Origin of the sequence: Sinorhizobium glycinis (assembly GCF_001651865.1) — a bacterium.
GTDB lineage: Bacteria > Pseudomonadota > Alphaproteobacteria > Rhizobiales > Rhizobiaceae > Sinorhizobium > Sinorhizobium glycinis.
Genome location: NZ_LPUX01000060.1, coordinates 288358 through 346028, shown reverse-complemented (window position 1 = coordinate 346028; position 57671 = coordinate 288358). Strand labels below are relative to the sequence as shown.

49 protein-coding genes, 1 tRNA gene and 1 pseudogene (1 of these 51 running past the window's edge) are annotated in these 57671 nt (G+C 60.6%); 31 read left to right on the top strand and 20 right to left on the bottom strand.

Going from position 1 to position 57671, the window contains the following annotated elements:
• The 4 genes in view from AU381_RS15045 to tsaD are tightly spaced (at most 17 nt apart) and all read right to left on the bottom strand, a layout consistent with a single transcriptional unit that may run on beyond the window.
• On the bottom strand, positions 1-31 hold the 5' portion of the coding sequence (locus tag AU381_RS15045; RefSeq protein WP_064242539.1) for an EVE domain-containing protein. It extends 401 nt beyond the left edge of the window; 31 of the gene's 432 nt are visible here — the first part of the coding sequence; the start codon lies at positions 29-31; its stop codon lies beyond the left edge, outside the window.
• A gap of 6 nt (positions 32-37) precedes the next feature.
• Entirely contained in the window at positions 38-331 is a 294-nt protein-coding gene (locus tag AU381_RS15040; RefSeq protein ID WP_064242538.1) for a YciI-like protein, read from the bottom strand.
• Between the two features lie 17 nt (positions 332-348).
• On the bottom strand, positions 349-1350 hold the full coding sequence (locus AU381_RS15035) for an NAD(P)H-dependent glycerol-3-phosphate dehydrogenase (RefSeq protein ID WP_064242537.1): 1002 nt from the start codon (positions 1348-1350) through the stop codon (positions 349-351).
• 10 nt (positions 1351-1360) lie between these two features.
• Positions 1361-2455 (bottom strand): tRNA (adenosine(37)-N6)-threonylcarbamoyltransferase complex transferase subunit TsaD, encoded by a 1095-nt coding sequence (gene tsaD / locus AU381_RS15030; RefSeq protein ID WP_064242536.1) that lies wholly within the window; start codon positions 2453-2455, stop codon positions 1361-1363.
• A 176-nt stretch (positions 2456-2631) separates the two neighbouring features.
• On the opposite strand from tsaD, the gene hemC reads away from it, so the two are divergent.
• From hemC to AU381_RS15000, 6 genes are all read left to right on the top strand, one after another.
• Entirely contained in the window at positions 2632-3561 is a 930-nt protein-coding gene (hemC, locus tag AU381_RS15025; RefSeq protein ID WP_064242535.1) for a hydroxymethylbilane synthase, read from the top strand.
• A gap of 3 nt (positions 3562-3564) precedes the next feature.
• Positions 3565-4275, top strand: a complete 711-nt coding sequence (locus AU381_RS15020) for a uroporphyrinogen-III synthase (protein WP_064242534.1) — start codon at positions 3565-3567, stop codon at positions 4273-4275.
• Positions 4276-4438: 163 nt separating this feature from the next.
• A complete protein-coding gene (locus AU381_RS15015) occupies positions 4439-5725 on the top strand; it encodes a COG4223 family protein (protein WP_064242533.1) in 1287 nt (428 codons plus the stop codon).
• Between the two features lie 14 nt (positions 5726-5739).
• Positions 5740-7359: a heme biosynthesis protein HemY gene (locus tag AU381_RS15010; protein ID WP_064242532.1), complete on the top strand. Its 1620-nt coding sequence runs from the start codon at positions 5740-5742 to the stop codon at positions 7357-7359.
• A 30-nt stretch (positions 7360-7389) separates the two neighbouring features.
• On the top strand, positions 7390-7875 hold the full coding sequence (locus AU381_RS15005; protein ID WP_064242531.1) for a tellurite resistance TerB family protein: 486 nt from the start codon (positions 7390-7392) through the stop codon (positions 7873-7875).
• Between the two features lie 2 nt (positions 7876-7877).
• On the top strand, positions 7878-8597 hold the full coding sequence (locus AU381_RS15000) for a glutamine amidotransferase (protein ID WP_064242530.1): 720 nt from the start codon (positions 7878-7880) through the stop codon (positions 8595-8597).
• Positions 8598-8761: 164 nt separating this feature from the next.
• Here AU381_RS15000 and AU381_RS14995 read toward each other — a convergent pair.
• Positions 8762-9053 (bottom strand): annotated as a pseudogene (locus AU381_RS14995) (MFS transporter); the annotation flags it as partial.
• 138 nt (positions 9054-9191) lie between these two features.
• Between AU381_RS14995 and AU381_RS14990 the strand changes: the two are divergent.
• Entirely contained in the window at positions 9192-9485 is a 294-nt protein-coding gene (locus AU381_RS14990; RefSeq protein ID WP_012709685.1) for a YggT family protein, read from the top strand.
• Between the two features lies 1 nt (position 9486).
• On the top strand, positions 9487-9804 hold the full coding sequence (locus tag AU381_RS14985) for a DUF167 domain-containing protein (RefSeq protein ID WP_064242528.1): 318 nt from the start codon (positions 9487-9489) through the stop codon (positions 9802-9804).
• Here AU381_RS14985 and ppa read toward each other — a convergent pair whose 3' ends face one another.
• The 5 genes from ppa to AU381_RS30310 all read right to left on the bottom strand — a co-directional run bounded on the left by ppa (position 9805) and on the right by AU381_RS30310 (position 15740).
• The gene (ppa, locus tag AU381_RS14980) at positions 9805-10338 is read right to left on the bottom strand and encodes an inorganic diphosphatase (RefSeq protein WP_037417814.1); all 534 of its coding nucleotides are present in this window, start codon (positions 10336-10338) and stop codon (positions 9805-9807) included.
• 204 nt (positions 10339-10542) lie between these two features.
• Positions 10543-11049 (bottom strand): GNAT family N-acetyltransferase, encoded by a 507-nt coding sequence (locus tag AU381_RS14975; RefSeq protein ID WP_064242527.1) that lies wholly within the window; start codon positions 11047-11049, stop codon positions 10543-10545.
• 407 nt (positions 11050-11456) lie between these two features.
• The gene (gene typA / locus AU381_RS14970; RefSeq protein ID WP_064242526.1) at positions 11457-13283 is read right to left on the bottom strand and encodes a translational GTPase TypA; all 1827 of its coding nucleotides are present in this window, start codon (positions 13281-13283) and stop codon (positions 11457-11459) included.
• Positions 13284-13502: 219 nt separating this feature from the next.
• Positions 13503-15062 (bottom strand): alkaline phosphatase D family protein, encoded by a 1560-nt coding sequence (locus tag AU381_RS14965; protein WP_064242525.1) that lies wholly within the window; start codon positions 15060-15062, stop codon positions 13503-13505.
• Between the two features lie 516 nt (positions 15063-15578).
• Positions 15579-15740, bottom strand: a complete 162-nt coding sequence (locus tag AU381_RS30310) for a hypothetical protein (protein ID WP_082910030.1) — start codon at positions 15738-15740, stop codon at positions 15579-15581.
• Positions 15741-15925: 185 nt separating this feature from the next.
• On the opposite strand from AU381_RS30310, the gene AU381_RS14960 reads away from it, so the two are divergent.
• Both AU381_RS14960 and AU381_RS14955 read left to right on the top strand, forming a co-directional pair.
• Entirely contained in the window at positions 15926-16432 is a 507-nt protein-coding gene (locus tag AU381_RS14960; protein WP_064242524.1) for a hypothetical protein, read from the top strand.
• 20 nt (positions 16433-16452) lie between these two features.
• The gene (locus tag AU381_RS14955) at positions 16453-17232 is read left to right on the top strand and encodes a DUF429 domain-containing protein (protein WP_064242523.1); all 780 of its coding nucleotides are present in this window, start codon (positions 16453-16455) and stop codon (positions 17230-17232) included.
• 176 nt (positions 17233-17408) lie between these two features.
• Here the strand turns inward: AU381_RS14955 and AU381_RS31235 are convergent, their stop codons facing one another.
• Both AU381_RS31235 and AU381_RS14950 read right to left on the bottom strand, forming a co-directional pair.
• Positions 17409-17696, bottom strand: coding sequence for an HNH endonuclease (locus AU381_RS31235; protein ID WP_425288623.1), 288 nt, complete (start codon positions 17694-17696; stop codon positions 17409-17411).
• Between the two features lie 319 nt (positions 17697-18015).
• On the bottom strand, positions 18016-18813 hold the full coding sequence (locus tag AU381_RS14950; protein WP_064242522.1) for a hypothetical protein: 798 nt from the start codon (positions 18811-18813) through the stop codon (positions 18016-18018).
• 212 nt (positions 18814-19025) lie between these two features.
• Between AU381_RS14950 and AU381_RS14945 the strand changes: the two genes are divergently transcribed.
• The 7 genes from AU381_RS14945 to AU381_RS14910 all read left to right on the top strand — a co-directional run bounded on the left by AU381_RS14945 (position 19026) and on the right by AU381_RS14910 (position 27088).
• Entirely contained in the window at positions 19026-19877 is an 852-nt protein-coding gene (locus AU381_RS14945; RefSeq protein WP_244520066.1) for a DUF429 domain-containing protein, read from the top strand.
• A 422-nt stretch (positions 19878-20299) separates the two neighbouring features.
• The gene (locus tag AU381_RS14940; RefSeq protein ID WP_064242521.1) at positions 20300-21388 is read left to right on the top strand and encodes a hypothetical protein; all 1089 of its coding nucleotides are present in this window, start codon (positions 20300-20302) and stop codon (positions 21386-21388) included.
• 532 nt (positions 21389-21920) lie between these two features.
• Positions 21921-22832: a hypothetical protein gene (locus AU381_RS14935; RefSeq protein ID WP_064242520.1), complete on the top strand. Its 912-nt coding sequence runs from the start codon at positions 21921-21923 to the stop codon at positions 22830-22832.
• An 82-nt stretch (positions 22833-22914) separates the two neighbouring features.
• The gene (locus tag AU381_RS14930) at positions 22915-23331 is read left to right on the top strand and encodes a hypothetical protein (protein ID WP_064242519.1); all 417 of its coding nucleotides are present in this window, start codon (positions 22915-22917) and stop codon (positions 23329-23331) included.
• Positions 23331-25199 (top strand): ATP-binding protein, encoded by a 1869-nt coding sequence (locus AU381_RS14925; RefSeq protein ID WP_064242518.1) that lies wholly within the window; start codon positions 23331-23333, stop codon positions 25197-25199. Before AU381_RS14930 ends, AU381_RS14925 begins: the two co-directional genes overlap by 1 nt.
• A 159-nt stretch (positions 25200-25358) precedes the next feature.
• Complete coding sequence (locus AU381_RS14915) at positions 25359-26108, top strand: ATP-dependent metallopeptidase FtsH/Yme1/Tma family protein (RefSeq protein WP_064242516.1); 750 nt, start codon at positions 25359-25361, stop codon at positions 26106-26108.
• Positions 26109-26857: 749 nt separating this feature from the next.
• Positions 26858-27088: a hypothetical protein gene (locus tag AU381_RS14910; RefSeq protein ID WP_082910026.1), complete on the top strand. Its 231-nt coding sequence runs from the start codon at positions 26858-26860 to the stop codon at positions 27086-27088.
• A gap of 497 nt (positions 27089-27585) precedes the next feature.
• Here the strand turns inward: AU381_RS14910 and AU381_RS14905 are convergent, their stop codons facing one another.
• The 5 genes from AU381_RS14905 to AU381_RS14885 form a co-directional block, all read right to left on the bottom strand.
• Positions 27586-28857, bottom strand: a complete 1272-nt coding sequence (locus AU381_RS14905; RefSeq protein ID WP_064242515.1) for a phospholipase D-like domain-containing protein — start codon at positions 28855-28857, stop codon at positions 27586-27588.
• 54 nt (positions 28858-28911) lie between these two features.
• On the bottom strand, positions 28912-31935 hold the full coding sequence (locus AU381_RS14900; RefSeq protein WP_064242514.1) for a type I restriction endonuclease subunit R: 3024 nt from the start codon (positions 31933-31935) through the stop codon (positions 28912-28914).
• Positions 31936-31944: 9 nt separating this feature from the next.
• Positions 31945-33222, bottom strand: coding sequence for a restriction endonuclease subunit S (locus tag AU381_RS29760; protein WP_156528609.1), 1278 nt, complete (start codon positions 33220-33222; stop codon positions 31945-31947).
• On the bottom strand, positions 33222-35612 hold the full coding sequence (locus AU381_RS14890) for a type I restriction-modification system subunit M (protein WP_064242512.1): 2391 nt from the start codon (positions 35610-35612) through the stop codon (positions 33222-33224). Before AU381_RS14890 ends, AU381_RS29760 begins: the two co-directional genes overlap by 1 nt.
• A 128-nt stretch (positions 35613-35740) precedes the next feature.
• Entirely contained in the window at positions 35741-37939 is a 2199-nt protein-coding gene (locus AU381_RS14885; protein ID WP_064242511.1) for a helix-turn-helix domain-containing protein, read from the bottom strand.
• A 420-nt stretch (positions 37940-38359) separates the two neighbouring features.
• Here AU381_RS14885 and AU381_RS14880 point away from each other — a divergent pair, with 420 nt between their 5' ends.
• The 5 genes from AU381_RS14880 to AU381_RS14860 all read left to right on the top strand — a co-directional run bounded on the left by AU381_RS14880 (position 38360) and on the right by AU381_RS14860 (position 47586).
• Positions 38360-41077, top strand: a complete 2718-nt coding sequence (locus AU381_RS14880) for an ATP-binding domain-containing protein (RefSeq protein ID WP_064242510.1) — start codon at positions 38360-38362, stop codon at positions 41075-41077.
• Positions 41078-41140: 63 nt separating this feature from the next.
• Positions 41141-42208, top strand: a complete 1068-nt coding sequence (locus AU381_RS14875) for a hypothetical protein (RefSeq protein WP_156528608.1) — start codon at positions 41141-41143, stop codon at positions 42206-42208.
• 116 nt (positions 42209-42324) lie between these two features.
• On the top strand, positions 42325-44700 hold the full coding sequence (locus AU381_RS14870; RefSeq protein ID WP_064242508.1) for a phospholipase D-like domain-containing protein: 2376 nt from the start codon (positions 42325-42327) through the stop codon (positions 44698-44700).
• Entirely contained in the window at positions 44681-46228 is a 1548-nt protein-coding gene (locus AU381_RS14865) for a hypothetical protein (RefSeq protein ID WP_064242507.1), read from the top strand. The genes AU381_RS14870 and AU381_RS14865 overlap by 20 nt, the downstream gene beginning before the upstream one ends.
• Positions 46229-46770: 542 nt before the next feature.
• On the top strand, positions 46771-47586 hold the full coding sequence (locus AU381_RS14860; RefSeq protein ID WP_064242506.1) for a reverse transcriptase domain-containing protein: 816 nt from the start codon (positions 46771-46773) through the stop codon (positions 47584-47586).
• Here AU381_RS14860 and AU381_RS14855 read toward each other — a convergent pair.
• The 3 genes from AU381_RS14855 to AU381_RS14845 all read right to left on the bottom strand — a co-directional run bounded on the left by AU381_RS14855 (position 47579) and on the right by AU381_RS14845 (position 50396).
• Complete coding sequence (locus AU381_RS14855; RefSeq protein WP_064242505.1) at positions 47579-48190, bottom strand: hypothetical protein; 612 nt, start codon at positions 48188-48190, stop codon at positions 47579-47581. The genes AU381_RS14860 and AU381_RS14855 overlap by 8 nt on opposite strands.
• Before the next feature lie 143 nt (positions 48191-48333).
• On the bottom strand, positions 48334-49677 hold the full coding sequence (locus tag AU381_RS14850) for a site-specific integrase (RefSeq protein ID WP_206743867.1): 1344 nt from the start codon (positions 49675-49677) through the stop codon (positions 48334-48336).
• 629 nt (positions 49678-50306) lie between these two features.
• Positions 50307-50396 (bottom strand) — tRNA-Ser (locus AU381_RS14845).
• Between the two features lie 299 nt (positions 50397-50695).
• Between AU381_RS14845 and rplU the strand changes: the two genes are divergently transcribed.
• From rplU to rsfS, 9 genes are all read left to right on the top strand, one after another.
• On the top strand, positions 50696-51070 hold the full coding sequence (rplU, locus tag AU381_RS14840; protein WP_064242503.1) for a 50S ribosomal protein L21: 375 nt from the start codon (positions 50696-50698) through the stop codon (positions 51068-51070).
• Between the two features lie 33 nt (positions 51071-51103).
• Complete coding sequence (gene rpmA / locus AU381_RS14835) at positions 51104-51373, top strand: 50S ribosomal protein L27 (protein WP_012709652.1); 270 nt, start codon at positions 51104-51106, stop codon at positions 51371-51373.
• A gap of 131 nt (positions 51374-51504) precedes the next feature.
• The gene (locus AU381_RS14830) at positions 51505-52137 is read left to right on the top strand and encodes a GNAT family N-acetyltransferase (RefSeq protein WP_064242502.1); all 633 of its coding nucleotides are present in this window, start codon (positions 51505-51507) and stop codon (positions 52135-52137) included.
• Positions 52134-52718, top strand: a complete 585-nt coding sequence (locus tag AU381_RS14825; RefSeq protein ID WP_064242501.1) for a GNAT family N-acetyltransferase — start codon at positions 52134-52136, stop codon at positions 52716-52718. The genes AU381_RS14830 and AU381_RS14825 overlap by 4 nt, the downstream gene beginning before the upstream one ends.
• A 179-nt stretch (positions 52719-52897) precedes the next feature.
• A complete protein-coding gene (gene obgE / locus AU381_RS14820; RefSeq protein WP_064242500.1) occupies positions 52898-53908 on the top strand; it encodes a GTPase ObgE in 1011 nt (336 codons plus the stop codon).
• 1 nt (position 53909) lies between these two features.
• Positions 53910-55091: a glutamate 5-kinase gene (gene proB / locus AU381_RS14815; RefSeq protein ID WP_064242499.1), complete on the top strand. Its 1182-nt coding sequence runs from the start codon at positions 53910-53912 to the stop codon at positions 55089-55091.
• Positions 55084-56367, top strand: coding sequence for a glutamate-5-semialdehyde dehydrogenase (locus AU381_RS14810; protein WP_064242498.1), 1284 nt, complete (start codon positions 55084-55086; stop codon positions 56365-56367). Before proB ends, AU381_RS14810 begins: the two co-directional genes overlap by 8 nt.
• A gap of 35 nt (positions 56368-56402) precedes the next feature.
• A complete protein-coding gene (locus tag AU381_RS14805; RefSeq protein ID WP_064242656.1) occupies positions 56403-56990 on the top strand; it encodes a nicotinate-nucleotide adenylyltransferase in 588 nt (195 codons plus the stop codon).
• An 89-nt stretch (positions 56991-57079) separates the two neighbouring features.
• A complete protein-coding gene (gene rsfS, locus AU381_RS14800) occupies positions 57080-57526 on the top strand; it encodes a ribosome silencing factor (protein WP_064242655.1) in 447 nt (148 codons plus the stop codon).
• Positions 57527-57671: the final 145 nt, after the last annotated feature.

The following is a 57671-nucleotide window of genomic DNA, read 5'->3' as shown; positions in this document are numbered from 1 at the left end:
TCGGTTCGGATTTATAGAGCCAGTGCGCCATCGCCCCTCAAGCCTCCGGATTGTTGAAGACCCAGCTGTAGGCCTTGATCTCGACATTGGCGAAGAGGCCCGCCTTGGCATAGGGGTCGGCGTCGGCGATCGCCTTGGCCTCGTCGATCGTCTCGGCCTTGACGATCACCAGGCTTCCCGTCGGCTTGCCGTCCTCGCCGAGGAACGGGCCGGCGATCTTCAGGATACCCTTGGCGTTTAGCTCATTGAGATAGGCGAGATGGTCCGGACGGGTATCGAGCCTCAGTTGCAGGGCGCCCGGCTTATCCGTGCATAGAAGTGCGAAGAGCATGGTTCCTCCTGAAGGGATTATTCCTGGGTGATGGGCCGCGACATCAATTGTTCGAGAGCGGTGCGGACATCGAGCCGGCCGTCAATGATGGCGGCGACCGCCTCGGTGACCGGCATCTCGATGCCGAGGTCCTTTGCCACGCGCGCCGCGACCGAGGCGGCAAAGGCGCCCTCAACGAGCTCACCGCCGCGCCCGTTGGCGCGGCCGTTCTGGCCGAGTGCTATGCCGAAGCGCAGGTTGCGGGACTGGTGGCTGGTCGCCGTCAGCACCAGGTCGCCGAGACCCGAAAGGCCGCGCACCGTATCGGCCTCGCCGCCTCTCGCGGCGATGAAGCGTGACATTTCCGCAAGGCCGCGCGAGATCAGCGCGGCGCGGGCCGAATCGCCGAGCCCCGCCCCTTCGACGATGCCGCAGGCAATCGCCAGCACGTTTTTCAGCGCGCCGCCGAGCTGGACACCGATGCGGTCGGTCGACGGGTAGAGCCGGAAGGTCGGTCCGGAAAGCGCTTCGGCCAGTTCCGTCGCAACGGCCATGTCGGGCGCGGCGACCACCATCGCGGTCGGCAGACCCTTGGCGATGTCGGCGGCAAAGCCAGGTCCCGAGAGGACGCCGATCCGGTGACCCGGCAATTCCTCTTCAAGCAGTTCGGTCAGGAGCCTGCCGGTCGATTGCTCCATCCCCTTGGCGCAGGTGACGATCGTCGCATCGGCGCCGATCGCTGCGCCATAGGTCTGCGCTGCGCTCCGGTGCTCCTGCGACGGCATGGCGAAGAGCACGATACCTGCTCCCGCAAGTGCGGCGGCGTCGGCGGAAAAGGCAAGCCCGGCCGGCAGCGCGATGCCGGGCAAGGCCCTTTCGTTGCGGCCGGTCAGCCGGCATTCCGCCGCCACTTCCTCACGGCGCGACAGCAGCGTCACATCCGCATTGGCGCTTGCCGCCGCCACCGCCGCAAGGGCCGTCCCGAAAGCGCCCGCACCGACAACGACGATCTTTGGCACGATCGTTGGATTATCACTCATCTTCTGTCCGTCATGCCTTGGCGCCGCGCTTGCCGGAGCCGATCAAAGCCTGTGCCCGGGTGTCGAGCGGCCAGCGGGAACGCGGCGCGACATCGAGACCGTCGGCCGGCAGGCCGGCCGCCAGGCGTTCGGCCCCCGCCCAGGCGATCATCGCCGCATTGTCCGTGCAAAGCTGCAGCGGCGGCGCGACGAAGCGAAAGCCGTGCGCATCGCAAAGCGCCTGCAGCGTCGACCTGAGCATCTGGTTGGCGGCGACACCTCCGGCAACGACAAGCGCCGGCCCCACGACCGACGCATATTCGGTCTTGAACCGCGTCAGCCCGCGGCCGACGCGATCCTTGAGCGTCCGCGCGATGGCGCGCTGGAACGAGGCGCAGATGTCGGCGATGTCCTGTTCCTCGACCGGTTCGATCGATTGCGCCGCCTGGCGGACCGCGGTCTTCAGCCCGGAGAAGGAGAAATCGAGCCGGGCATCGCCGACGAGCGGCCGGGGAAAGTCGAAACGCGCGGGATCGCCCGTCCTGGCCGCCCGCTCAACGGCCGGCCCGCCCGGATAGGGAAGGCCGAGCAGCTTTGCCGTCTTGTCGAAGGCCTCGCCGAGCGCGTCGTCGATGGTCGTGCCCCAGCGCTCGTAGTCGCCGACCGCCTTGACCAGGATCAGCTGCGTGTGGCCGCCCGAGACGAGCAGCATCAGATAGGGGAAGGAAAGCCCGTCCGTCAGCCGCGCCGTCAGCGCATGGCCTTCGAGGTGATTGACGGCGTAGAGCGGCTTGCCCGTCGCCCGGGCGATCGCCTTGCCGGTCATCAGCCCGACGATCAGACCGCCGATCAGGCCGGGACCACTTGTCGCAGCGATCGCATCGATGTCCTTGAGCGTCACGCCGGCGCGCAGGAGCGCTTCCTCGATCAGCGTGTCCAGCGCCTCGACATGAGCGCGGGCGGCAATCTCCGGCACGACGCCGCCATAGGCGCTATGCTCTTCAAGCTGGCTCAGCACCACGTCGCCGAGGATCCGGCCGCTACCCTTTTCCTCACGCAACACGACGGAAGCCGCGGTCTCGTCGCAGCTTGTCTCAATGCCGAGGATGCGCAAAGGCGGGGACATGACGTGGTATACTCAAAGATTGCGGACACCTGGAAAGGTGGGTACACGAACCTGATACAGCGCCGTGCGTCTTTCAGACGCACAAAGGACGCTGTAACGCTTTGAAGTGCTGCATGGTTTTGTCCTTAAATCGATTCCGATTTAAGGAACCATGCAGTAACAACGGATGGCCAAGGATGCAAACAAAACCTTTCCGCATCGGCACGCGCGGCAGCCCGCTGGCGCTCGCCCAGACCCGTGAGACGCGCGACCGTCTGGCCGCCGCCCATGGGCTGCCGCCGGAAATGTTCGAGGTCGTCGTGCTGTCGACCAAGGGCGACCGGATCACCGACCGGCCGCTTGCCGAGATCGGCGGCAAGGGCCTGTTCACCGAAGAGCTCGAGCAGCAGCTTCTCTCGGGCGACCTCGATTTCGCCGTCCATTCGTCGAAGGACATGCCGACGAAGCTGCCGGACGGGCTGTTCCTCTCCGCCTTCCTGCCGCGCGAGGACATCCGCGACGCCTTCGTGGGGCGAACCGCTCCAAGGCTCGTCGAGCTGCCTGAGGGTGCCACCGTCGGCTCCTCGTCGCTGCGCCGACAGGCGCTGATCCGCCGGCTGAGGCCGGATATCAATGTCATCACCTATCGCGGCCAGGTCGAAACGCGGCTGCGCAAGCTCGCCGAGGGCCAGGTCGACGGCACGCTGCTCGCCTATGCCGGTCTGAGGCGGCTCGGCATGACCGACGTGCCGACCGAACTGCTCGATCCCAAGGAGTTTCCGCCGGCACCGGCCCAGGGCGCGATCTGCATCGAAAGCCGCGTCGGCGACGACCGCATCAACACGCTGCTCGCGGCAATCGACGACCCGCGCACCCATGAGGCGGTCGCCTGCGAACGCGGCTTCCTGGCAACGCTCGACGGCTCCTGCCGCACGCCGATTGCCGGCTACGGCCAGTCGGACGGCGCACACATCCACTTTTCTGGCATGATCCTGACGCCAGACGGCACCAAGTCGCATCGCGTCGAAATCGACGGCAAGGCGGCGGACGCGGCAGAACTTGGGCGCAAAGCCGGCGAACAGATCCGCGACGAGGCGGGGCCAGGATTCTTTTCGAGCTGGACCTGAGCGATGCGCGTGCTCGTCACCCGACCCCACCCGGCAGCCGAAAGCACAGCGCTGAAACTTGAAGCGATGGGACACCAGCCGGTCGTCCTGCCGATGATGCAGGCCCAGCATTTTGCCGCCGCGGTGCGCGCCGGTTTCGAGCGGCCTCATGACGCGATTGCCGTGACCAGCGCGGAGGCCGTCCGTGTCCTGGCCGGACTCGGTTCCGCACTTGAAGCGCATCTCACGACACCGCTTTTCGCCGTCGGCGAGGCGACGGCACGCGCCGCCGCCGAGCTCGGCTTCAATGATATCCGGGTCGGGGCAGGAACGGGCGAAGCGCTCGCCGAGACGGTTGCCGGCTTTCTCGGCCCGCAGACGGGTTCTCTTCTTTATTTCGCCGGCTTGCCGCGCGCCGATGGTTTCGAGCATGCGCTGCGGGAGCGGGCGATCGATCATGTGACCGTCGAAGTTTACCGGATGAGCCCTGTGGGCCACGGGCCGGAAACGTTGGCCGCGCTCGCTCAGTCCAGTCCCTTTGACGCGGTGCTGCTCTACTCGCGCGAAACGGCCCGGCTTCTTGTCGCGCTGATGCGCGAGAGCGGAATTGATTGTGCCGGTTTCTCCGTGCGTTACCTCTGCCTGAGCACCGCTGTCAAAGAGGCTCTGCCGGCCGGTGCTGAATCCCACGTCGCGGCCGCGCCCGACGAGGAAAGCCTGTTGAGCCTCCTTTGAGACGGGATCAGCAAAGACGGCGCCGATTCTCCGCCGACTTCCGTGGCGCCGGTGAGGTCATCTAGGGCAAATGCCGCAAAAACGGGATACAGGGACTTTCCCTGTCGAGCTTCCCTGACTAGGTTTGGCTTTGAGAGCCCGACAGAACGGTAAAGAGGTCATCATGGTATCGGAAAAGCCGCCGCGCCGCTCGCAACCGGAGAAGGAACCGCTGACGATCGACCTCGAAGCGGAGAGAACCGTCACCGAGGAAACGGAATCAATCGCCAGCCGGGAGCCGGTAACTGACGAGCCGGCGGAGATTTCGGCGACAGCGGCGCCGGACGCGACCGAAACGGCGCTGGGCGACGCCGAGGAGGGCAAGGCCGTAGAGGAAGAGGCGGAGACGGAGACGGAGACGGAAGAGGAGCGTGCCGATGCGGCCGCCGCCGCGTTCGACGAGGAGCCCCCTCATCTGAGCACCGCCACGGTGGCCGAGCCGAAGAGAAAGCAGGCGACGAGCGCCGGGGCGCTTGCCGCCGGCATCCTCGGCGGTCTCATCGCGCTTCTCGGCGCTGGCGTGCTGCAATATGCCGGCTATGTACCGGCACCCGTACCGGATCGCGGCAGCGGATCGGTCGAGCAGAATCTGACGAGCGAAATCGAGGCGATCAAGGCCGAGCTTCAATCGCGCCCGGCTGCCCCGGCCGCGGCAGTCGACATCGCTCCCCTGGAAAGCCGCCTTGCCGCACTGGAACAGGCGGCAGAGGCGCCTTCCGGCACGAATGCACCCGATGTCACGGCACTCGAAGCCCAAGTCGCCAACCTCACCAAGGAAATCGCGGCGTTGAAAACCGAGCTTGCCGACGCCCGGCAATCGGCGGATGCCGCCAAGGCCGAACTCGCCGGCCGTATCGATCAGGCGGAGCAGAAGCTCAACGAACCGGTCAACGACATCGAGATGGCGAAAGCCGTCGCCGTCACCGCACTGAAGACCGCGATCGATCGGGGCGGACCCTTCCTCGCCGAACTCGACGCGCTGCGCAGCATTGCGCCGGAAGACACAGCGGTGAAGGAACTTGCCGAGGACGCCAAGACAGGCGTGGCGACGCGTTCGGATCTGCGCAGTGCATTTCCGGCAGCGGCTACGGCAATGCTCGACGCGCTTCATCAGCCTGACCCGAACGAGGGCATCCTTGCCCGGCTTTATTCGAGCGCCATGTCCGGCATTCGCGTCCGGCCGGTCGGCAGCGTCGAAGGCGACACGCCGGAGGCTGTGATCGCCCGCGTCGAGGACAAGCTCAACAATGGTGACCTCAAAGGGGCGTCGCTCGAATGGGAAAGCCTTCCCGAGCCGGCGAAAGCCGCCGGACAGGATTTCAAGGCGAAGCTCGACCGGCGACTGCGTGTCGAGACGGCCATCGACGCGGCCGTGGCGGCGACCATGACGCAAAGCGGCACACAGGGATAAGGGAAGAAGACTACATGGTCCGGATACTGTTCTTCATCCTGCTCGTCCTCGCGCTCGCCCTCGGCTTTGGCTGGCTCGCCGACCGGCCGGGAGAGCTGTCGCTGATCTGGCAGGGCCAGCGCATCGAGATGAGCCTGATGCGCGCCGCCACCATCCTGATATCGCTCGTCGCCGCGCTGCTGATCGTTGTCTGGCTGATCCGCACGATCTGGCTTTCGCCCCATACCGTGACGCGCTACTTCCGCGCCCGCAAGCGCGACCGCGGCTACCAGGCGCTCTCGACCGGACTGATCGCTGCAGGGGCCGGCGACGCAGTGCTGGCGCGCAAGATGGCGGGCCGCGCGCGGGGCCTGATCCGCGTCGACCAGGAGCCGCTCATCCATCTCTTGGAAGCGCAGACGGCGCTGATCGAAGGCAAGTACGACGACGCGCGCAGGAAATTCGAGCTTATGGCGGATGACGAGGAGACGCGCGAGCTGGGCCTGCGCGGCCTCTATCTCGAAGCCAAGCGGCTGGGCGCCAACGAGGCTGCCCGCCAATATGCCGAACGGGCTGCCGAAAAGGCGCCGCACCTCTCCTGGGCGACGCTCGCGACCCTCGACCAGCGCAGCCAGGCGGGCCAGTGGGACGAGGCGATCCGTCTTCTCGACCAGAGCCGCGCCGCCAATGTCCTCGACAAGAAGGAAGCGAACCGGAAGAAGGCCGTGCTCCTCACCGCGCGGGCGGCGGGCAGGCTGGAGGCCGATCCGAAAGCCGCCCGCGACGACGCGCTCGCCGCGTTGAAGCTCGACGACCGGCTGGTGCCGGCAGCGCTCGTCGCCGCCAAGGCGCTGTTTCGCGAGGACAGTTTGCGCAAGGGCGCCTCGATCCTCGAGAAGATCTGGAAACAGGAGCCCCATCCGGAAGTGGCCCGGCTTTACGTCCGGGCGCGCGGCGGCGATTCCGCCGTCGACCGGTTGAAGCGCGCCAAAAGGCTCGAAACTCTGCGCGGCAACAATGCGGTTAGCCTTGCAACGGTCGCGGAGGCAGCGCTTGAGGCGCGCGAACTGGAGCTCGCCCGAACCAAGGCCGAAGCCGCCGCCCGACTGGCGCCGAGCGAGAGCGTCTTCCTGCTGCTTGCCGATATCGAGGAGGCCGATACCGGTGACGAGGGCCGCATCCGCCACTGGATGGCACAGGCGCTCAGAAGCCCGCGCGACCCGGCCTGGACCGCCGATGGCGTGACCTCGCCGACCTGGCTGCCGGTCTCGCCGGTCAGCGGAAGGCTCGACGCTTTCGAATGGAAGGCACCCCCCTCGCCGCTTGCCGGCGCGACCGAGGACGGTCGTCTCGACCCCGACGATGCAATCCGCAGCCTGCCTCCGGTCGCACCCGACCAGCAGGCGACCGCGCCGGCAGCCCCGGCGGCGACCAGGTCCGAAGAAAGCCAGCCTGTGCTGGAAGCGGAACGCCCAACCCCTACATCTGCCCCGATAAAGTTGCCCGAGCGGAAAGAACCCGCGGCTCCGCCCGCCAAGGGCGAGGAAACCGAGGAAGAGGAGGCCGCCCCTTTCTTCGGACGGCCGCCGGACGATCCCGGCGTGCGCGAGCGTATGGTGGAAGAAGGCAGCAAGGCCAGCTTTCGGCTGTTCTGAGTTCTGGTTTCACGGGCTGTGGGCATAGGCATGATTGAACGGTTTCGAGCATTTCTCGAAGAACTGACGGGTACGGGTGCGCGAATCGGCAAGGACGATCCGCGCGTGGCGGTCATCGGGCTCTGTTTTCAGGTGATGGAAGCGGACGGCGCCATCCGTTCGTCGGAGCGCCGCACGATGCGCAAGATCATCAAGGAGCACTACAGGCTCGACGATGCTGCTCTCAACGCGTTGGTCGCGGCCGGCGAAACCGCCGAAAGCGAGGCGATCGACTTCTACCGCTTCACTTCCGAGATCAAGCGCCACCTCTCCGAGGATCAGCGCATCGAACTCGTCGGCATGCTGTGGGACATCGTCTATGCGGACGGCGCGCGCAGCGAAATGGAAGATCATGCAATCTGGCGGATCGCCGATCTCCTCGGCGTCTCCGGGCGCGACCGGGTCTTGAAACGGCGGGAAGCAGCGGCCAAGATCGATATGGTTGAGGAGGAGAACGAGGCACAACGGGAAAGCTGACAATGCCGCGAGAAGCTTGCGACGCCAAGAGACCGATCCTCGTCGTCCTCCACCAGGAACGGTCGAGCGCAGGTCGCGTCGGCCATATTCTCGAGCGGAAGGGCTTTTCCCTCGATATCCGCCGGCCGGCGCTCGGGGACGAGCTGCCGCCGACGCTCGAGGGCCATTCGGGAACGATCGTCTTCGGCGGCCCGATGAGCGCCAATGACGAGGAGGAATTCGTTCGCCGCGAGATCGATTGGCTGTCGGTGCCGCTCCTCGAAAACAAGCCCTATCTCGGCATCTGCCTCGGCGCCCAGATGCTGGCCCGCAATCTCGGCGGCAAGGTCGCCCCCCATCACGAGGGCATGACCGAAATCGGCTGGTATCCGCTTGAGGCCACCGAGGCCGGCAAGGCACTCCTCGACTGGCCGGCCATGGTCTATCACTTTCACCGCGAAGGCTTCGATCTGCCGAAGGGCGCCGAACTGCTGGCGACCGGCGACACCTATCCGAACCAGGCGTTCCGCTATGGCGAGAACGCCTGGGGCATCCAGTTTCACGGCGAACTGACGCGCGCCATGATGCATCGCTGGGTGGTGCACGGCGCCCACCGCTTCATCCTGCCCGGCGCGCAGCTCGGCAAGGCGCATCTCGAGGGCCGGATGATCCACGATCATCCCTTGCGGACCTGGATGGAGAATTTTCTCGAACTGATCTTCTTGCGCGGCGAAACAGCATGAACGTCAAAATGCCCCTCACCCTAACCCACTCCCCGTTTTGACGGGGAGAGGGGACTGAGAGCGGCGCGGCATCGCCCCTTCTCCCCGTCAAAACGGGGAGAAGGTCGCGGCAGCGGGATGAGGGGCAATCTCTTCTCTATCCCGCAAAAATCACGCCGGACGCTTCCCTCCGGCACATCCAGCCTATCGATCCTGCGCAACTGCGGGAAACCGGCCGCCCAGAGCAGCGATGCCAAGAGGCGTGCCGGGCCCGCCGAAGACCACAGCGAAAACGGCCCGAAGCCCGATACCATGCGGGGCGCGAAACTCGCCGAGCTCGTTGGAGGCGCCGACGAATACCGCGTTGACCGCATTCACGCTGCCGCGCAACTCGTCCGGCGTCCGGAGCGCGACCAGGCTGTCGCGCACATGGACCGAGATCAATTTCGCCGCACCCAGCACGACCGGCAGGGCGACCAGCGAGGGCGGAAGAACTTCCCCGGGGGAAACAACGCCCCAGCATCGTTAAACATGATAGTGCCGGGCACGAGCGTCGTACTTGCTCGTTTGGTCGCCAATGTCTACATGTCTGGCGACAAAGAATTGGAGACGGGCATGATTGCTGTCATCGGCACCTTGAACTTCATCATCAATATCGCGTGGTTCCTGATCATCGCGTCGGCGATCTTCTCCTGGCTCTACGCCTTCAATGTGATCAATGTGAACAATCAGGCGATCAACATGATCGGCCGCTCGCTCTACCAGCTGACCGAGCCGCTTTACCGGCCGATCCGCCGCTTTCTGCCTGACATGGGTGGCGTCGATCTTTCGCCACTCGTCGTCCTGGTGATCCTCTATTTCATCCAGCTCTTCCTGAACACGACGATCGCGCCGGCGCTGATCCGCTGACATGGCGCGCGCCGCGCTGACCGGTTTCGGCGACCATCTGCGCCTGACGGTGCGGCTGACGCCGAACGGCGGCCGCGATGCGATCGACGGCTTCGAAATCGCGGCGGACGGAGAGGAGCACCTAAAGGTCAGAGTGCGCGCCGTGCCGGAGAAGGGCAAAGCGAACGATGCCTTGATCGCCCTGCTGGCCAAGGCGTTCGGCCTTGCAAAGAATCGGATAGCGCTCGTTTCCGGCGACACGCAGCGCAAAAAAATCCTCCGGATCGATGCCGATCCGGAGGAAATCAAAAAGCGTCTCACCGAGATCGTCGGAGAATGATTACTTCTTCGCCTTGGCGCGCTCGACCGCTTCGCGGATCAGCTGCTTGGCGACGCCTGCATCCTTCCAGCCGAAGATCTTCACCCACTTGCCGGGCTCCAGATCCTTGTAGTGCTCAAAGAAGTGCTCGATCTGCTTCAGGGTGATTTCCGGCAGGTCGGTGTAGTCGTGGACCTTGTCGTAGCGCTTGGTCAGGTGAGCCGACGGCACCGCGATGATCTTCTCGTCCTGGCCGGAATTGTCTTCCATCATCATCACGCCGATCGGGCGGACATTGATGACGCAGCCCGGCACCAGCGGCCGCGTGTTGCAGATCAGCACGTCGATCGGATCGCCGTCATCGGAAAGCGTGTGCGGGACGAAGCCGTAATTGCCCGGATAGGTCATCGGCGTGTAGAGGAAGCGGTCGACGACCAGCGTTCCGGCTTCCTTGTCCATCTCGTACTTGATCGGATGGCCGCCGACCGGCACTTCCACAATCACGTTGATATCTTCCGGTGGATTCTTTCCGATGGAAATCGCGTCGATCCGCATGAGCACCTCCAGGGCCGTTTAAAAAGTCGCCCGTCGGATAAAGGGAAACATGCGGCGATGCAACATGACTTTCGTCCGGGCGGGCGGAATTGCTGTAGGCAGCAGACGCGGCCAAATATGGGCAGCCCGGACTTTGTCCTCGAGAAAGGCTGTTCCTCGACGACCCACATGAGGTGTGAACCATGGAAGACACGCCGACAGCGCTTATTTCCAGACGAGGCCGACCTTCTTCAGGTATTTCTCGCCGAAGTCTTCCATGCCCTCGGCAATGTCGCGACCACCGGCCGACAGGAAGAAATTATAGGCGAGCTCGCTGTCCTCGAGGCACCAGACGACCAGCCCTTCGCAGCCGAGCGATTTCAGGAGGCTTTTTGCTTCGCCGAAGAGAATGCGCCCGAGGCCGAGGCCCTGATACTCGGGGCGAAGATAGATCTCGTAGATCTCGCCTTCCTGGGGTAGCGCCCGGGCGCGGCTCAGGCCAAGCGTCGCATAGCCGGCTATCGTTCCCGCCACGTCGACCACGAGCAGTGTCGCCGGCCCGCGCGTCGCCTTCCTCCACCATGTCTCGTCGCGCCGGTTGACCATCCTGACCAGGGGCCGGTGCGGGATGATGCCGCCATAGGCCTGCAGCCAGGAAACGCGATGCACATCGGCAATCGCCGCCGCCTCATGCGGCTCCCCGGGCCTGACCTCGATCGAAACAGTCTTCATGACCTGACTCTAAACACACGACACCGCGGACCGGAATCCCGCCAGAGTGTCGCGCCACGTTAACCCACAGGCAACTTTAACGGCACCTGTCCGAAGGTTAACGTGTTTTTAACTTTATCCGCAAGCCGGCCGCGAAAGGCACACACAGCAAAAAACCCCGGATGGCTCCGGGGTTCGTTGCATGCTGTCAATTTGGCGATCGAAATGCCGGAGCTATGCGCTTGCCCCTCACCCTAGCCCTCTCCCCGCACGCGAGGAGAGGGGACCGCAGAGCTCGCGACTTGCCCCTTTTCTCACGCTCAAACGAGGAGAAGTGCCCGAGGCGGCGCGGCATACCCCTTCTCCCCGCCTGCGGAGAGAAGGTCGCGGCAGCGGGATGAGGGGCTTCCCCACCCGAAGTCGCCCCCTTACGCCGCGCCGGCGGTGCGGGCCTTTTCGAAGCGCTTGCGCTCGTGCGGATCGAGGTGGAGCTTGCGCAGCCGGATCGATTTCGGCGTCACTTCGACGAGTTCGTCGTCCTGGATCCAGGAGAGCGCCCGCTCGAGCGTCATCTTGATCGGTGGGGTCAGGCGAACGGCCTCGTCCTTGCCGGCGGCGCGCATATTGGTGAGCTTCTTGCCCTTCAGCACGTTGACCTCGAGGTCGTTGTCGCGCGTGTGGATGCCGATGATCATGCCCTCATAGACCTTCTCGCCCGGCTCGATCACCATCGGGCCGCGGTCTTCGAGGTTGAAGAGCGCGTAGGCGACGGCCTCGCCCGGCTCGTTCGCCAGCAGCACGCCGTTGATGCGGCCGCCGATCTCGCCCTTATAGGGCTGATAGTCGTGGAACAGTCGGTTCATGATCGCCGTGCCGCGCGTGTCGGTCAGCAGTTCCGACTGGTAGCCGATCAGGCCGCGGGTCGGCGCGAAGAAGACGAGGCGGACACGGTTGCCGCCCGACGGGCGCAACTCGACCATCTCGGCCTTGCGCTCCGACATCTTCTGCACGACGACGCCGGAATGCTCCTCGTCGACGTCGATGACCACTTCCTCGATCGGCTCGAGCAACTGCCCGCTCTCGTCCTTGTGCATGACGACGCGCGGACGCGACACGGCAAGCTCGAAGCCCTCGCGGCGCATGGTTTCGATAAGCACGGCAAGCTGCAATTCGCCGCGGCCTGACACGAAGAAGGAATCCTTTTCGGACGATTCCTCGATCTTCAGCGCAACGTTGCCTTCGGCTTCCTTGAACAGGCGGTCACGAATGACGCGCGAGGTCACCTTGTCGCCCTCGGTGCCGGCAAGCGGCGAGTCGTTGACGATGAAGGACATGGTGACGGTCGGCGGGTCGATCGGCTGGGCCGTCAGTGCCTCGGCCACGGAGGGATCACAGAAGGTGTCGGCGACGGTGCCCTTGGTGAGCCCGGCGATTGCGACGATGTCGCCGGCATGGGCCTCCTCGATCGGCTGGCGCTCGATGCCCCGGAAGGCGAGGATCTTCGAGATACGGCCGGATTCGAGCAGCTTGCCATCTTGACCGAGTACCTTCACGGCCTGGTTCGGCTTGACGGAACCGGAATGGACGCGGCCGGTGATGATGCGACCGAGGAAGGGGTTTGCCTCGAGGATCGTGCCGATCATGCGGAACGGCCCTTCCGCCACGGTCGGCTCGGGAACATGGTTCAGAACCAGATCGAGCAGCGGTCCCATTCCCTGGTCCTTCGGACCTTCGGGATTGACGTTCATCCAGCCGTCACGACCCGAACCGTAGAGGATCGGGAAATCGAGCTGTTCGTCGCTGGCGTCGAGCGCGGCGAAGAGGTCGAAGACTTCGTTGATGACTTCCTCGTGGCGGCCGTCCGGCCGGTCGATCTTGTTGATCGCGACGATCGGCTTCAGGCCGACCTTCAGCGCCTTTCCGACCACGAACTTGGTCTGCGGCATCGGGCCCTCGGAGGCGTCGACCAGCACGATCGCGCCGTCCACCATCGACAGGATCCGTTCGACCTCGCCGCCGAAGTCGGCGTGGCCGGGCGTGTCGACGATATTGATGCGCGTGCCCTTCCACTCCACCGAGGTCGCCTTGGCGAGAATGGTGATACCGCGTTCCTTTTCCAGATCGTTGGAATCCATGACGCGTTCGGCAACGCGCTGGTTTTCGCGGAACGAGCCCGATTGTTTCAGAAGTTCGTCGACGAGCGTGGTCTTCCCATGGTCGACGTGCGCGATGATCGCGATGTTACGAATGCTCATTTCTTGTCTCGGAAAGTTCTGGGCGCGCGCGACAAGGCGGGCGCCGCTTTTTCAGTTGCCGCGCTCATACAGGTTTTTTTGCGATTGCGAAAGGGGGCCGGCACGCACAGCAGGGCTGCGTACGGCTTTAGGTCGTGTGGCCCGTGGGAGCATGTAGCGACTGGCGCAATCGCCACCCCCTCTGGCCTACCGGCGGTTTTCCGCTTTTCCGGGAATCGCTCACGCGACAGCCGCCGGATCAAGCGTCACCCGCCACAGCTCCTTGTCCTGCCGGTCCATGAGGCGCACGGTCAGCTGCCGGGTCTGGCCGCTGATGTCGACGATGCCGAAGAATTGCAGGCCGGCCGAGGGCGGCAGGTTGCTGTCGATGCCGCCGCCCGCCGCCTTGATGAAGCGGACTTCCGGTCCGAACGTCATGTCGAGCTCCTTCGGCCCGTAGGTGCCGGAATGGAGTGGCCCGGATACGAATTCCCAGAAGGGCGAGAATTCCTTGAAGGCGGCGCGCGACGAATCGTAGTGATGCGCGGCCGTATAGTGGACGTCGGCCGTCAGCCAGACGATATTGTCGATCGCGTTGTCGCGGATGAAGCGCAGCAGATCGGCAAATTCCGTCTCGCGCCCCTTGGGCGCGCCTCCATCACCATTGGCGATGGCGTCCGATCCGCGCTTCCTCGAATGGTCGTCCCAGACGACGAGACCGATCGGCATGTCGCAGGCGATCACCTTCCAGGTGGCGCTGGATGCCGCAAGTTCGCGTTTCAGCCAGTCCGTCTGGCGCCAGCCCAGGAGGCCGGCCTCGCCGCCCTGATTGGGACCGCGATAGGAGCGCAGATCGACGAAGAAGACGTCGAGCAGCGGCCCATAAGCGATCCTGCGGAAGATCCGCCCCGGCTGGGTCGCCAGCGCGCGGATCGGCGTCATCTCGTGGAAGGCGCGCGACGCGCGGGATGCGTAGACGGCCACGTCCTTCTCCGGATAACGCGGATCGTCACGGAGATCGGTGGAGGCCGACCAGTTGTTCAAGACCTCGTGGTCGTCCCATTGATAAAAGGTCGGACAGACGGCATTCAACCCGCGCACGTGCTCGTCGAGCAGATTGTATTTCCACTGGCCGCGATATTCCTCGAGCGTGCGGGCGACATCGCGCTTTTCCGGCGTGACGATGCGGTTCTTCCACATGCCGCCGTCGCGAAGCTTGATCTCGTCGGGGATCGGATTGTCGGCATAGACCGTGTCGCCGGAATGGATGAAGAAGTCCGGCTCGTGGAGGCGCATCGTCGAATAGGTCTTCATGCCGACCTCGTCGATGCCCCAGCCCTGGCCGGCGGTATCGCCGGACCAGACGAAGCGCACCGAACGGCGGCGCAAGGGCGCAGTGCGAAAACGCCCGACGACGGGCTCGGAGACGCGGTTGGCGTCATAGAGATCGGTGGCGGTGAAGCGGTAGAAGATGTCCTGGTCCGGCAGCAGATCGCCGAGCCGGCACTTCACCGCGCAATCGGTCGGCGGCGCCGCAACGATATCGGGGAGCCGGGCGGCATTGGAGAAGCTCTCGGTGGTCGAATATTCGACCGCAACGCGGGCCGGCCGGTCCACCCGCGTCCAGATCATGCCCGATTGCGTATCGACATCGCCGGACTGCACTCCATGCAGGAATTCCGGCCGGCCGTAGCCGCGCGCATAAAAGGGCGTCGCAAGTCCGGAAGAAGCGACGAGGCCGGCAGCACCGGCGGATAGGAGAAAGGAACGCCTGGTGAGCGTGTCTCGAACAGCGGCCAAATCCTGCCTCCGGTTCCGTTTCGCGAATCATCGTTCTCGCGAGCGGACCATTGGCGAACCGCATGTCAGCGGCTTTACAGATGGATGAAACTATTCGGACGGATTCGCGACAGTTCCGTGAAGGGAGGCAGAGGCCCGCACGGCTTCGAGCGTGTGACAGAGCGCGACGCGCGGGGATACGCGCCAAGTCGATGCCCCCCTCATCTGCCTGCCGGCATCTTCCCCCGTCATGACGGGGAGAAGAGTGCATGCCGCACCGCCGGCTTGCACCCGCAAGCTTTTGCTTAGCCCACATACTGGACAGGGCGCCGCTTGCCCCTTCGCCCCATTTGCGACACCCCAACCTCATTCCCGGCGGCTCCTCCTCGGCGCCGCGGTTTCGGTCGCCGAAGGCACGAGCGAGATCGCCATCCCGCGCCTTGGATGAGCGGTTGAACGCCTTCGACCCTTCAAATTGCTAAAGCGATCTTTGCGCGTCGGATAAGACGCGCGGCGCTGTAGTGTCCTCCGACCGCCTCAGTGCATGGTCTGCGAAGCGCAGTCCTCGCGGAGGATTCGAAAGGCATCTTCGAGCGCGGCGACCAGAATATCGGTGAGTTCGTCGCCGTTGTTGTCCATCAGGTAGAGGGCCAGGCTCGCGTCCTGCGGGTCGCTATAGTGGTCAATATTGTCAGACATTCATTGTCCCTTGCTTGGCCAAGTACCATTCCGGCTATCGGCGCGATGATAGGAAGACCGGCTTGTGCAGAGCTTGACCCGCGGCGTGCGTTCTGCGCGGGCATGTGGGATTGCCCGAGGTTTTTCCTCGCCCTCGCCCCTCGCGCGCGGTAGAGGACCATCAAAGTCGAGTGTCGAGGTTGATGATGTCGAAGAAGACGAGACGCGATGACGTCCACCTGCAGCGGCTGAAGACCGAGTTTCCCGATATCCATCGCGCCTTTCTCGCCGGCGAGATCGCCTCGGCGCGCAAAGCCCTCGTCATCGCCGGCATCGAGCCGGAACGCACCCGGCTCGAGAAGCTCAAGAACTCCTGGGCGAAAGCAACGGATACGGAGCGAGACGCCTTCCTGACCTGGCTCGCCGCCACAGGCGCAATGCCGGCGGCGGCACCATCCTCCCCTTCGCCGCCTGCGGATTCGCTAAACTCGGAAAGGCCCATCGCAAGCGGCCGCTACCTGCTTCCCTCCACCATCGCCACGATCGACACGATCATGGCGCGGCGCCGACTGAAGCCTCAGGACGTGATGCGCGAGATGGGATTTGCGGCCGAGGACCGCTCCCTTGCCGGCGCACTTGGCCGTGGCGCCAGCCTCAGATTGACGGTGATTGCCGCCCTGGAGGGGTGGCTGCGCATCAACGCGCAGGGCTGAGCGCCCTGGGAGCGGAAAGGATGAGCTTCGACAGATTGCTCGGCATCGACGTCGGCTACTCCCGATCGCGCCCGACCACCGGGATTGCCTGGAGCGTCGGCGAGGACTTGGGCGCTGCGCGAACGCACAGCGATTGGGCGCGGCGACAGCGACACATTCCCGCGTCGGCGGCATCCGCGGTCATCGCCATCGACGGCCCCTTGACGCCGCCGGAGGCGCCCGACACCCTCGACCGCCTCTGCGAGCGTCTCTTCATCCGCGGCGCGTTCCAGGCGCGCTGCAAGCCGGGCCTCAGTCATCATGGTTACGGTCTCGATCTCAGGAAAGCTGCCGCTGAGACGGCCGCGCAAGTCAGGCATCTCGCGGCTGCGACACCGATCGTCAAATCGGTTGTCCCCGGCGCGGCGATCATTGAAGCCTTCCCCAACGCCTTTCTCGGCGTTCTTCTCGGGGACGAGCGGTTTGCCCTGTCAAGGGCCGCGAAGCGCAAGAAATTCGACTGGCTTTACGACCAGGCGCTCGAGACCGGTGTCGTCGGGCGCCTCCTCGGCTTCATCGGCTGGAACAATGAAGGCTTGCTAGAGAAGGTCACGAACGAACGCGACCATGAAAAGCGAGCGGCCTGGATCTGCCTGCTGACCGCGGCCTGCGCCGCGGCCGGCAAGTCGGAGGCGGTCGGCGACGAGGCCGGCGGATGGATCTGGCTGCCGCCGGCGGAGCTCTGGGCGGGATGGGCAGCCGAAGCCCTGGCTCGAAACAAGGCGGCGATCTCGGCGAGCGGCGAGATGAGGGTGAGATAACTGTTTGACGATTGTGCTTTTATGGCGGAGAGGGGGGGACTCTTCGCCAATTAGCGCCAAAATCGGGCTTCCGCCGCAAGATACTGGCTCGCAAGCGGTTTTACGATACTTCGAGCGATACATTGCGCGATACATTTTGGCAAGTCGACGATTTTTCGAAGCCCGTTGACGACAGCTCAGCATCGTCGTTCCTTCGCGAAAACGGCCCGTAGATGTGCGGGCAGCCATCTCCCTTCGGCGAGACGCTTTTGGACATGGACGGAGTGATCGTCGGCTGAGGGAGGCTTCTTTCTGCGATGCCTCAATCCGTTGCAGGCTCGGCAGGCAGCGACAATGTTGGCCGCACTGTCTTCACCGCCATCGCACCGGGCTCTCACGTGTTCGGCCGTGCACTGGAAGCGCCTCGCCTCGCGCTTGGAAATTCCATAGCGTGCAATGAACGGCTTGGGGTCCCCTTCCCACATCGGGAACCAGCAGTAATGGCAGCACCATCCCTGGCGAACTGCCGCAAGGATTCTCAGGGTCTTCAGGCGTTTGGCTTTCATTGGGCGCACATCCTCACTTCGTTTCCGAAGCGGACGTGCAACGGCCCTAAGGGCCGCCCCTCAGTTGGGAGCTATTCCTCGCACAAGACGACGCTGAATGCGTCACTCCGCAGTCTTTGAACGGTACGAGCGCTTATCGGCGCAACGCTGACGGGCCCATATTTGGGACCCCAGGCAAGCAAAACGTCTTGCCTCCGCCCACGGCAAGCGTAGCAAGAACCGTAAGATGATCAAGTCCTCATTCCCGCGACGGCTCGCCATCATATTTTCCGATAACCCAGATGAAGCTCTGGATATCGATCCGATCGCGCGGTTCGAGGTCGACCAGTTCTTTCTCCGTCTGCCTGGCCAGGTCGAGCAGGCTCTCGTAAACGGCAATATCCAGATCAGGAGAATACATCTCCGCATAGGGATGCCCGACGCGCTCCGCATAGAGTTTGGTCACCTCCGGCTTCAGATACATGTGCTGTTCCGGACGCCAGAGGAATGGCAGAAACGTCACCACCGTCCATTTTGCTGCCTCGATAGGTCTTAGGACATGCTCCATGTCGCGAAGCGCCTGTTGTCCACCATCAAGCGTAAAGCGGGCCACCGACTGGATGAACGCATCCGATTTGGGCCCCATCAGCGCGTCCCGCACCCGCATCTTCTCGAAGGGCGAGAGCATGTTGCTCTGAAACACGGACCAGATTTTCTCCCCCAGGCCGGACGCTGACACCGCGTCCTGCGGCGTGGCGATCGCATCGAGTTTGCGCTTCGACGCCAGTTTGTATTCGCGCTCTTTCGATGCGTATTCACTTGACGCAAACCCGCCGCGGAAAAAATGCAGAAACCTGTTGCGTGCGCCGTCGTAACCAAAATAGTTGGGCCGAGACTTGAGCACGTCCGCGTAAAGTTGACTCCATACCGCCTCCTCGTCTCGGCCTTGGCAGATTATCTTGCCGTCTGACATACCGACGAAATGATCCCCACTACTGACCAGACGAAGCTCGATTTTGCCTAGCTTCGCCTTGCGGATCGTCTGCGGTTTAGACATTGGCGATCTCACTCCCCCAGCCAACTTTCACGAGTTCACTCCCCACTCCTGGATGCAACTGCAACGACCGAAGGAAGCCGCAACAAGTCCCACGCTCGGCCACATTAAGTTGCAGCACAGTCGGTTCGCAGTCTATTCGAGAATTAGAAATTGGCTACTGTGGTGCGGTCTTTGTTCTCGAAGAGCGGCGTGCGTCAGACGGAGTGTGGGATTTGACTGTAATCGGCGCAAGGCGCGTTCAGGCTACCGTCCTCGGCATTGATGCCGCCTGGACTTTAAGCCAGCCCAGCGGCGTTGCTCTCGCTCTATGTGACGATGACGGTTGGAAGCTTGCGGCCGTGGCCCCATCTTACCAACGTTTCCTGATGCTCGCGGATCAGGGTCTGGCTCCTGAGCCAAAGCCCAGCGGAAGGATGCCCGACATAGCGGCGTTATTGCAGGCTGCGGCAAGTGTTGCACGCGCATCAATCGATCTTATCGCTGTCGATATGCCGCTATCGAAAGTACCCATTGTTGGACGACGCCGGTCGGACGACGCCGTCTCGAAAGCCTACGGCGCGCGGAAATGTGGGACCCATTCCCCGAATGCAGAACGACCCGGAAAGATCAGCGACGCCTTGCGTGACCAGGCCCAACGCGCTGGCTATCCGCTGGCGACGAGGGCCATCGACATGCCTGCGCTTATCGAAGTGTATCCGCACCCTGCTCTGGTCGAACTTGCCCGCGCCAAGGAGAGATTGCCATACAAGGTTCAGAAGGTCAGAGCCTACTGGCCGACAGTCGCGCCGTTGGAACGCAGAGCAAAACTGATGGACCAATGGTCGCATATCCTCACACTGCTTGAGACTGAGATTTCAGGTGTCAAACGAATGCTGCCATTGATCGACGAGAGTGCCAGCGGCGCGGAACTCAAAGCCTTTGAGGATATGCTCGACGCCGTCGTCTGCGCCTGGACTGGAATTTGCGCAATTGAAGGCAGGGCCGCGGCCTTCGGAGACGACGCATCTGCCATCTGGATACCGAGCGGTGATGGGCGGCAGGTGCCGTCAGCCTCAAGGAAATAATTTCCACCTGCATCCGCTTTGTCGGGTCCCGCGCGTTCGTGACATGGCCACGGCACTATCGACGTTGCCCTCTCCCACCACGCACCTGAATGCTCATCCGATCCGTCTGATGGCCTCGGTCCTGACACCGACCGGCCAAGAAGCCGCCTCATGATGGGGTTCGGTGATCACCGACGGCATTCGTGCAAAATTTCTGGTTGAATTAGAAAATTCATAATTAAAATGCGAACTAAAAAATTTTGGCTCACTGAATCCATTGAGAAATTTGCGATCACGGGTCGACTGGAATCCCGTATATTTCGTGAAAAGGCGTTAAATTACAAAATGTTGACAATAACAGTTGTAACACCTTTCCGAAATCCATGTCACCATTATCTCACGGTCACTATGAAGTACCGGATGAAAACGGAGACAAAGAACGGATGACGAAATACACCCATAAGAAGAAGATCACGATCGCCAAGGCCACGGCTGGGCCGACTATCAGCCCTGCCCAGGAGGAGGAGCTGAGCGGCCTGCGCGAGGATATCCGCTCGCTGGGACGCCGGACGACGGCCCAAGCCATCGAGCTCGGCGGCTACCTCGCGCGCGTGAAGGCCATTCTGCCCGAGAAGGCGCTGGGCGCGTGGATTAAGGCGGTGTGCAAGTTCACGCCGAAGACTGGCCGCAACTACATTGCGGTCCATGCGAACCTGATCGACTATAAAGAGCGGCTCGAGGCAGCGGCGGTCGCTCCGACAGTCCTGTTCGTGCTGGCCTACGCCGAACAGCCGGACGTCGAACGGGTCATTTCGGCAATCGAGACCGGCGAACAGCTGACCGTGGCCCAAGTCAAGGCAATGGTCGGCGTGGAGGCAAGGCGAAAGGTCGCTACCACTGACGAGGCCCTCAATGTCGGTGGCATTGCCGGCTTGCGTAAGGCCGCCGAGTTGAAGACCACGCAGGACGTTGCCCAGTTCCACGGGCTAATGTCCGCCGTCCTCAAGCGAGTCGAGAAGGCCATGGAGCCGATCGCCAAGGGCAGGGCGGTGAAGAAGGGGATGCTCCAGGAGGCGATTGTGTACGATTGCCGTCACGCCCACGATCTTCTCAACAGCATCGCCGCGCCGATGAAGGCGGAGTTGGTTGCACATGTGAACTGGCGGCCGGCGCGTCTGCCCGAAGGCAGCGCATGGCGCACGGTACAGGCATTGCTTCACCGTATGGGCGGCGTCGACGGTTGGCCGGATCGGACCGAGTTTGTCGGCTGGCTTCAGGCCGAAGTCATTCCGGCGCTGCGCTTCGTGGTTCATGGGGAGGCGCTGACCTCGACGGAGGAGGAAATGGAGATCGCCGATACGAGTGATGACCTTGCGTCGCAGGAACCGGCAGAGGCCAGCGACCGGGTGCAAAGGGGAGAAGAGGCGACGCTGGCTCGCATCAACAGCGTGTTCAATGGAATGATCGCGCCGGCGTCACCGGCGGGCGCGTCCCGGAAGCGCCGGTCCGTGCCCTCGGCCGCCGCCGCATAACGATCCCGGCAAAGGTGCATGGCCCCGCTCGCGCGGGGCTATTTTTTTGCCCGGGGGCTGCCGCGTGTCCCGTTAACCATGCCGGAGCTCTGTCGTTCCGGAAGTGTTCTTGCCGGCTTGCCGGACCCGATTCTCCGGGCTATGTCGACAGGGTCAGCAGAAATCGAATATCTGCAGACACTTAGCGGCCCCCGTCGGTGCTGGTAACACCTGCGAGGGCCTGACCCGCAACCTTGTATTCTAAGGAATTGGGCTATGTCGACCCATATCTGCTTCGCTTCCGAACGGGAAGCTTTTCCGTCTCCTGATCCTGTTGATGACCGTGCGTCGCCGCGGCGCCGGTTGGCGTCTTGCACGATCCCGCGCGCCTCTGGGCTGGCACTCGCCTGATCTCGTTTAACTGATCGTCCCCGACTTCGGACACGGCTTCGTTTGAAGCCAGCCGGCCACCGGATGCGGAAATCATTTCCGCGTCGGACGTCGTGCGCCTGAAGTTTGCCGGCCGGTCGCCACCGTCAGCAGGAGCAATACCATGACGACCATTCCTTCCGGTGCGCCTGGCGCGCCAGCCTATCCGCATGCCGTCGATCTCGACGCCCTCCGGCCGCGCTTCGAAGTCCTCATCGACGAGCTTTCGTCGCAACCCTTCTCCGCCGGGGCTCTTTGCAAGGCGCTCGCCAGCGGGGTCTCGGATGCCGCCGCGATCCTGCGCGCCATTCCCATCCAGGAAGGGCGGCTGCTCGAGCGCGGCATTGGTATCATCGCCGACCTGAACCCGGACCTCGTGGTGCTGGCGCAAAATCTGCGGCTGCCGGTCACGAAGACGGCGCTCGAGCTGGTCGAGAAAAACGATCCGAAACACTTTCGATCGCTGACGCTCGATGCAGACACCGGCGGGCGCAAAACGTATACGCCGGACCTGGTCATCGTGAACCGCAAGACGAAGCTCGCGCACGTCATCGACGTCAAGCGTAGCCTCGGCTCTTACGAAGTCTCCCGTATCAACGAACTGAAGAGCCGCATGCTGGCTGCGGCGCTCGTTGTTCCCGATTTCCTCTACCGCGACCATCATCGGCTGGTGGTCGAAGAAGTCCGCGTCGTCATCCTCAACGCGGAAAACCAGCGCTCCGACGTTACCGGTGGCGTCTGGCCGCTCAGCGATCTCGATCATCTCGTCGAGGTTGGCGGGGCGGGGAAGGCGATCGGCATGCTGCGCGAACGCTTCCATGGCCGGATCGACGAGAACTGGAAACTGGCTCGGAATGCCTTTGCCGGGCCAAAGGAGGAACGGGCTCGTCGCGGTGCCTCGGCGGATATCGCAGACGCGAACGGAAACGAGATGTGTGACTCAGACGCTGGCGCGATCACGGAAGTTCACCAGCCAGCCGGTCGCGGGCAAATCCGGGTCGGGTTTGCCCGCATCCCACAGGCCGGCACGGGCTAACCGGTCCACCGACGTTCCATTCCGCCTTCCGTTTCATTCGTTCACGCCGAACCGTCCTGTTCGGCGATAGGAGACGTCTATCATGAGCCGACACACTTCCAACGTGATCCCTTTCCCCAACAACCTTACGCACCAGGCACCTTGGACTCCGAAGCCATCCAGCGGGCTGAAGCGACTGGCGAAGCTGCAAGAGGCGACGAACCGCGGCGCAGCCCGATCGCTGGCCATTCCTGAGGCCATGGCCATGTGCGCGGCAACGCCCAATGCTTTGCCCGATCCGGCGATCGTCGCCCAGGTCGTGATCGGCTTCGCCCGACGCAAGGGTACCGCCATAACCAGCATCCCGAAAATCTTCCGTGAGCAACTTCTTGCGCTGTGTGCGGCCGGCGATCCGACGGCGTTGATGTTACGTGACTGGCTCGAGGGCAATCGCAAGCTGCTGGACATCAATGGGATGCCCACACCTCGTGGGGCCCATGGAATTGGGGAGGGTGCGTGATGGAAACCCTGACTGATCGCATCACACGCTACCTGCTTGCCCGCATCCGCCGCCTGGCCATCCTCGATCTTTACGAGCGCGCCGCCGTCGCCGGATTGCTGGAGGCGGACTTCATCGTCGCCGGCGACGAGACGACCGGGACGGTCTGGCGTGTCCCGGAGCAATCCTTGCGTCTGCTCCATGCCGATCCGGTCAAGGCGCGCGCCGAAATCATGCGACGTCTCGGAAAGGCACCGCACAAGACGACGGCTATCGACGTGCTGATCCAGGACCTTCCCGCAGAACCCGTCCATGAAAAACTTCGTTCTGCCCCGAAGGGTCGGACCGACCGAGAAAATCGAGCCGCCGCGGGTCTGAAATCGAGACAGGCCGTTGCTGCGAAGGGGCTGGAGAAGACACCATCGGCGTCCAGCGAATTCCGGGCACTGCTTCGGGAGCAGCTTGCTCCGCCGAGTGTCGCCCATGTCGCCGTCGCCCTCCTGGTCGCCCGTGCCGTTGGTTCAAGTGTTCCCGACTTGTCGGCACTGTCAGCCGTCCTTCGAAACCCTGGAGCCTTCGTGCTGATCAAAGCGCCGGTTGGCCGTTTCGAACGCCGCTTCGGTCTTATGCTCGAGGACGGCCTGATCGTTCCTTACTGGACCAAGCTCGAAGACGTCCATCGCAGCAGTCCGCTCTCGGATGGCTACGGTGATCGTCGCCGCGGAAAGACCCGCAAGACGATCAAGACACTTGCCGGAACAGATGTGCCGAAGGCGGTCGAGCGGTCGTTGAGTCGCTTCCTTGTCGATGTCCTGCTTGAGCGCACAGCACCTTTGGTCCTTGCCGATGAGACAAGGACCGCGCTTCCACCCTTTGTGTCCATGACGCCCGACCTTGTGCTTGAGTGCGGTGGTCTCGATCACGAACTGATGGCGGAACTCCTGCAGATGTGTTGCGGTATCGCGCCGAAGCAGTCGCTGCAACAATTGAAGAAGATGGCGCTCGATCTGGAGGGCCTCTCGATCGATGCGCTGGCGCTGGCTGTTCGTCCCGGGCGCGCTCTCGAACACATTCTGTCGATCCTTGAAGTCCTCGGCGAGCGGGCGCGCTCCTCCGACAAGTCGGACGATGACGATGATGATGGCCGCGGCTCCGGGCGCGGCAGCGATCGGTCGGGGCGGCCGAAGGTCAAGAGCCGGTTTTTGATCAAGGACGGTGATGACCCACCAAATTCCGTGGATGGGATTGATGTCGTTCAGCCGGAGAAGCCGGCGGAGACATCCGCGAAGGAGGGCAGCGGCAGCGCATCCGTTGATCCGGCCAATCCGGAACACAGCCGGTTGCGTCAGCTGCGGGTCGAGACACTCTCGGGCTATGGCGAGGCGCGGGGCTGGGCGCTCAACCTGAAAGAGGACCTTCAGCTTTGGCGCGGCGGCAGGCTGCCCTGGAGCGAGATGAGTACGAAACTGATCCTGTCGGGACCGCCCGGCACCGGCAAGACGACTTATGCCCGGGCGCTCTGCAATAGTTTGCAGATTCCGTTGTTGGTGACGTCGGTGGCGTCCTGGCTTGAGCCCGGTTATCTCGGTGACGTGCTCAAGCGCATGTCCAAGGCCTTCGAACTGGCGCGGGAAAATGCTCCGGTCATCCTGTTCATTGACGAAGTCGATAACATCGGAAGCCGATCCGCAGGTCGACGGGAGCAGCATGATGATTACTGGCGCACGCTGATCAACCGGCTGCTTGAGCTTCTCGATGGAACCTCGAAAACCGATGGTGTGATCGTCGTCGCGGCGACGAACCTCCCCGAAAAGATCGATCCGGCACTGTTGCGATCCGGGCGGCTGGAAAAGCATGTCGCGATCCCCATGCCGATATGGAGGCGCTGACCGGCATCCTCGCTCACCATCTCGGAGCCGATCTGGCTGGTGTGTTGGCGTCTGCGCCGTCGGGCAGCCCCAAAACGATCGAAACAGCATGGCAGCACCAGGCTGATGTCGGCAGCGATGCAGGTGTCATCGACCAATCCAATCGCGGAGTTTCCCAAGATGCCTGAAGTCATCCAGACGATCACACCTGAGCAGCACCGCGATCTTCGACGGCTGGCGTTGCTTGCGACTGGCAGTACCGGTGCCGACATCGAACGGCTTGTTCGGGAAGTTCGCCGGAAAACCAGAAGGCAACAGCGGTTGTTGACCTGGGGCGATCTCGAGCATGCCTTGCTTGCCGGCCAGATGAAACTCTCGGACGATCTGCGATGGCGCACCGCCATTCATGAGGTCGGTCATGCGATCGCATTCTGTGACATGGGGATCGCCGAGGTCATCACCGTGAGCATCGGGATCGGAGGAATGGGGCAGGTGGTCAGCCGGCAGCATCAACTTCTACCACAGACGCAGGACTGGCTGATGCGCAGCGTCGCCTGCATGTTGGCGGGTCGGGCGGCAGAGCTGCTGATCTTTGGCGAGGCGGTGGCCGGGGCTGGTGGATACGATGATAGCGATCTGGCCAAGGCGACCGAACATGCGATCGCCGCCGAAACCCGACTTGGCTTCTCCGATCATCAGCCGTTGCTCTATCGGTCCGTGGCTGGCTCGATCAACGAGCTCAGTCTCGACCGGCAGCTCGCCGAGCGAGTCAACCAACGTCTCATTAAGGCCGAAGCCATGGCCTGCCGTCTGCTGGAGAACCGACGGGATGCTCTGATCGCCATCGCCGAACGGCTGAAGGATGTCGGTGCCATGACCGGTGAGGAGGTGAACGCCCTGCTCATGGCTCACGGCAGTCCTCCGACCTGACGAGAACCAACGGGGCGGCTCCGAAACCGCGTTTCCGACCGACGCCACTCCGATTCACCGTTCTCGAACGCCGATTCCAAAGTCGCAGAAATCGATTCCGATTGCGGCAGGTCGATTCCTGCGCCGGCACCGTTGGGACGAGCTCGGGTTACCTGCCATCGGCAGCCGTCCGCGGTGGCGAAGACTACACGAAGACGATGACGCGGTGCATGGAGTGACCCGGTCGATGCCTCACCAGAATATAGCTGGTTGGGAAGGCCTCAGGGTACGTTGTCGGGAATTGTGATGCTGTCTGCCCACAAGGCGTCATCCCAATCTGGCGACAAAGCGCTTCAGGCCGGATCAAGTCTTCCGCAAATCAACTCCAGTCAGATCAAGGCATCATGCCCTGGCCTACGTTCCGGGCAACTCGAAACACATCATCTCAATTTACCCTTCCGCGATTCCTGTTCCAATTTCGTCGTTGCCAAAGTCCTGATCGGCGATTCCGGCAAACCGCGTTTGCGGGCCGAAGGCCGTCCGACTCGCGATTGGAGACGATCCGCCCCTTCCTGTTCGAATGTCAACACAGGTAGCCGCGTTTGTTTCTTGCATGGTCGACACCGAGGCTGAGGCTCCGCAACAAGGAGACAGGCAATGCCCCGGAAATCGAAGAAACAACGCAATGCAGAACAGGCGGTCCGCCAGCAACGGGTAAGAGACGAAGCAAGAAACCGACGCCGAGACCATCACGGGATGACCTGGCGAGGGTGCTGCTCTGGCAGATGATCACCGCCGCCCAGGGACGGGAAGATGCGCGGGTCGCCCTGGACAAGCTCTCCGAAGCCATCGTCGGCGAACTGGAACGCCAGGGTTTCGATGTCCGGGAAAGCGAGGATGTCTTCGAAGACCTGGCCGATCGGTACTCGGATGGCCTGTTTCCGTTCCGGCCCAAATGGCACCTGCCGTCTCGATCGGCGGCTCTTAGCACAATCCGGTGATGGTTCAGCTCGGCCATGTCCGCCTGCTCTTCGTTTGGAGCTCCGTAGTACTATTCCGCAAACGGCGTTGCATTCTTTCCCAACGCCTTCCCCCCATTACTCCTGACCACGACGTTTGTGCTGGAATCGAAAAATCATCTTCGGATTCTGCGGACTTGGTATGGCGGACACGGGCAATTGCAAGCTGCGCGTTCGGCATCCGAATTCTGGCTCCTCGGGTGACAAACTCATACATCTACGATGCTGCAGCAAATGTCGGACCCCGGACAAGGCCCGACGAGAGATGTGGAAATGATTTCCGCATTGGATAGCCAGAAGGCCGCTGCCCGGTGCTAGCAAAGTCCTTCAGAAACTCTGAGCCGGAAGATGGACGATGGTTTCAGACACGTGCCCGCCACTCGTGATGGCGGGCTCCCCGCCTTCGTCTCAGCCATGTGCGGCACCGATCAATAAACTTTGTGATCTCGGTCAATCAATCGTCGATCAACTGGCTGAAACTAACCCTCGCGCTTGCTATCGGATCGCCGTCTACGCAAAGAGACCAAAATGAATGCTCCGGACTCGGGAATCGCCCGGTTGAGAGCTTTTTGGTCAGTTTCCAAATGTGCACCGGAACGCGGTTCGATCGCGCTGACTAGCCTCCACGCGTCAATCTGACGACCACCGCGCGCCTCACGACGAGCAACCTCCTCCAATAGCGGTGGCTCCAACGCGTCAATCACGTCTATCTCAGAAAATACCGGGTCCCAGCCTGTCCGCTCTCGCTCAAACGCATACTCGTAGGATGGCAGCGACGTATCGACCACCTTGGCTCGCACCTGCTGCATGCCAGCAGGCGTAGATGGGCGGAATGTTGCGGAAGGCACCGGAGTGAGAGCCCAACTACCATCAATGACCCAGTCCACTGATACTTCTCGATTGCCTTGCCCGTTTTCAACTCCAATGGTCTGACATGTGTAGCGTCTGCTTGCGCTCCTGACGGCATTGATGGCGCTCATCGGATCGGCAGGCATGGTGCCGTAAAGGAACAAATGGACTTCAGTCTTGAGTGATTCAATTTCCTCGATACCGGCGGGGATTTCGAAGTAAATTGTTTCGCCGACCCTTGGACTGCGCCCCCCCTGAATATGCGAGAACGCGAGAATGGTGCGAACTGTCACCCAATCGGTCGGGATGCGTATTTCGGCTTTGAGGCCCTCCACATACTCCTTAAACCACCACGAAAATCCTTCCTTCATGGTTGGAGAATAGGGCGTTGCCTGTCTCTGCGCTTCATCGACATGGCTTCGAATAGCGGCGAACTCGGGCGCGTGCATATCACCTTCAATAAGGACCGAAGCCTCTCCGTTGCTGCCGCCCAATGCAAAAGCTGTCACATTGTGTGACCCGATGAATGCGCATGCGCTGGAAGCGGGCAATTCCATGTAGTAGACTTTGCTGTGCAGCATTGGATGGTAACGCACCACCGGATTCTTCGGTGTGCCGGAAGGCGCACTAAATCCCAAATGGACATGCAACCGATCAACTGGCACGCCCGCGGCCAAAAGATTGTCGAGCGCTTGAAATCCAGGATACGTGGACGCGCCGATCACGAAGGTTTCAAGGCTGCCAGGATTCGCTCGTATCGGAGCACCGATCTCTGCCAGTCCGCCCGGCGTGGCGAAACCCGTCACAATCCGCGTGGCTACGGATCGGGAAAGTCGATCGCGGATGAGTGTCGCGATCTCCTGTTGAGGCCGTTGAAACAATACCGTTGTCGTGATTGACATTCCTCGCCGGCTCCAAACAAGTTAGCGCATCAGGCTTTGCATTCGATCAACTCGTCACATGCCGGTCCTAAGGACCGTTTCGATGCTCTGACTCCAAGCAGCTTTAAAGGCCGGATCAGAGGCGAAGAGCTTGTATAGCTCGAGTTCCTCCTTACGGCGTTTCAGCATCACGTCTTGCATCATCTTCTCGAGCGCGAGTCCGCGATTGTAGGGGTCGGTGTTCTCCTCGTATTTCTCGGTAAAATCGGGGTGCGCTCTGATGCCGTTCACGACATTGATGAACTTCACCCGTTGCTCCTCCGGTGTCGCGCCCCATCCCTGGAACCAGCGCTCATTGAAGGTGTGAATGATATCATCCAGCGGGTCCCGCTCCTGTTCGCCATCCCGGTAACCGCGGGGATTGGGGTTTTGCGGGTCAAGTTCCGTCGGCGTTGCGTCAAGCTCGATGTCTTGGTTCAATCGGGTTCTCTCAAGCCCGTAAGACGACAGGTCCACAGCCTCCAGAAGCTCATCAAGCATATCCTGGTCTGGGTCCGTGATATGCAGTTTTGGAATCAGGAACTTCAGGAACCAGAAGAGCTTTTCCCACTCAACGACCTCGAATGGCATAATTGACGCCATCTGGCCGTAAATCTTCACGAACTGGCGCGCCTTGATCTTAAAATCGATCTTATCATTGTCGGCCAAATCCAGTTGGTGATTGAACCTATCAGCGGCCGCATCGATGATCGGGCTAAGCAACTGGGCATCGTCACCGGCAAAGTAGCGGGCGACAAAATCCTCTACCTCTTGCCACTCATAGATGCCCACCGTGTCGAGTGCGTCCTTGATCTCATGAAGCACATTCACATCCGTCGCCGACGACAGGGTGGTGACCGTGTAGAATGGATCGAAGGCTGACTTGATATCAGCGACGTCGTTGAAGAAGTCGAGGATAAACAAGTCTTCAGTGCGCTTGCCGAGTTTCGGTGCAGAGCGATTCAGCCGTGACAGAGCCTGCACGGCCAGAACATGTTGCAGCTTCTTGTCGACATACATGGTCGTCAGCTTTGGCTGATCGAAACCGGTCAGATACTTGTTTGCGACCACAAGCAACCGATATTCATCCTCGTCGAATTTGTCCCTCGTATCCGACTCCGGGAAACCGTTCATGTCGGCCTCGGTGTGGGTTACACCGTCGACCTCCTTTTCACCGGAAAATGCGATCAAGGCCTTGAGCGGATAACCCCGATCCGCCAATAGCTTTGTCAGGGCTTTATAGTAGCGGATCGCCGACTCAATGTTCTGGGTGACCACCATACCCTTGGCTTTGCCGTGCAGCTTCTTGGGCGTTACAACCTGCTCGATGAAATGGTCGAGCATGATTTCGGCCTTTGTGTTGATGGTCTGTTGGCTGCGCTCCACATAGGCCCGAAGCTTCTTCTGGGCCTTCTTGGTGTCGAACAACGGATTGTCCGCTATCGACTTCTGGATTTCGTAATAGCTCTTGTAAGTCGTATAATTTGCGAGGACGTTCAGGATGAAGCCTTCCTCAATGGCCTGCTTCATGCTGTAGAGGTGGAAGGCCTTGAAGCTCCCGTCGGGTTGACGTTCCCCAAACTTCTCGAGCGTTGTGTTCTTCGGCGTCGCCGTGAAGGCAAAATAGGAGGCGTTGCCACGCATCTTGCGCGATTGCATCGCGGCCAGAATCCGATCCTGCGGATCATCTTCGTCAGGGTCTGCGTCGCTCGCGCCCATCGCGCGGTTCATGTTGTCATGCGCGCTGCCACTTTGCCCGCTATGCGCCTCGTCGATGATCACTGCGAAGCGCTTGTCGCTGAGGTCGGCGATCCCTTCGATAATAAAGGGGAACTTCTGGATCGTCGTGATGATGATCTTCTTGCCGTTCTCAAGCGCCGATTTCAGGTCGGCGGAACGCATGGCTGGCGCGACGATGTTCTTGACCTCGGAGAAGTCCTTGATGTTATCACGTAGCTGCTTGTCCAGAAGACGTCGATCGGTGACAACGATGACGCTGTCGAACAGCGGTTGATCCAGTCCTTTTCCGCCCGCCACGCTGGCAGATACCGGATAGGTTTCGATTAGCTGATACGCCGCCCAGGTGATCGAATTCGACTTTCCGGAACCCGCCGAATGCTGGATCAGATAGCTTTGTCCGACGCCGTTCGTTGCAGCGTGCCACAACAGCCGGCGCACGACGTCCAACTGATGGTAACGTGGGAAGATCATCGACTTTTTGGCCAGAGGGTCCGTCGCCTTTCCTTCCAGCAGCACGAAGTGCTGGATGATGCCCGCCAGGCTTTCCTTGGTGAACACCTCTTCCCACAGATAGGCGGTCTTGTGGCCATTTGGATTAGGTGGATTGCCCTCGCCTTCGTTATGTCCCTTGTTGAAAGGCAGGAAGAAGGTTGCAGGCCCGGCAAGCTTCGTCGTCATGAACACCTCGTCGGTGTCCACGGCCATGTGCACTAATGCGCGACCAAACTGAAGAAGGGGCTGGGTGGCATCACGGCCGTCGCGATACTGCTTCTGCCCATGGTAGCGAGCGGTCTGACCGGTCCACGCGTTCTTCAGCTCTACAGTGATCAGCGGCAGTCCGTTGACGAAAAGGACCATGTCGATCTCTTCGCCTGGATTTGTTTCCGAATAGCGGACCTGTCGGGTAGCACTGAAGATATTGGCGGCGAAGTTTTCATGGACCTTGGCCGCCGAGCTAGCGAGAGGGGCGGCGTACATGAGCGTGAAGGTTGCGTCATCGACGGCAAGCCCCTTCTTCAACAGATGCAGAAGTCCATTCTTCTTTACTAGCCGATCAAAGCGTTCGAGTATCTTGCGCTGCCAGTCGGCGGGGCTCTGGTCCTGCAGTTTTGCCAGCTCCTTTCCTTGCGTGTTCTCAAGAAACTCCCAGAAGAGCCTTGTGTCGATCGCATATTGAGCGTCGAAATCGGAAGGCCGTCCGAATTGGAAGTAGCCGTGATTGACCGGCGCAGGGTGGCTGGCGAGGTCCTCGGTTGTCGTGCCCGTCAGGTGCCGCTGAATCGCCTGTTCCAGAGCCACTTCCTTAGTGTTGGTTACCATGATCCCCCCTTACGCCACCTTGATCTTGCCTGTGATCGCCGCGTTGATCAGGCATGTCTTGTGTTCTTTGAGCGCGGCGATCTGCTCTTCCTTGATGACAATAGCGTCTTCAATCTTGCGCGACGCCTCATCGATGTGGGCCACGATTTGGCGCTGCTCTTCAAGCGGCGGTAGTGGTGTCTTGAATGCGCCGAAGGCTTCCTTTGGGATGGTGTTGCGCAAGCCCTTGTACAGACTACGCATCTTCTTGTCCGTGTCAGCGCAGATGAAGAAGTGCAGCAGGAATCGCCGGTCGATGCCTTCGGGCACTGAGTAAACCGTGTAAGCGCCGGTAATCATGCCGAAATACTCGGAAAGCCCGACGGTTCGAGGTGTTTCCTCGACATCGAAATGGCAGAACACGAAGTCGCCAGGGCTTACTTCTTGGTAGCTATCGAATTCTGCTGGGAACTTGCCCTCGGGGTTTTCCATGTCACGCTTGATGATCCCGCGGAGGGTCAATGACAAAAGTTCGTATTCGGAAGATTGCCTACCCACAAGGGACTTCTTGAGCCGCAGAATGTGCTTGTTTGGACGCAGTTCCCAATGCGAAGGGATTTGGCCGATCCAGTCGATGCCGCTGTACTTTAAGGGCGCGTCGGGGTTCAGGCCGCGGGTGACGGCCTGTTGGATCAGAATCTGCCGCCGTTCGCGCAGAAGCGCGATCTGCTCTTCCTTTATCTGCACCGCCTCGTCCACCTTGGCGCATTTCTCATCCAGAAACGCCGCGATGGCGCGTTGTTCCGGTAAGGGGGGCAACGGGGTTTTGAATGCTCCAAAGCTCTCCTTTGGGATTGTATTTCTCAGCCCTTTGTAGAGGCCGCGCAGCTTCTTGTCGGCGTCGGCATTAAGATAGAAATAAAAAAGAAAGCTCGCATCCGCTTCTGCCTTCAGTTCATATACGGTGTACGCTCCGGTAATCATGCCATCGAGGGCGGATAGGCCGACTGTCCTCGGTGTCTCTTCCACATCGAAATGACAAAATACGAAATCCCCCGGGCGAACGTCCTGATAAGTGTCGAACTCGGCAGGGAACTTCCCTTCAGGATTGTCCATATCGCGTTTGATTATGCCGCGAAGCGTTAGCGAAAGCAGATCGTATTCAGATGAACGCTTGCCCACTTGTGTCTTGCGGAGTTTAAACAGACGCTTATTTGCAACCTGATCCCATGAATTTGGAATCTCGCCGATCCAATCGACACCGCTGTCCTTGTAGCTGTCATAGGTTGGGTAAGCGGCAAGCGTCATCACACCGCCTCCGACAGGTCGGTGGGCTTAACCCCAAGGATATTGGCGATCAGCCCATCGGCCTTTCGCTCCAACGCCAGAATGTCGCGCTTCACCGCCTCAAGACTCCGCAGTGGCTTGTGGCGGTAAAAATACTTGTTGAAACTGATCTCGTACCCGATCTTCACCGTGTCGAGGTTGATCCAGGCCTCGGGCACATGCGGTCCTACCTCGGCCTTGAAATAGCGGTGGATACTATCCTTCAGCGGCACTGCCTCGCTGTCGCGCAAATCAGTGCTGCTCTCATAGGTGAGCCAACTGCCATCGGGTTGAACGTAAAGCCCGAAGTCGCCCAGTTCGTCGATACCGCAGCCCAGCCGCGCCGCGAAGGACTCTAGCTCCGCCTGGGTAAACCGGTTGACACTGTCGACCACCTTTTCCGCATCATCGGCATACCAACTGACCGCGTTCAGGATTGCGTTCTTTTCGGTCGCCGTGAGCTTGATTTTGCGAGCCTTTAGCACCCCGCTAACCTTGTCCCGGAAAGCGTTGAAATCCGGCGTCTCGTCGGTGCCGATGGTCTGCATCAGCTGATGGCCAACCTCGATCAGCTCGCGTTGCCGCAGCCAGAGGCCGATATCGACAAGCTTGGCGCGCTGCTTCGCGTTGAGGGCGAACTCCCGCTCCTCGCACCAGGCTTGGATCGCCTTGGCCTGCGATTTCAGGAAACTGGGCTCATAGACCTTGTTGCCATGCTCGGCCCATAGATGTTCCATCGGCTCGCGCAGGGACTTGTCGAAACGCAAAGGTTCCAGCCGCTCTGCACTGAACTGGGCACGGCGACGGTCAGGACGCTCTATAGTGACCTTGTGATAGCCGAAATCGGTGTTGTCGAATATTTGCACCGCGATGCCGGTCGGGTCGTCATTTGCATCCAGTTCCCGCTCGACCGGCTGGAAGGCTAGATAGGCGGCAATGATGTCGCCGATGTCTTTGGGCCTAAATTCGCAGTTCTTGTCACCAAGGTTCTTGCGCAACTTGCGATACATGAGGTTGGCATCGACCAGCTGAACCTTGCCGCGACGGGCCTCGGGCTTGGTGTTGGTCACCAGCCAAATGTAGGTGGTGATGCCGGTGTTATAGAACAGGTTGTTTGGCAGCTGGATAATGGTGTCCAGCATGTCCCTTTCAATGATGTAGCGGCGAATGTTGGATTCGCCGCTGCCGGCATCGCCGGTGAACAGGCTGGAGCCGTTGTGAACGCTGGCAATGCGCGAACCGATGACGCTGTTTGCGATGGGCTTCATTTTGCCCACCATCTCCATCAGAAAGAGGAGCTGGCCGTCGCTGGAGCGTGGCGTGGCGTCGACGGTTTCCTTGTTGCCCCAATAGTCGGTCAGCTCGACCTGAAAGCGGGGATCGATGACGTCATTGCCGTCTTTGATGTACTTCAGATCGCTCTTCCAGCTTTTGCCGTAAGGTGGGTTTGAAAGCATGAAATCGAAGCGATGGCCCGAGAACTCATCCGTCGCGAGGGTGGAGCCGACCTTGATATTCTCGGGGTTGTTTCCCTTGATCATCATGTCGGACTTGCAGATGGCATAGGTCTCGTCGTTGATTTCCTTGCCATATAGGTAGACGTCTCCCTTGGCAGCGATGGGCCCCTCGGGGTCCTTTATGTAGTTCTGGGCCTCGGTCAGCATACCGCCGCTACCGCAGGCCGGATCGTAGATGGTCATGACCGGAGGTAACTCGTCGCTGATCGGGTCGAAGATGAGGTGGGTCATTAAGCGGATCACCTCGCGCGGCGTGAAGTGCTCCCCGGCTTCCTCGTTGTTTTCTTCATTGAACTTGCGAATTAGCTCTTCAAAAACGTAGCCCATGCCGAGGTTCGACAGGCCCGGCATCATGTTGCCGTCCGGGTCTTCGGCGTCGTGGGGCGTCAGGTTTATGTAGGGCGAGATAAATTTCTCGAGTACGTCGAGAAGGACCTGCTTGTTTGCCATGTGTCGCATCTGCTCTAGCAGCTTGAAGCGGCCGATGATCTCCTTGACGTTTTCGCTGAAGCCGCTGAGGTATTCCTCAACATTCGCCAACAGAATCTGCTGGTTGTTCGTGGCGGTCGCATGGAGCTGCTTCAACGTCCACCTGCTGGTATTGTAAAAAACATACCCGGATGCCGCCGTGAGGGGAGCATCGTCCAGCTCCGTGGACTTCATTTCTTCGCGTTGGAAGCGAACTTCCTCAAGAATGGCCGCTTTGGTGGGTTCGAGCAGCGTGTCGAGACGACGGAGGACGACCATCGGCAGGATGACGTCACGATATTTGCCGCGAACATAGACGTCGCGGAGGCAGTCGTCAGCGATCGACCAGATGAAGGAAACGAGCTTGTTATGGGCAGAGTGGTTCATGGTGTGCTGTTCAGTCTCTTTGTGTTGCCGGCGCAAAGTACAGGCCAAATCTTTAAAACTAAATCCAGTGGATTGCCTCAGGTATCATGCGGAATTGTTTCCGCATGATAGGGGTGAGCGGGCGAGGCTTAGGCTGATGCTCTACCTGGGAAGGCGATTACATTATCCGAACTTGGACCGGCTTCGGGGGCGCTCTCTTCTGCTAGGCGAAGCAACGGGGCAATCACTGTTTTCTCCCAGAGGCTATTGATCATGTCTTCCAGGGTGCTTTTCAAGCCCGTCTGCGTCGTGAACCAGTCCTCAAGCCGTTGTGCAACTCGCCCTTTAAAACCCGGGCCCGCACCCCACTCTGCCGCACAAGACGCCCACGCTGATGACTGGGAAAGGGGCTCCCGATAGACCTCGATGCCACCGCGTTGAGCCGCTTCCAAGAAAGCCCTCTTGGAGGCAATCGCACTTGCGGATATTTGTTCGATTGATTTCGCAGCCAAAGCCAAGTCGCCATCGGCCTTCATAGCATTTAAGAAGGCATCAAGTGCGCCGAACCACACATCGCTCCTGAGCTTAGCATCGCGGGCCGCGCCGACACCGATAAGGTGATGAATGTTGAGGCCGATATACTCGCCGTTTCGACGTGTAGCTGCCCAAAGTGTCGAGGCATATCTTACCCCACGAATGGTGCTCAAGGCATCGACATGTGCAAGGCGTTCTCTTGCGCCCAGACGCCGATTGCCTGCAAGAAAGGTGTTAAGCCGGCTGGCTACCTCCTCGATTGCAGCGTTGATGGCCTGGGCTTCGTGGTTCTCGATGATCTCTTCTGCTGCGGCGCAGAGATCGAAAAGTCGAGACTCTACCGTCTTACGCATACGACTTAACTGGGCACCAATATCAGCCCTTACGTCTGTCGCGCCATCGTTCTCAACATTAAAGAAGAAAATGGGAACACCAGCCGAGTCGTCCGCAGTAAGCTCAGAAGTAACCTGAATCCGCTTGAACTCGTAGCCTTCTGGATCAGTCAGGGCTTGCTCTCCCATGTCGTCCTTCATTGCCCGAGCTTCACCTGAACGAGGCAGGGCAAGGATAGACACCTTGCCAGTGTCAAATCGCTCGGAAAAAGTTTGCCGCATGTGCTGGAGCAAGACCCTTGAACTTGTGCCCGGGGCATCATTAAACCTAGAGCAGAACACGACCGTCGTCCGTGGGTCCTTTAAGCGCTGATCAAGGTCTTCGCGCACTGCCACATCATCGACGCCTTTCGTGTCGATAACCGAAATGTCCATTTCCCCAAACGTCTTCCCAAAGTTTGGTATTAAAAGATCGATACTCTTCGGAAGCGGCACATCGCGCAGGCGACCATTGTTGACGGCCTTGAAGGTCTCAGTAACCCATTCCATTGGATGCTTTCGAGTTGAGCTATCATACCAGAGCTCGCGACGAGACCGTTCGTCCAAGTTCATCAGTCCCAGAACCCGGGTACGGAATTCTTCCTCGGAACCACACGACTTGGCGAGGTCCTGTACGGGGTCGTAATAGACGATCTTTCCGTCCACGGTCTCCCGCTTTCGAGTAAGGGCGGCCATGTTCCGGATGGCGCGTTCGGCTTCTCGGCTAACGTTAACCGCATCGGTGCCGTCGCCCTGTTCTTTCATGTAGGTCGACCACTTTGCAGCGCAGAAGTCGCCAACCAATTCACGAAGTTCTCCGTCGGACATGGGTAGAAGGGCGAGACCGAATTCAGGTCCAGCCTTAATGTGAACTTCGCAAATAGTCGTGCCGCCAGCGCCGGTTTCCAAAACTGGACGGTTGATCGACGTCTCGGCCATCGATGGCGGAACAAGAAGATCGAAGAGGAAGCTGATCGCTGTCGACTTGCCGACACCCATGTCGCCGATAAATGCGATGTTGTGTTTGAGGTTTGATAGAAATGTTGCAGCACGTGCTAAGGATTCGCGCTGTCGTTCGATCTGTCTCCTAAGTGGCCACGGTCGCTCTTCATTGCCGAGAAAGACCGTGATCTTCTCTAAGGTTTCTTCAGTGATCTCCAAGCAAGCCCGTTCAGGGTTCCAGAATGAAGGTGGTTGGATGTGGACCCATTCTCGCCCGACATATTGCTTGAACTGTTCCGCTGCTGCGCTTCCGCAACCGATCAGGGCATCGAGAACTTTCTCGATGTCGGCCTCCTGGGAGACTTCACCCTTTTCGATCCTAGATATTCGACTTTGATCAAGTCCCGATTTTTCCGCCAAGGCTGACTGGGTGATTCCGAGTTCTCCGCGTAGGCGCGATATAACGTTTCCTGCCTCATGAATCTGGGTGTATTCAGTCATGGCATCCTCTAGTGCTGATTTGATGCTGCATATATGCGGAATGAATGCGATTATGTCAAGTGGTAGGTTGTGTTCTGAGACGGTTGACAGATTTTAAGTGCAAGGAGGCAGGCTTAAAGTGCATCCTTGGACCGCCGTTGCGGGCTGTCTTCCAAGTGCCGTCGACGTATATGATGATGAGTGTTTGCAGAGTGTCTCAAGGTTAATGGAGCGCGGAATTCTCACCACCCGAACTGATCCGGGCCTTGCACATCATTCCTTGAGCGGGATGCTATCTTACTCCCAGCACTTCGACCATGGCGGCCGGCAACTTCTCCTTGTTCTACGAAAGTGAAACAAGACTGTTTACAGACCGTGCGATATTCTGGAAATATGCAAAAAATTTAAGCGCTTATTGTTCGCCGGGGGGCATAACTCAGGATGGAAGATAGCAAGCCGATCATAGAAAATGCGGCGCGGACATCTCTCGACTGCATGGAGAAGATTGCAGGTAAGGTGGAGGCGGAAGCAGAGGTGCCAACACTTGAGGCGGCCGGACAGTTCGCTGTCGTCAATTCCTTCACGACGCCCAACCAGGTCGAACAATATGCGAAAGTGCGTCGTGAAACCGCGGCTTCACTTGGGCGACTTCGCAAAGAGCCACTTCTAGCTCGAGTCGATTTTGAGGATGAAGATGGCAAGCCTGACGCGATTTTCATAGCACCGGTCGCACCACCGGCGGAACTTGGCGGGCCACGTGTTGCCAGCCTCAATTCCCCGGTCGGTAGGATTGCATCGAGAAAGCCGGGTGCTGAATACACCCTCAAGATCGGCGGGCGCGAACAGGATGTCCTGATTACCGCCATCACGAAACTATATCCGGAGAAGCGCGCGAAGGAGTGGGATTCGGTCAATAGCCAGATCAGCCTGCGGGGTGACACTCGTACCATCCCTTCGCTGTTACGCTATCTCAAGAGTGGGACATCAGGCCCACAGCCCGCTGAAGAGCAAGAAGACATCCTGGCCCGAATCCTCGCGACAGCTGAGCAGGAGTCCCTTGTGATTCCAGGCATTGTCCGGCCCGAGGTCGACGGCGTCACGTTGCGCCAGCAGCGCATTGTCGACGAGTACCAGGATGAAATCTTCCGTATGCCGATCAACCGGAGGCTGTTTCTCTCCGGCCCACCCGGAACCGGCAAGACCACGACATTGATCCGCAGGTTAGGCCAGAAAGTTGATCTCAGCGAAGACGTGCTCACTGACACGGAGCGTGCCGCAATTCAGCGGGTTGGCGACCTCACCGACCATCCAAGGAGCTGGATGCTCTTTTCGCCGACGGAGCTTCTCAAGCAATACGTCAAGGAGAACTTTGCTCGGGAGGGCGTCCCGGCATCCGAGGAGAACATCAAGACATGGAGCCAATATCGGGTCGAGGTGGCGCGTAACTATCTCGGGCTTTTGAACACGACCAATCGTAAGGGTCTATTCGTCCTGGCCGAGCATAGGCCTGATTACCTGGCTGACCGGTGCGGATCATCGGAGGACGCGGCCTGGTACGACGCATTTCTCGCGCACTTCTGGGGTGCCGTGAGTGCGGACTTCGCGTCCGAAGCCGAGGCCTTGGCTCGTTCCCCCGATCTCAACGTTGCAATGGTCGGAGCCCGGGTTGTTAGTGTCTTATCAACTCATAGACGTGGACTCGACGGGCGCGTAATCGTCGATCTGGGCAGACTTAGCGAGGAAATCAAAGAGACGGTTTCCAGTCTTCAAGTAGCCTTTGCTAAGGTGTCTGATGGTTTGCTCAACAGAACTTTGCATGCTGACGTTGAGTTCCTTAGCAAATTCGGAAAGATTTCAGCCGACTTGCGCAGGGCCTCGCAGGAGGAGACCGATGACGAGGACGCCGATGAAATCTTCGATGGGGATGAAGACGAAGAGCTTTCGCATTCATCATCTCAGCCTATCCGCGTTGCCTATGCACGCTACGCACAGCTTCTAAGAACGCTCGCCAACGCGCGGTCGAACGGCAAGAAGCCCGGTCCGAATAGCTATGCCGGCAAGCTTGCTGCATGGCTAGGGGACGGTCGGCTCCCAAATGATGAGCAGATGAAACAACTTGCACAGATTGCGCGATCGCAGCGCAGGTTGCGCAAGTTCTTGAGGCCTGACCGTCTCATCATGCGCTCGATCATACCGAAGTTCCGGAATTTCAGAGCGGACGAGGCGTCTTCACGCGACTGGTACACGCAGGCTCCGTCGTCTGCGTCGTTGATTGCTTGGCAAGAGCTCGATGTACTGATGTTGGCGACGATGCGGATCGGAGCGGAAGTCAGCAGCAACCTCGCTCGTATTTCGGACAGCGAACCGCCGAGTCGCGGCATCTTGGCTGACATCAGGACGCTCTACCGCAATCAAATTCTCGTCGACGAAGTCACCGACTTCTCTCTCATCCAACTTGCTCTCATGCACGAGCTTGCACATCCGAGCCTGCACTCATTCTTCGTATGCGGTGATTTCAACCAGCGCTTGACGGAGTGGGGTATAACATCTGACCGCGATTTCGATTGGATCAGCAAAAGCTTCGAGCGACGTTCCGTATCAATCTCTTATCGCCAGACGCGCAAGTTGGTGGAGCTCGCGAGCGCCGTAACTGCGCTTGATGGGGCAACCCAGGAAGTGACACTGCCGGACTTCAACGACATCGATGGCGTTGCTCCTGTATGGGGAGAGGAGCTCAACACCATTGAGGTGAAAGCTCGTTGGCTGCGGACACGTATCGGAGAAATCGAAGCTCGGGATAACCGGCTGCCATCGATCGCTGTGTTGGTAAATAGCGAAGAGGACGTCGAGCCGTTGGCGCTCGAACTCAACAAGATACTGCGCGACATCAACTACAGTGCCGAGGCGTGCAAGGATGGCAAGTCGATCGGGAGTGAAAAGACTATAAGGGTTTTCGATATTCAGCACATTAAGGGATTAGAGTTTCAAGCGGCATTCTTCATGGATATGGATAGCCTCATCCAGAAGAAGCCTACTTTGTTCAACAAATACCTTTATGTGGGCGCAACGCGAGCGGCTACATATTTCGGTCTTACCTTTACCGGCAAGGTTCCTTCAGAAATGGTCCCGATGGCAGAGCACTTCCTTACGCGTTGGTGACCGCCTGAAGCCAACGGATCAGGGCTAATGGAGCAAGATTTTTGATGCGGAGGGGGAAGCTCAATGGCTGAAGCATCGGAGACAACGATGGATTCCTTGCGCTCCACCTTCACCATCCATTTCGATGTGCCCGGCCACGAGATACCGTTATCGACGTTTGTTCGTACCGCTGAAGACACCGCAGCGATCGTGGCGTCCCTCAACAAGCTACTTTTCGAGGGGCAGCTCAAGTACGAAATTCTAGTTCTGCCTCCTGAACATGGCTCCTTCAAGAGCCGCATTGGACTGGCCATTTTGGCAGGATGGGGAGCCGTTTGGTCCTTTACTGAAAGCGACATCGGCCAAGCTTTTGTCGAGGGCCTCACGGCGCACCCCCCTGCATACTGGGCCAGGCAGCTCGGCGAAGGCATAAGGGATCAACTCGCGGCCGCCCCTGACGACAGCTCGCCAGAAGAGGAAGACGGACAAGAAGGCGAAAGCGTTGATGATTCCGACGAAATTAGATGTCGCTTCAGCGGAGCGATTGTTATCGAGGCGACAAAATCCTTTCTTCAAAGTGATACGGACCGTCTTGAGAAGGCTGGAATTACCATTTCTCGATTTAGAGAGGCGTATGCCGCTCGAAACGACTTTTACAACACCTGCGCCGAATTGCCCGATCTGCGCGCTATCGGGTTCGAGGATGAGCCCGTATTTCCTATATCTCGAAGCGATTTTTTCCACCTTCAAGTGGCGCTTCCGCCGGCCCCCGATGATGCCGATGAGCCCTGGACGGTAGGCATTGTTGATCTGAAGGTGACGTCTCCAAATTGGGACAGAGAGGATCGTCAGCGTTTTTGGAAGGGCAAGGATGGAAAAGGCCGAGAAAGGCTTTTCCGGATCGAAGATGAGCATTTCTGGGTGCTCGTGAAGGCTGAGCGTTTGAGCATCCACATCATCGATACAATCAAAGTACAGTGGGCTTTTCAAGGAAAGGCAGGTTCACCAAAGAACATTAGGGTCCTGATGGTGCTCGAATTCAACGGAGAAATTCTGTCCGAGGCACTTGATAAAAATGCTCTGAATGCCATCCTCGGAGCGTTCTCAAAAATTGAAGATACTCAAGGCGATCTTTTTAATGACTACTCTTGATAAACGCGACCGCATGAGTAATCTCAACACTGCTACTGATATGCAAGGGGAAATTATTTCCCCCAGTGATACAGCAGCTCGATCGTCAATAGCATCAGTCTTTGCGACGGCGAATTATGGCTTATAGGCCGGAAGAACTCGCAGGGGCGCGTCCGTGGAAGCTTGCCGCATTCACGACCTACGCTCTCAGCCTGTCCTTCTTTGAATCCATCGTCCTCGATCGTCTGGTTCGCGGCAGGACGCAGGAAGCCCTCATCCTCGCTGATGCCGAAGGCGTGAGGGCCGCCCTATCCGAACAAGGGGCACAGCGTGTGGGGCGCGACTATGAGGTAGAGCCAGTCGCGATGACGGGCGGCGTATTCCATCCGAAGGTTTCCTTCTTCCATGATGGGTCTGAGGCCCATCTACTCGTCGGGTCGGGCAATTTGACCTTCAGCGGTTGGGGCAGGAACCTCGAACTCGTGGAACATCTTCATCCCTCGTTCGCGGGCGACGCGTTCGAGGACGCGGCGGACTTCTTCGATGCGCTGGCCAGCCAGCCGACGGCCGCCCACGGTGCCCAGGACCGCTGCCTGCAGATTGCGGCAAGGTTGCGCGGTGCGGCGTCGGTCGGAATGAAAAATGGCTCATTCCGACTTCTCCATAGTCTTGGGCAAAGGATTGGCGACAGGATCGAGGAACTCGCGGACGGACTGGGAGGCGCGACCCGCCTTGCCGCTGCAGCTCCGTTTTGGGACGGCGGACAGGCCGTTACGACGCTCTGCAGGGCGCTGAAACTTGAATGCGCGCACGTTCACGCGCACCCGCACGGAGCCGTCCAGGGTAGCGTCGGCGACTGCTGGCCGCGGAACGCGGAGATCGAGATCGTACCAGTGGAGGCCTCCGAGTTCGCGAATGAACGAAGGCCGTTGCATGCCAAGGCATTTGAGATCGAATGCAGGCGGGGCAGGATCGTTGTCTCCGGAAGCGCGAACGGCACGCGCGCGGCGCTCTATGGGGGCAACGTTGAAGCCTGTGTTGCTCGTATCCAGTTGGAACCAACCGCCTCATGGACGCTGGAGCCGTCCTCGGCACTGCCCCCTCTCGCCCCGAGGGAAGACGAAGGCGAGTCAGACGAGTGCGCGAATCGTGGAGTGCTTCGAGCCGATGTCGCCGGCGACACGGTCAGCGGGCGCGTTCTTTCGCCTCTAATACACGGAGATGCCGTGCTGTCCAAAGTCTCGGTTGATGGGGTCGCACGCCTGTGTGATGTGACGCTGCAACCGGATGGATCGTTTCGTGCTTTGGTGCCTGGACTTGAGGCGCAAGCCCTGCGTGGTGGCCGTCTGGTCGTTCGCGTGACAAGCGAAGACGGGGAAGCGGAAGGATTCGCCTCGCTCTCGGCTGTGACAGGCCTTCGGAGGATCGCAGGCAAGGCCGCCTCGAGTCTGTTCGCGATCCTCTCTGGAACGGAAACGCCGGAGGACGTGCGCGTCCTCATGGAATGGGCTCACAATAACGCCGTCATGTTGGCCAGGTCGTCCGCAGCCGGCGCTCGAAAGATTCCTGTTGTCGCCGACCGTCCCTCTCCACTTGCGAAATCCGATCTCTGGAATGCGGCAGCGCCAGATAGCAAACCGGGTTCCGGGCAGGAAGGCGGCGATCCGGGGTGGATGCGATTCTTGGATGCTTTAATGCATGCTCTCCGAGAGAGGCGCGGACCGCTCGGCCGCGATGAGCACGAAGACGGCAGTGAGGTCAAGAAGCCCGCTAATGGGAACACAAACAAGGAAGACCCGACTGCCGTCGCCACACGAATCCTCGACGATGTGATCAACCTGCTGCTCCCGAGCGGTTCATCGTCTACGTCGGCGCTACGGGCGCTCGACTTGGCAGCGTACGCCTGTGACCGGCTTGGTGACGTGGTGTCCCGCGAGAAGGCGATGTCGTGGCTCAAGCGGTCGGTAGGCGCGATACTCGCCGACGGCGTGCCCCCTGAGCGTATGGCCGACGTTGCCTCAGCCGCGATGGCGCTTTCGGGAACCCGCCCGGATCGGGAAGAAGCGCGTTCGGCAAGGGAACGGATATTGAGAGTGGGGATTCCGCTCAAGGGAGAGCCGCCGGACGTGGTTTTCGCCAAGCCGTTTTTGGAGCGCATGTACGAAGAGGGCGACTACTTGGAAGCCTGGGAAGCAGTGCGTGACGTGACGACATGGCGGGAGCAGGCGCGCCGCTACGTCGACGCCCTCCATGCGGGATCGCCCGGAGACGGTTACGACGAATTGTTGGCGAAAGTGCCTCACGAAGCCGGCGTGCTCGAGGCCGGATTGAAGTCCGAGAACGCACGGAAGAGGATCGTGGTTCTGCAGAAATGGTCCTCCACCTGCTGCAGCATGCGGCTCCCCAAGCTCGAAGAAACCAAGCTAAGGCAGTACGGTGTGGCGCGGGCCGTGAATTGCTGCCAGAAGGCACTCATATGGCCGAAGGCTTCCGATGGCGAAGAACGCGCTTGAAACGTTGATCGAAACCGCTGCGGCCGCGACGGGACCTATGGCGGTGGACGAGCCGAGAGCGGAAGGTTCGTCGATCGATCCATGCGGCCTTCGCGAAACCAACTTCGACATGATGAACGAGGTTTGTGACGGCCTGAACAACGTCGCTCGGCACATCCGTCCGTTCACGCTGGTCGCATGGGCGTGGCGGCGGGCGCTACGGATTGCGGAGCAGCGGGGAGCAGCCCTCAACGACGTCGAGGATTTAGAGAAGTTCGTCGCCCGGTGCGAGACCGTGTTCGCCTGGTCTTGCTTTCTCGATGACAGAAACGCTGACATTCCGGGCGCTCAGGCCCTCGCTCCGTTCCTGAGCCAGGGATCGTACCGCTTCAGTGGGTCCCATTGGGAGAGCTTCAGAAAGATAAGACGCAACTCGACGGGTTTCTCGGCTCCCGCCAACTACGGCCCCGGGTTGCGGTCCCTCGGCTGGACGCTGCGAAACGCGGCGAACGCTCGCGCCCTTGTCCCCAGCCCAGATGCAGCCGCGGCAATCGATGCCTTTGAAGCCCGGCTGGGCGACAGGCTAAGCCATCCAGTCTTCAACACTTTCGGAGAGGCCGAAGTCACGACGGAAGATGTGTCGGCCTGGGCAGCCGCGTGGAAGCTCGACGCGCTTACGTATGAGGAGCGCGTCCATATGCGCAGAGCGCTGACGGGCGATCTCGCTACAAGGACCCGGGCCGAGGGCGTCGGTCTTTTGCTGAGTGCAGCCGGGCAACTTGCGCACTGTGATCCTGCCGGGGCAGAAGGCGTGATCTCCGTACGCAATGCCGCCGCAGGGGAAGTCGCGGAATTTGCCGTCCCAGAAAGGTTTGAGGCCGCGGCCGTGAAGTGGCGTCGTCTTCAGGTCCGACAGCTTTTTCGCTTCGCCCTTGAGGCCTTGCTCGCATGGGCCGTGGATAGGCTCTCCGATGGCCCGAGGGGGAGCGAGCAGCTCACCACCGCCTTCCTGAGGGAGGCGGGCATCGACCCGACCGAAAACGCTGGGACAGCATGGTTGGGAGCGACCTCGCCGTCCGGCTCACTTTCCCAAGCATCCGACTCGATTGCTGACACGCTTCAGGTGCGCGGAAGGGCAGGCTTGGGCGCGGCTATCGCGCGGGCACTGGCGATCTGCGTTGCGAACGCGCCGGAGGAGGGCAGCAGCTTCGACCGGGAGGACCGCCTTCCTTTGCGCCGGGCGGCCCAACAGGCCATTGCAAGGGCGTCCCTGCCCTCCCGCGAACTCGCGAGACACGTTATCGAGACATGGGTGCTAGCGCAGCATGTCTACTGGGCGGTGGGCAGGGGACTGCAGGATGCGCGCGGCAGTGGCAAGCGCATTTTGAGGCTCAAGGTAGTTATGGAAGAGGGCGGGTGGCAAGCGCTACCTGGAGCGGGACTTTCACCGCAGCCGACGCCAGACCGTATTCGCACTGCGCTAAAGCTTGCAGAAGAGGCACAACTTATCAGTTTACCGACCGGGCTCGCCGCTTCCGGTGTTCGGTAAAGCTTCTGGACTTGCCGAATCCCAAACGTCCCGATTTTGTAAGGTCGGCCGGGATATTGCATGCATCGGGAAAGCGCGAGGATGAACTCAGATTGGCATTTTCCCTCATCGCTGCATTCATCGTGGCCGTAGTTGTAATCGCCGTGATGACGTTTTGATAACCACAGACCACGACGCTGGAAGTGGTAGATTTGGTCGGAGGCAAAAAATGTTTGTGGCCGACGCTTGCAACCGGTTGAAAACGCAACTCGAAGAAAATAGATGTAGATCGATTTCAGCAATAGGCTGCGGCTCACGGCTCCACTGATAGTCGACCCTCGGGTTGTCCTGATGTACGAGCTTCGGGAATATCCTATTCTCTCAGTTGACGACTCCATGGTTAAAAACATGGGTTGCAGTTTGCTGAAGTCTCGCAATGGAGGATTCGCCCATGAATAAATTTCAAAAGCGTCTCGACCTTGCTGTAGCAGCTCTAACTGCATTGTATTTGTCTATTGAGACTATCAATGTTGCTCTGGAACTGTTCAGCAAGGTTGTCAACTATGCCCGTAATGTTCGAAAACTTCCTGTATTCTTACTGGAAAAACGGCAAGCCGATCTATGCGCCTAATCCGTTCTCGGAAAAGCTTGGTGCAGACATAAAGCGCCAAGTGAACAAGGCCTATCAATTCGACAATTTTATTTATCATTTTAAAGACGGCTCGCATGTCGTCGCGCTGCACAAGCACCGCACCAACAAATTCTTCTGTCGTATCGACATTTCTCGTTTCTTCTACAGCGTTCAGCGAAACCGCCTGAAGCGTGTCCTCAAAGACGTCGGAATCTTCCGAGCCGAGTATTATGCCAAGTGGTCCACGGTAAAAAATCCATTCGCCGGTGGGGGCTACGTATTGCCGTATGGCTTCGTGCAATCGCCCATTCTTGCAACGCTCGTGCTGGCGAAATCTCCTATCGGCGAATACCTGCGCGGCCTCGACCCCTCCATCACAGCGTCCGTCTACATGGATGATATCTGCCTGTCTGGACCCGATCAGGCCGCATTGCAAGTTGCGTTCGAAGGGCTGCTCCAAGCTGTGGAGGAAGCGGGGTTCACCCTCAATGACGAGAAGACTCGTCCGCCTGCTGAGCAGATTGATATTTTCAATTGCAGCCTTGAGAATGGCGATACAAGGGTGCTGCCGGAAAGGATCGACGATTTTTACTCGGTGGATCGATCGCAGGCAAGCGAGGAGGGGTTCGAGGTCTATTGCGACATCGTGAAATCGCACACATGGCGCATCGGTGCGCGCAAGAAGCGGCGTCGGCTTTATTTCCGCACCAAGCCCAAAGCAAAGCCTGCGCCGGCAGCGACTACCTAACCTTTCCTCCCGTCAGCATTCCCAGCGCAAAGCCAATGATCGTGGAGATCGTCTTCTCCGCGAAGGCCTTCTTTGTCTTGTCCTGCGTGAAACAGTACATAAGGCAGAACACGACCAGCACGAACGCGACGAGCCCGAGTATCAGGTAAAGGAATATGCCGGGCGATGGATCACGTTCAGCCGCCGCCTTGGTGCTTGGCTCCTGAGCATTTGCCACCGTAACTAGGCTCGGCAGAGAGTATGCAAATTTTTCGATGTATGATGCTGACTGTAAAACGGATTGCGCGCCAATGACATCGGCTCTTAGCCGCCCGACCAACGATGCCGCCTCTGGGTTCGAAGCGACGATCTTTTCCAGCCGTTCCAAGTTGTAGTTCGACGTTTCAAGCGTACCGAGAAGGCGCTCGTAATCTCCGCCGGTGATCTGCCAGACCTTCACCTGATCTTGCGGGTATATCCGATGCCAGAGTTCCAAAGCCGATGTGCTTACTCCGGCAGCAAGAATGGCAATCAGCGCAGATGAAGTCATCACGCGAAACAGCGTGTAGAAGCGCTGACGCGGGGTATCAGCTGGGTCTCGGGTTTGCGATTCGTGGTTGGTCATGTGGAAGCCCCCATTGCGCCTTCTGAGTGCACGGATTCTGAGGCGTTTGAAAGTATGTCGCACCACTTTTCCGTGAATATGTAGGAGTTCGGCGCTGGGATGCGAAGTGACGACCACGGATAGCGGTAATCGTGCCAAGTCTGTTACTGGGCTGCAGGTCTTCGCCCAAAAGTCCGTTTTGCCGCCGCGAGCTTATCGAAATCCAACCCGCGGAACATGGAGAAATCGATCTCGGGATTGAGCTTCAGATTGGCAATCTCGCGCGCACGCTTCTCCGTCAGTGATCGGAACCCGTAGAGATCGTGCTCGTCGTCGCCGAGCTCATGCCCCACCTGGAGCTTGCGATCCCGCTTCTCGACATTCTGGTCGCTGGATTCGGAAATATACCCGCCCCTCAGCGAGTGGAACACTTCTCCCCGAGCTTCCTTGATCCCGGCCTTGTTGAACAGGCGGGCCATGTAGGACGAGGCGCTCTTGCTCGGATCGGCAAGTTTGATCAGCCCGCGGAAGAGAAACTGATCTCCCTGCGCCTGCGCCCACTGTACAAAGCCGATGTCGGTGAGGAAGTTGTGCAGGACAAAGAACGAAGCGCTCGCGTCGGTCTTGATCGGCACGCGTTTCCAGACGCCGCCATCCTGAACAATGCCCGTGGTTTGCGCCACCCATACGCCTTTGTATTTCTCGCGAAAGTCTCGTCCCTGAAGGTGGATGAGCAGGCCGAGCCGTCGTCCGGTGAGGAAGCCAAGCAATGGCAGCATGGCATTGTCGAGCAGCCCCGATTGCACGCCCGTCTCGAACAGCTTTTGGGTCTTGTGGTAGCCAAGCGGCTCGGTTGGAATCTTTGCTCGTGCTGTGTCCGGATAGGCAAGCCTGGCTCCAGCAAACGGGCTTTTGTATTCGTATTCCACCATGCCGGAATTGATGGCCGCCTTGACCACTGCCATGTAACCCTCCTCGAGGGTTTTGCGGGCGAGGGTTTCGAACCGATAATCCTGGTTGGAAGCAATGATCTCCCGGGCGGAGAGATGTTCGGCACGAGGCTTCTGTTTCGCCGGCCAGTATTTCATCAGGTCGATAAACGCCTGCAAATCGGTCGCGGTATAGGTGTCGACGGGGTGATCGCCGATCAGTTCCGCGAACAGGTTGAGCCGGGTTTCAGCAATGGCGATGTCCTTGTTCTCGCCGGATTTCGATGATTTCCGGAGCGCCAGGTATTTGGAGGCGATCTCGCTGAAACGGGGTTTGGTTGACAGCGGCCGCTCGACCGTGCGCCGATCCAGCTTGAAGGCGGGCGTGGCTGAGCTGGTGATCAGGCGTGCTGCCGATGCCTGAACCTTCTGCGTGGCAGGAGGAGCCACTTCGGGCAGAGGCACTTGGGGCAACTCGACGGACGTATAAAGCCGCTCGGTGAGCTTGACCGGTTCGGCAGGCCTCTCGTGCTTGGCAACATGGCTCGCGGCCAACATCTCGGCATTGTCGGCGATCATGTCGTCGTGCGGCCGATCTTCCTGCCTTGCCCTGACTTCCTTGCCGATCCGCACGAGCCCCTTCATCAACGCAAGCCCCCTCGCCTCTTCGGGCGTCGGCTCGCGAGCGGGCTCGCGCAGATCATAAAGGCCGCCCTTGAGAACAAGGCTGGTTAGGTCGTAGGGCCAATCGTCGTCGGCAAGCGTGTCGTCGGGATCGATGCCGAGGAGATCGGCAATTCGCGATGCTTGGTTTCCGGCCATTCTCTTGTCGATCTCCCTGAATGCCTGGCGCGCAAGCACGGCGAGCGCATCGGCGATTTCTCTCGCATCCTGAAGAGCAAGCGCGCCCAGACTGACGCGGACCGGGCGCGCGCTCGCGCCGCCGATCCGTTTCGGCAATCTGATCTGAAAGAGATAAATGCCGCCGCTTCTCACCAGATAGCGTCCGGAGGATCGCTTTTTAAGCTTGCGATTCCGTTTCTTCGCGGAAATGATTTCCGCGTCGTCGGGCGATACATGAGACGATACCGGGCGCGATACATTGCGCGGGTTTTTCATGGCGGAGGACCCTTTGCCGGGCTGCTCGCTCAGAAAACCTGCGGGGAAACCAAGAACTTAGCGGTAATTGGCGGAGAGTGGAAATCCGCTGGCGGAGAGGGGGGGATTCGAACCCCCGATGGGCTTGCACCCATGCCGCATTTCGAGTGCGGTGCATTCAACCACTCTGCCACCTCTCCGCGAGGCCGGTTGGCGCTATTGAGCGCGGCCGGTTCATAGCGGCAGTTTCGGCCGCTGGCAAGGGGCAGAAAGAAGAATATCTTCAATACGGTGCCTTTCGCCTTGACAAGGAAGGGCGACTCCCGTAATCCGCGCCGTGAGGTGGTGTGGGCTGCGCCTACGCCGCGCCGGGCATGAATTTGCCCGTTCACTGGTGGGGGTCAAGGGTTTCCGTGGCGCTCCGCTCAACCTGAACGACTGACAAAAAGACGGCCTTGCCTTCGGGCAAAGAGCCGGACCGAACATGAAAGGATAAAATATGTTCGCAGTCATCAAGACCGGCGGTAAGCAGTACCGCGTGGCGGCCAACGACGTCATCACCATCGAAAAGCTGGAAGGCGTTGCTGGCGACAAGATTGAATTCACCGAGATCCTGATGGTCGGCGTCGGCGCCGATGCGACCATCGGCGCTCCGTTTGTCGAAGGTGCCGTCGTCAGCGCCGAGGTCGTGGACCAGGGCCGCGCCAAGAAGGTCATCGCCTTCAAGAAGCGCCGCCGCCAGAACTCCAAGCGCTCGCGCGGCCATCGCCAGCATCAGACGACCGTCCGCATCCTGGACGTCGCGGCCGCCGGCGGCAAGGCGAAGAAGGCTTCGAAGAAGACCGAAGCCGCCGCTGAAGAAGCTGCAAACTGAGTTCCGGGATCGAAGGTTTAAAGGAGAACACCAATGGCACACAAGAAAGCTGGCGGTTCGTCGCGCAACGGTCGCGATTCTGAGTCCAAGCGCCTTGGCGTGAAGAAGTTCGGCGGCGAAGCCGTCATTGCAGGTAACATCATCGTGCGCCAGCGCGGCACGAAGTGGCATGCGGGCGCCAATGTCGGCCTCGGCAAGGATCATACGATTTTTGCGCTTACGGCCGGCAACGTGGACTTCCGTACGAAGGCCAACGGCCGAGTCTACGTGTCTGTAATGCCGAAAGCCGAAGCAGCGGAATAAGCCGGTAGCGCTCTAAAACAGCCGGCGTCGCATCGACCCGGCTGACGCACCCGCAAGGTTCCAAAGCCAGACTTCAAAGGGGAGATGGGGCAATACCCAACTCCCCTTTTCGCATGTCTGGAGGAAGAACCATGCAAACCGAGCTCTTGAGGGAAGACCAATCCCGGTCTCCCGAACAAAGGCTGAGGCCTCAACGGTCAAGGACCGACTGCCCGATATTGTTATCGCCCCGGCTCGTTTTGCGCGCGCCACATGAAGACGATATCGACGCCCTTGCCCATCTTGCCAACAACGCCAACATCGCCACCATGGTCTCGCGCATGCCGCACCCGTACACCACGGCGGATGCGGCCGATTTCGTGCGACGCGCGAAAGCCGGCACGATTGGCAAGTGCGTCTACGCGATCACGAAAGCGGACAATGGCGCATTCCTCGGCTGCTGCGGGATCGAGCCGCATGCCGACCAAAGGACGGTCGAGCTCGGCTATTGGCTCGGCGAGCCCTATTGGAACCAGGGCTATGCCACCGAAGCGGTGCAGGCGCTGACCGACATGGCCTTCCGCACCCGCGACATCGACCAGATCGATGCGCGTTGCCGCGTCATGAACATGGCCTCGCGCCGCGTCATCCAGAAGTGCGGCTTCCAGTTCCAGGGCTCCGGCATGGTCGACAGCCTGGCCCTCGGCGGCACCGTCGCCGTCGAATGGTACAGGCTCGACCGCAAGACCTGGGTTTCGCTGAGAAGCTGGGGAGGCATGCGATGAACGCGCTCGTCACCGAACGGGCGCAGATCGTCGCAAAGCGCGATCCCGGCCCCTGCCCGGTCATCGAAACGGAGCGGCTCAGGCTCCGCCCGCACCGCCTCTCCGATGCGGCCGCGATCGCCGAATCGCTCGGCGATTTCCGGGTGGCGCGCATGCTGGCGCGGGTGCCGGCGCCTTATGACCAGCAGGACGCGCTCGACTGGCTGAACCGCCAGGCTGCGAACGTGCTGCCGGATTGGACGCTCGCCGTCACGTCCGGCGACGACGTCCATATCGGCTGCGTCGGCATCGAGCTCAGGCAGGGCGAGTGGCATGTCGGTTATTGGATGAACCGCTTCTACTGGGGCAAGGGCCTGGCGAGCGAGGCGATCCATACCGCGGTCGAACGGTTCTTCCGCCGCATGCCGGATGCCGTGCTGCATTCTGGAGTCTTTGCCGACAACCCGGCCTCGCTCAAGGTGCAGGAGAAGCTCGGTTTCCGGATCACCGGCTGCAGCCAGATCTTTGCGCGCGCCCGCAATTCCATGGTGGCGCATATCGAAACGCGGCTGACGGCCGAAGACCTGCGCCGACCCGCCTGAAAGATCGAAGCCCGCCGGGACCCTGTCTCGGCGGGGTTCTTTTGCGATAGTCTTTGACCTCTGCCGGAACCGCCTATATCGATGGCGGCGAATGCTGGACGGGGTGAACTTGGGATGCGCGGTCTTCCACCTGCATCCGGCCCTTTTGACAAGCCGAACACGCAAGAAATGGCGAGCCGATGAAATTCCTCGATGAAGCGAAAGTTTATATCCGGTCCGGAGATGGCGGCGCAGGCGCCGTCTCCTTCCACCGCGAGAAATTCATCGAGTTCGGCGGGCCGGACGGCGGCGACGGCGGCCGCGGCGGCGACGTGTGGGTGGAGGCGGTGAACGGCCTCAATACCCTGATCGACTTCCGCTACCAGCAGCACTTCAAGGGCAAGACCGGCGTCCACGGCATGGGCCGCAACCGCACCGGGGCGAAGGGCGCCGACGTGACGCTGAAGGTGCCGGTCGGCACTCAAATCTTCGAGGAGGACAATGAGACGCTGATCGTCGACATGGTCGCAGAGGGCCAGCGCTACCGGCTTGCCGCCGGCGGCAATGGCGGCTTCGGCAACGCCCACTTCAAGTCGTCGACCAACCAGGCGCCGAACTGGGCCAATCCCGGCCTCGAGGGCGAGGAGAAGACGATTTGGCTGCGGTTGAAGCTGATTGCCGATGCCGGCCTTGTCGGCCTGCCGAATGCCGGCAAGTCGACCTTTCTCGCCGCCTGCACCCGCGCCCGACCGAAGATCGCCAACTATCCCTTCACGACGCTCCACCCCAATCTCGGCGTTGCCACGGTCGACGGACGGGAGTTCATCATCGCCGACATTCCCGGGCTGATCGAGGGCGCCCATGAGGGCGTCGGCATCGGCGACCGTTTCCTCGGCCATGTCGAGCGCACCCGCGTGCTGCTGCATCTGGTCTCCGCACAGGAGGAGGATGTCGCCAAGGCCTATACGACGGTGCGGCACGAGCTCGATGCCTATGGCGGCGGGCTTGAAGGAAAGCCGCAGATCGTCGCGTTGGCGCAGATCGACGTGCTCGACGAGGCGGAATTGAAGGCAAAATCGAAAGCGCTTGCCAAGGCCTGCGGTGCGCCGCCGCTTCTCATTTCGGCCGTCACCAACAGGGGCATGACCGAGGCGCTGAGGGCGCTGCGCGATGTCATTTCCGCCGCCAAGGCCGGCGAGGAGCAAGCTTGACATGGCCGCAACCCGCAAACCGCTCGAGAAACACCGCCGGATCGTCATCAAGATCGGCTCCGCCCTGCTCGTCGACCGCAAGAGCGGACTGAAGAAGAGCTGGCTCGACGCCATGTGCGCCGATATCGCTGCGCTGAAAGCGAAGGGCGTCGAGGTGCTGGTTGTCTCCTCGGGCGCCATCGCGCTCGGCCGCACCGTGCTTAGCCTGCCGGCCGGCGCCTTGAAACTCGAGGAAAGCCAGGCGGCCGCCGCAGTCGGCCAGATCGCCCTGGCGCGCGCCTGGTCGGAAAGCCTCTCGGCCGATCAGATCATCGCCGGCCAAATCCTCTTGACCCTCGGCGACACGGAGGAGCGCCGCCGCTATCTGAATGCGCGCGCCACGATCAACCAGTTGCTGAAGCTCGGCTCGGTGCCGATCATCAACGAGAACGACACGGTCGCGACCACCGAGATCCGCTATGGCGACAACGACCGGCTTGCCGCCCGCGTGGCGACGATGGTCGGCGCCGACCTGCTGGTGCTGCTGTCAGACATCGACGGCCTCTATACCGCCCCGCCGCACGTCGATCCGGAGGCCCGCTTCCTCGAGACGATCGCCGAAATCACGCCGGAGATCGAGGCAATGGCCGGAGGTGCCGCCTCGGAGCTTTCGCGCGGCGGCATGCGCACCAAGCTCGATGCCGGCAAGATTGCTACCACCGCCGGCTGCGCGATGATCATTGCATCCGGAAAGCCGGAGCATCCGCTGAAAACGATCGAGGTGGGGGCCCGCTCCTCCTGGTTCGCGCCCTCCGGCTCGCCGGTGACGGCGCGCAAAACCTGGATCGCCGGGCAGCTTCTGCCAGCCGGTTCGATCGCGATCGACGCCGGCGCCGAGACTGCGCTGCGCTCCGGCAAGAGCCTGCTGCCGGCCGGCGTCCGGCAGGTGACGGGAACGTTCAGCCGCGGCGACACGATCGCGATCCTCGGCAGTTCCGGCCGCGAGATCGCCCGCGGCCTTGCCGGCTACGACGCCGACGAAGCGCGCCAGATCGCCGGCAAGAAATCCGCCGAGATCGCCGCGATCCTTGGCTATGCCGGCCGCACCGCCATGGTGCATCGCGACGATATGGTCATGACGGCCTCCTCCGGCGCACGGACCGGGGAGGAAAAGGATGAGAAGAAGGGCAAGCTCCATGCCTGATGCGGTTGAAAACGGCAAGGATGTCAACGCGATGATGCTGGAGATCGGCCGTCGTGCCAAGGCGGCCGCCCGGCCGCTCGCGATCGCCAGCGCCGAGCGTAAGCATGCGGCGCTGATCGCCATGGCGGAGGCGATCGTCGCGAAAAGCGGTGAGATCCTCGCCGCCAATGCGGTCGATCTCGGAAACGCTCAAGAAAGCGGCGTCGCCAAATCGTTCATCGATCGCCTGACGCTGACGGATGGGCGCATCCGCGATATGGCCGACGGCATCCGCGCAATCGCCGCGCTCCGGGATCCGGTCGGCGATGTCATCGCCGAATGGGATCGGCCGAACGGGCTGCACATCGAGCGGGTGCGCACGCCGCTCGGCGTCATCGGGGTGATCTATGAGAGCCGCCCCAACGTCACGGCGGATGCCGGTGCGCTCTGCCTCAAGGCCGGCAACGCCGTGATCCTGCGCGGCGGCTCCGATAGTTTCCATTCGTCAGGGGCGATCCATGCCTGCCTCGTCGAGGGGCTGAAGGCGGCGGGCCTGCCGGAGGACGCGATCCAGATGGTGCCGGTCGCCGACCGCGCCGCCGTCGGCGCCATGCTTTCGGGGCTTGACGGCGCGATCGACGTGATCGTGCCGCGCGGCGGAAAGAGCCTTGTCGCTCGCGTGCAGAATGAGGCCCGCGTGCCGGTCTTCGCGCATCTCGAAGGGCTCTGCCACATCTATGTCGACGCCTCGGCCGATCTCGACATGGCGGCAAAAGTCGTCGTCAACGCCAAGATGCGCCGCACCGGCATCTGCGGCGCCGCCGAGACGCTGCTGATCGATCGCAACGCCGCCGACCGGCTGGCAAGACCGCTGCTCCAGGGCCTCCTCGGCGCCGGCTGCGAAGTGCGCGTCTCCGAGGAACTGCAAGGCCTGCTTCCCGGCCTGAAGGCGGCAAGCGAAGAGGACTGGGCGACCGAGTACCTGGACGCGATCATCTCGGCGAAGCTCGTCGACGGCATTTCCGGCGCCATCGAGCACATCAACACCTGGTCTTCGGCCCATACCGAAGCGGTGATCGCCGAGGATCCAAAGGTCGTCGAGCGCTTCTTCACGGAAATCGACTCGGCGATCCTGCTCCACAACGCCTCGACGCAATTTGCCGACGGCGGCGAGTTCGGCATGGGCGGCGAGATCGGCATTGCCACCGGCAAGATGCATGCCCGCGGTCCGGTTGGCGTCGAGCAGCTCACTTCGTTCAAATATCGCGTGCGCGGCACGGGACAGGTGCGGCCCTGACGACGCCTGCCGATGTGAAGCCCGAATATCTGCGCATGCCGCATGTCGAAAGCGGCATGACGGTCGGCCTGTTCGGCGGATCCTTTAACCCGCCCCATGACGGCCATGTGCTGGTTGCCGAGACGGCGCTGCGCAAGCTCGGGCTCGACCAGCTCTGGTGGATGGTGACGCCCGGCAATCCGTTGAAGGACCGCAACAATCTCGCGCCGCTTGCCGAGCGCATCGCGATGAGCGGGAAGATCGCCGGCAATCCGCGCATCAAGATCACCGCCTTCGAGCAGGCGCTCGGCCAGAGCTTTACGGCCCGCACTTTGGAGTTCATCCGGGCGCGCAATCGCGGCGTGCGCTTCGTCTGGGTCATGGGGGCGGACAATCTCCGGAACTTTCACCGCTGGCAGAACTGGCGCCGGATCGTCGGCACCTTCCCGGTCGCGGTGATCGACCGACCAGGCTCGACCCTTGCCTATCTGTCGTCGCCCATGGCACGCACCTTCAGCCATGCGCGCGTCGATGAGGACCGCGCCTTGACGCTCGCGTTCCGCCGGCCGCCGGCCTGGACCTTCATCCACGGCCCCCGTTCGCCCTTGAGCTCGACGGCGCTTCGTTCCGCCAAATCCGGGTGAATTCGCGTCATTTATTTCTCGCGTCTTGAAACCGCACCGGTTTGGTGCCTACATTTGAAGCACGGTTCGACTCCAATCACGAACCGGAAGTGCTTGTTCTGTTCATTTTGAAAGGAAAGACCCTGACAACAGCACACGCCAAGGGATATGCGGTCTCCGCATTCCCGCGCAGCACGGAATCGAGCGACGAAGCCGCTGTCCGTGCGCTCAAGCTGGTCCTCGAAAGCCTAGAGGACTCGAAGGCAGAAGATATAGTCACCATCAACATTGCCGGTAAGTCGGCGCTGGGAGACTTCATGGTCGTCGTCTCCGGGCGCTCGAACAGGCATGTGATGGCTATTGCCGACCACCTGGTGACGGACCTGAAAGACGAGGGCCTTGGCAATCCCCGCGTCGAGGGCCTCGAGGGTGGCGACTGGGTGCTGATCGACACCGGCGATGTGATCATTCACATCTTCCGGCCCGAGATCCGGGAGTTCTACAACATCGAAAAGATGTGGGCCGCCCCGGAGATCGAGGAAAGCACCCTGCACTGAGACGCGCCGCCCGTCCCTGACCGATCGCCTCAGGACGGAGCGACGACCGGTGCCGATTTGAGATGCGGCTGTCACCACCCGACCGGGAGGGTGGCAGCAAGAGGGTTTTTGCCGGTCGAAACCTACAGTGCCATGCGTCTTTTCA

What these genes read in the sequence shown, in the direction of transcription:
- AU381_RS14955 (WP_064242523.1), top strand. Translation starts at nt 16,453, where the DNA reads ATGAGCTTCGACAGATTGCTCGGCATCGACGTCGGCTACTCCCGATCG.
- obgE (WP_064242500.1), top strand. Translation starts at nt 52,898, where the DNA reads ATGAAATTCCTCGATGAAGCGAAAGTTTATATCCGGTCCGGAGATGGC.
- AU381_RS29760 (WP_156528609.1), bottom strand. Translation starts at nt 33,222, where the DNA reads ATGACGCTTGCCGCTTACCCAACCTATGACAGCTACAAGGACAGCGGT.
- AU381_RS14940 (WP_064242521.1), top strand. Translation starts at nt 20,300, where the DNA reads ATGACGAAATACACCCATAAGAAGAAGATCACGATCGCCAAGGCCACG.
- AU381_RS14915 (WP_064242516.1), top strand. Translation starts at nt 25,359, where the DNA reads ATGCCTGAAGTCATCCAGACGATCACACCTGAGCAGCACCGCGATCTT.
- typA (WP_064242526.1), bottom strand. Translation starts at nt 13,283, where the DNA reads ATGAGCATTCGTAACATCGCGATCATCGCGCACGTCGACCATGGGAAG.
- AU381_RS15040 (WP_064242538.1), bottom strand. Translation starts at nt 331, where the DNA reads ATGCTCTTCGCACTTCTATGCACGGATAAGCCGGGCGCCCTGCAACTG.
- AU381_RS14880 (WP_064242510.1), top strand. Translation starts at nt 38,360, where the DNA reads ATGGAAGATAGCAAGCCGATCATAGAAAATGCGGCGCGGACATCTCTC.
- AU381_RS30310 (WP_082910030.1), bottom strand. Translation starts at nt 15,740, where the DNA reads ATGTCTGACAATATTGACCACTATAGCGACCCGCAGGACGCGAGCCTG.
- AU381_RS14925 (WP_064242518.1), top strand. Translation starts at nt 23,331, where the DNA reads ATGGAAACCCTGACTGATCGCATCACACGCTACCTGCTTGCCCGCATC.
- AU381_RS14905 (WP_064242515.1), bottom strand. Translation starts at nt 28,857, where the DNA reads ATGTCAATCACGACAACGGTATTGTTTCAACGGCCTCAACAGGAGATC.
- ppa (WP_037417814.1), bottom strand. Translation starts at nt 10,338, where the DNA reads ATGCGGATCGACGCGATTTCCATCGGAAAGAATCCACCGGAAGATATC.
- AU381_RS15015 (WP_064242533.1), top strand. Translation starts at nt 4,439, where the DNA reads ATGGTATCGGAAAAGCCGCCGCGCCGCTCGCAACCGGAGAAGGAACCG.
- AU381_RS14825 (WP_064242501.1), top strand. Translation starts at nt 52,134, where the DNA reads ATGAACGCGCTCGTCACCGAACGGGCGCAGATCGTCGCAAAGCGCGAT.
- rpmA (WP_012709652.1), top strand. Translation starts at nt 51,104, where the DNA reads ATGGCACACAAGAAAGCTGGCGGTTCGTCGCGCAACGGTCGCGATTCT.
- hemC (WP_064242535.1), top strand. Translation starts at nt 2,632, where the DNA reads ATGCAAACAAAACCTTTCCGCATCGGCACGCGCGGCAGCCCGCTGGCG.
- AU381_RS14975 (WP_064242527.1), bottom strand. Translation starts at nt 11,049, where the DNA reads ATGAAGACTGTTTCGATCGAGGTCAGGCCCGGGGAGCCGCATGAGGCG.
- AU381_RS15035 (WP_064242537.1), bottom strand. Translation starts at nt 1,350, where the DNA reads ATGAGTGATAATCCAACGATCGTGCCAAAGATCGTCGTTGTCGGTGCG.
- AU381_RS14855 (WP_064242505.1), bottom strand. Translation starts at nt 48,190, where the DNA reads ATGACCAACCACGAATCGCAAACCCGAGACCCAGCTGATACCCCGCGT.
- AU381_RS14875 (WP_156528608.1), top strand. Translation starts at nt 41,141, where the DNA reads ATGGCTGAAGCATCGGAGACAACGATGGATTCCTTGCGCTCCACCTTC.
- AU381_RS14985 (WP_064242528.1), top strand. Translation starts at nt 9,487, where the DNA reads ATGGCGCGCGCCGCGCTGACCGGTTTCGGCGACCATCTGCGCCTGACG.
- AU381_RS15000 (WP_064242530.1), top strand. Translation starts at nt 7,878, where the DNA reads ATGCCGCGAGAAGCTTGCGACGCCAAGAGACCGATCCTCGTCGTCCTC.
- AU381_RS14950 (WP_064242522.1), bottom strand. Translation starts at nt 18,813, where the DNA reads ATGTCTAAACCGCAGACGATCCGCAAGGCGAAGCTAGGCAAAATCGAG.
- AU381_RS14990 (WP_012709685.1), top strand. Translation starts at nt 9,192, where the DNA reads ATGATTGCTGTCATCGGCACCTTGAACTTCATCATCAATATCGCGTGG.
- rplU (WP_064242503.1), top strand. Translation starts at nt 50,696, where the DNA reads ATGTTCGCAGTCATCAAGACCGGCGGTAAGCAGTACCGCGTGGCGGCC.
- AU381_RS14865 (WP_064242507.1), top strand. Translation starts at nt 44,681, where the DNA reads ATGGCGAAGAACGCGCTTGAAACGTTGATCGAAACCGCTGCGGCCGCG.
- AU381_RS14810 (WP_064242498.1), top strand. Translation starts at nt 55,084, where the DNA reads ATGCCTGATGCGGTTGAAAACGGCAAGGATGTCAACGCGATGATGCTG.
- AU381_RS14930 (WP_064242519.1), top strand. Translation starts at nt 22,915, where the DNA reads ATGAGCCGACACACTTCCAACGTGATCCCTTTCCCCAACAACCTTACG.
- AU381_RS14935 (WP_064242520.1), top strand. Translation starts at nt 21,921, where the DNA reads ATGACGACCATTCCTTCCGGTGCGCCTGGCGCGCCAGCCTATCCGCAT.
- AU381_RS14870 (WP_064242508.1), top strand. Translation starts at nt 42,325, where the DNA reads ATGGCTTATAGGCCGGAAGAACTCGCAGGGGCGCGTCCGTGGAAGCTT.
- AU381_RS14805 (WP_064242656.1), top strand. Translation starts at nt 56,403, where the DNA reads ATGCCGCATGTCGAAAGCGGCATGACGGTCGGCCTGTTCGGCGGATCC.
- AU381_RS14885 (WP_064242511.1), bottom strand. Translation starts at nt 37,939, where the DNA reads ATGACTGAATACACCCAGATTCATGAGGCAGGAAACGTTATATCGCGC.
- AU381_RS15010 (WP_064242532.1), top strand. Translation starts at nt 5,740, where the DNA reads ATGGTCCGGATACTGTTCTTCATCCTGCTCGTCCTCGCGCTCGCCCTC.
- tsaD (WP_064242536.1), bottom strand. Translation starts at nt 2,455, where the DNA reads ATGTCCCCGCCTTTGCGCATCCTCGGCATTGAGACAAGCTGCGACGAG.
- AU381_RS31235 (WP_425288623.1), bottom strand. Translation starts at nt 17,696, where the DNA reads ATGTGGGAAGGGGACCCCAAGCCGTTCATTGCACGCTATGGAATTTCC.
- AU381_RS14890 (WP_064242512.1), bottom strand. Translation starts at nt 35,612, where the DNA reads ATGAACCACTCTGCCCATAACAAGCTCGTTTCCTTCATCTGGTCGATC.
- AU381_RS14850 (WP_206743867.1), bottom strand. Translation starts at nt 49,677, where the DNA reads ATGATCGCCGACAATGCCGAGATGTTGGCCGCGAGCCATGTTGCCAAG.
- proB (WP_064242499.1), top strand. Translation starts at nt 53,910, where the DNA reads ATGGCCGCAACCCGCAAACCGCTCGAGAAACACCGCCGGATCGTCATC.
- AU381_RS14860 (WP_064242506.1), top strand. Translation starts at nt 46,771, where the DNA reads ATGCCCGTAATGTTCGAAAACTTCCTGTATTCTTACTGGAAAAACGGC.
- AU381_RS14830 (WP_064242502.1), top strand. Translation starts at nt 51,505, where the DNA reads ATGCAAACCGAGCTCTTGAGGGAAGACCAATCCCGGTCTCCCGAACAA.
- AU381_RS15005 (WP_064242531.1), top strand. Translation starts at nt 7,390, where the DNA reads ATGATTGAACGGTTTCGAGCATTTCTCGAAGAACTGACGGGTACGGGT.
- AU381_RS15020 (WP_064242534.1), top strand. Translation starts at nt 3,565, where the DNA reads ATGCGCGTGCTCGTCACCCGACCCCACCCGGCAGCCGAAAGCACAGCG.
- AU381_RS14900 (WP_064242514.1), bottom strand. Translation starts at nt 31,935, where the DNA reads ATGGTAACCAACACTAAGGAAGTGGCTCTGGAACAGGCGATTCAGCGG.
- AU381_RS14960 (WP_064242524.1), top strand. Translation starts at nt 15,926, where the DNA reads ATGTCGAAGAAGACGAGACGCGATGACGTCCACCTGCAGCGGCTGAAG.